The following is a 57,671-nucleotide window of genomic DNA, read 5'->3' on the forward strand; positions in this document are numbered from 1 at the left end:
ACCGCCGAACAATTATTAGCCTCAGTCCCCGGACATTTATGTCCGGGGACTGAGGCTTTTCTGCGTTCCGGTGGTACGAGTGGAAAGGGGCACCGGTTCCCCTTCGCGCGTGCGGCGTTTGCGGGCCGGTCGGCCTCTCGGTGCCGGTTAGGCATTCCCGCTCGTCCGGGGTATGCTTTATCTCGTTGCCGAGGGGAAATCCCCGAAGCGGCAAGTCGGCCCCTATAGCTCAGTCGGCAGAGCGTCTCCATGGTAAGGAGAAGGTCAACGGTTCGATTCCGTTTGGGGGCTCAGAGAAGGAAGAAGGCCCCCCGCCCAAGTGGCGGGGGGCCTTCTTCGTTTTCCCGTTCGGTCAGTCCGTGTGCGGTTCCGGGACGCGCATCGCGAGAATGGCCATGTCGTCGGACGGGGGCTCGGGGGCGAAGCGTTCGACCGCGCGCATCACGCGGGCGGTGACGGCGCCGGCCGTCAGGCCCGTACACGTGGTGAGAACGTCGATGAGTCCGTCGTCGCCGAGCATGCGGGAGCCCTCGCGGCGCTCGGTGACGCCGTCGGTGACGCAGAGGAGGACATCGCCCGGGTCGAGGGTGACGGTCTCCTCGTACAGCTCCAGGTCATCCATGACGCCGAGGAGGGGCTGGGGCTCGGCGGCCGGTTCGACCGTGCCGTCCTGGCGGAGACGGAGCGGGAGAGGATGGCCGGCACAGACCACCTTGAGGAGGGCGCTGCCGTCCTCCTGGGGCCACAGCTCGCCGTACAGGAGCGTGAGGAAGCGGCTGCGGGCCCCCTCGTCGAGGATCGCGGCGTTGAGGCGCTCCAGGACCGCCGGGCCGCCGAGACCCTCGCGGGCCAGCAGACGCAGGGCGTGGCGGGCGAGGCCGGTGACGGCCGCCGCCTCCGGGCCCGTACCGCAGACGTCGCCGATGGCGAAGCCGTACGCGTTGTCGTGGATGGGGAAGAGGTCGTAGAAGTCGCCGCCGACCTCGTTGCCCTCGCCGGCCGCGCGGTAGATGACGTCCACCTCGACGCCGGGGATCTGCGGGAGGCCCGGGGGCAGCAGGCTGCGCTGGAGGGACTGGCTGATGGCCATGCGCTCGGAGTAGAGGCGGGCGTTGTCCAGGGCCAGGGCCGCCCGGCGGGAGAGGTCCTCCGCGAGCTCCAGGATCTCCTGACGGAAGTGGTCGTCGGAGGGCTTGCCGAGGGTCAGCATGCCGATGACGCGGTTACGGGCGACCAGCGGCAGGACGACGGTCTCGCCGCCGACCGCGCCGGCCGTGGCCAGCGTCGTACCGATGCCGGAGGAGAGTGTGGTGGAGCCGAGGCCCAGCTCGCGCATGGAGGTGCGCAGAGCCGCCTCGTGGGCGGCGTCGGCGGGGGCCGTCCAGACGCGGGCGCCCGGGGAGGGGACCGGCTCGGGCGGGGGGATCCTGGAGAGGAGGGCCTTGAGGCCGTCGATGCGCTCCTCGTCCTCGTGCAGGACGTAGGAGAGGTAGGGCTCCGAGGTAGGGTCGGCGATCGTGTAGACGGCGCACCAGGTCGCGAGCGTGGGCACGGTCATCTGCGCCATCAGCGCCAGTGTCTGGTCGCGGTCGAGGGTGCCGGCGAGCAGGTCGGAGGCCTCGACGAGGAAGCTGAGGGAACCGCGGCGGAGGCGCTCCAGCTCGCCGAGGCGGGCGGATTCGACCGCGAGGGCGATACGGTCGGCGGCGAACTGGAGGCGGAGGGCCTCCTCGTTCGAGTACCGGGCCGCGGCTTCGGCGGCGACGCCCAGGGAGCCGGTGAGACGGCCCTCGACCTTGAGGGGGACGGTGACGACCGAGCGCATGCCGGTGCCGTTGAGGAGAGGGACGGAGCCGGGGACGGCCGACAGGTCCTCGTGGACGGCGGGCATGCGGGCGGAGGAGTAGCGCCCGGTGCCGGCGGCCTCGACGGGGACGCGGGCGAAGCGCTGGCGGGCTGAGGGCAGACCGGTGGTGGCGCGCACCTCCAGCTCCGTCTCGTCGTCGGTGGCGAGGAGGAGGAACGCGGCGTCGCCGTCCAGCATGTCGCGGGCGCGCTCGACGGTGCGCTGGAGGAGTCCGTCCAGGTCGTCGGGGGCGGGGGAGCCGATGAACACCTCGAACGGGTCGGTGCTGCGGCTCTCGTTGCTGGAGTCGACGGGGGTGCGGGGCGGGGACTGGAGGATGGCGCGTTCGTAGTCCCGTACCAGGAGACAGACGGTGGACGGTTCGCCGTGGGTGTCCCGTACGCGCAGGTGGGAGGCGTAGACCGGGATGACGCGGCCGTCGGCGCCGCGGATGCCGTAGCTGCCCTCCCAGCGGGAGAGACGGAGGGCCTCGGCGATGCCGGTGCCGATGCCCGGGGTGTGGGGCCAGGCGGCCAGGTCGCCGAGGGGCTTGCCGACGACCTGCTCGGCGGCGTACCCGAAGAGGTGCTCGGCGTCCTCGTTCCAGGCGGTGATCGTGCCGTTGCGGTCGATCTGGGTGACGGCGACCCGGACCCGGTCCTCCGCGACCGGGAGGAGCTCGGTGGCGACGACGGGGCCGGCGGAGCGGGTGCCGACGGGGCGTTCGGGGAGGTCGAGCTGGAACCAGACCTGCTTGCGGGTGGGGGAGTACTCCACACCCCAGCGGGAGGCGAGGGCGGCGCACAGGAGCAGCCCGCGGCCGTTCTCGCTGTCGGGGTTGGTCAGGGAGCGGCTGGTGCCCTGGAGCGGCACCTCGCGCTCGGGGTAGCGGTCGGCGACCTCGACGCGTACGCCGTTCTCGGTGCGCAGGCACAGGACGTCGGCGGCGGTGCCGGCGTGGATGACGGCGTTGGTGACGAGTTCGCTGGTCAGGACGACCGCGTCGTCGACGACGTCGGTGTACCCCCAGCCCTGGAGGGTGTCCCGGACGAAGGCCCGGGCGGTCGCCACGGACCGTCCCACGGGTTCGAAGGTGGCGGCCGCCCGAGCGGTGATCACAGAACTCCTCGTACACATCTCGACGCCCGGCTCTGCCATGATCGGCCCTGCCCCTCCCCGTGCCCGGTGCCCGTGCAGCGTCGCGCCGCCCCTGCCGGGCGGACCGGGGCGGTTGGACAGCCGGATGCCAGGTTACTTACCTTCGCTGTCCGGGCGGATGGTGGTCACCGCTGTTTCCGTCCCCCGAGGACGGGGACGTTATGCGAAGCTGCCGAACTGTTATGGCCTGGTTCTGTCGTGGTGAAACACTGGGAAGGCTTCCAGCGGCAGAGGGAGCGGAAATGCCCGAGCAGTACGGTCAACCCCTTCGGGAGGGACACGGTGGAGTCTGGCGTGACGGCGCGGGGCGGTAGCACGCGCGCGAAGGGCGGACGGCCCCGGAGTGGTGGGACCGTCGAGGTGGACGCCGCCGCACTGGACCGGTTGCTGGCGGCTCTGGTGTCGATGCGGGACGGTAATTTCCGCAAGCGGCTGACCGTCACCGGCGACGGTGTGATGGCGGAGATCTCGGCCGTCTTCAACGAGGTCGCGGACCGCCAGCTGCACCTGACCGGTGAGCTGTCGCGGGTCCGGCGGATGGTCGGGCGCGAGGGCAAGCTGTCCGAGCGGCTGGAGGTCGGGGCCAGCGAGGGCGCGTGGGCGCAGGCCATCGAGGCCGCCAACGCGCTGGTGGACGACATGACCCGGCCGGTCTCCGAGGTCGGGCGGGTGCTGTCCGCGGTCGCGGAGGGCGACCTGGACCAGCGGATGGAGTTGCGGTCGGAGGGTGCGGACGGGGCGGCGCGCCCACTGCGGGGCGAGTTCCTGAAGGTCGCCCGTACGGTGAACAACCTGGTCGACCAGCTGTCGGCGTTCACCGACGAGGTGACGCGCGTGGCGCTGGAGGTCGGTACCGAGGGCAAGCTGGGCGGCCAGGCGCAGGTCCGGGGCATGTCGGGGTCGTGGAAGGACCTGACGGACTCGGTCAACACCATGGCGTACCGGCTGACCGCTCAGGTACGTGACATCGCTCTCGTCACGACGGCGGTCGCCAAGGGTGACCTGTCACGCAAGGTCACCGTTCATGTGGCCGGCGAGATGCTGCAGCTGAAGAACACCGTCAACACGATGGTGGACCAGCTGTCGTCGTTCTCCTCCGAGGTCACGCGGGTGGCGCGTGAGGTGGGTACGGAGGGCGAGCTGGGCGGCCAGGCGGAGGTGCCGGGCGTCGCCGGGGTGTGGAAGGACCTGACCGACTCCGTCAACACCATGGCGGGGAACCTGACGTCTCAGGTGCGGGGTATCGCCGAGGTGACGACGGCCGTCGCGAACGGCGACCTGTCGCAGAAGGTGACGGTGAGCGCGCGGGGTGAGGTGGCGCAGCTCGCCGACACGATCAACCAGATGACCGAGACGCTGCGGACGTTCGCCGACGAGGTGACACGGGTGGCGAGCGAGGTCGGCGCCGAGGGGCTGCTGGGCGGTCAGGCGCAGGTGCCGGGCGCGGCCGGAACCTGGAAGGACCTCACCGATTCGGTCAACACGGTCTTCCGGAACCTGACGACGCAGGTGCGGGACATCGCGCAGGTGACGACGGCGGTGGCGAACGGCGACCTGTCGCAGAAGGTCACCGTCGATGTGGCCGGTGAAATGCTGGAGCTGAAGAACACCGTCAACACGATGGTGGACCAGCTGTCCGCCTTCGGCTCCGAAGTGACCCGTGTGGCGCGGGAGGTGGGCGTCGAGGGCCGGCTGGGCGGCCAGGCGGGGGTGCCCGGTGCGGCGGGGACCTGGAAGGACCTGACCGACTCGGTGAACACGGCGTTCCGTAACCTCACCGGTCAGGTGCGGGACATCGCGCAGGTGACGACGGCGGTGGCGAACGGCGACCTGTCGCAGAAGGTCACCGTCGACGTCGCGGGCGAGATGCTGGAGCTGAAGAACACCGTCAACACGATGGTGGCGCAGCTGTCGTCGTTCGCGGACCAGGTGACGCGGATGGCGCGGGACGTGGGCACGGAGGGCCGGCTCGGCGGGCAGGCGCGGGTGCCGGGTGTCTCCGGTACGTGGAAGGAGCTGACGGACTCCGTCAACTTCATGGCCGGCAACCTCACGTCGCAGGTGCGTCAGATCGCGCAGGTGACGACGGCGGTGGCGCGGGGCGACCTGTCGCAGAAGATCGACGTGGACGCGCGCGGGGAGATCCTGGAGCTGAAGAACACCATCAACACGATGGTGGACCAGTTGTCGGCGTTCGCGGAGCAGGTGACCCGGGTGGCCCGCGAGGTGGGCACGGACGGGCGGCTCGGCGGGCAGGCACAAGTACCGGGCGTCGCCGGTGTGTGGCGGGACCTGACGGACTCGGTGAACGGCATGGCCGGGAACCTCACCGCCCAGGTGCGGAACATCGCGCAGGTCGCCACGGCGGTGGCGCGGGGCGACCTGTCGCAGAAGATCGACGTGGACGCGCGCGGGGAGATCCTGGAGCTGAAGAACACCCTCAACACGATGGTGGACCAGCTGTCGAACTTCGCCGAGCAGGTGACCCGGGTGGCCCGCGAGGTGGGCACCGAGGGCATCCTGGGCGGCCAGGCGGAGGTGCAGGGCGTCTCCGGCACCTGGAAGGACCTCACCCAGTCCGTCAACTCGATGGCGAACAACCTCACCTCCCAGGTGCGGAACATCGCCGAGGTGACCACGGCGGTCGCCAAGGGTGACCTGTCGAAGAAGATCACCGTCGATGCGCGCGGGGAGATCCTCGACCTGGTGACCACCGTCAACACGATGGTGGACCAGCTGTCGAACTTCGCCGACGAGGTGACCCGCGTCGCCCGTGAGGTGGGTACGGAGGGCATCCTCGGCGGCCAGGCCAGGGTGCGGGGTGTCACCGGCATCTGGAAGGACCTGAGCGACAACGTCAATGTGATGGCCAACAACCTGACCTCCCAGGTGCGGAACATCTCGCGGGTGTCGTCGGCCGTCGCCAACGGTGACCTGACCAAGAAGGTGACGGTCGAGGCGAGGGGCGAGGTGGCCGAGCTCGCCGACACGGTCAACACCATGGTGACGACCCTGTCCTCGTTCGCCGACGAGGTGACGCGCGTGGCGCGTGAGGTGGGCACGGAGGGTGAGCTGGGCGGTCAGGCCAGGGTGCCGGGTGTCTCCGGTACGTGGAAGGACCTGACCGAGTCGGTGAACTCGATGGCGTCCAACCTGACCGGTCAGGTGCGCCAGATCGCCACGGTCACCACCGCCATCGCCAAGGGCGACCTCACCAAGAAGATCGACATCGACGCGCGCGGTGAGATCCAGGAGCTGAAGAACACCATCAACACGATGGTGGACCAGCTGTCGTCGTTCGCCGAGGAGGTCACCCGGGTCGCGCGTGAGGTGGGGACGGAGGGCATCCTCGGCGGCCAGGCGCGCGTGCGGGACGTGGACGGCACCTGGCGGGACCTGACGGAGTCGGTGAACGAGATGGCCGGGAACCTGACGCGGCAGGTGCGCGCCATCGCGGCCGTGGCCACGGCGGTGACCCGCGGCGACCTGAACCTCAAGATCGACGTGGACGCGGCGGGTGAGATCCAGGTACTCCAGGACAACATCAACACGATGATCGCCAACCTGCGCGACACCACCCTGGCCAACGAGGAGCAGGACTGGCTCAAGGGCAACCTCGCCCGGATCTCCGGCCTCATGCAGGGCCGGCGCGACCTCGACGACGTGGCCTCGCTGATCATGAGCGAGCTCACCCCGGTCGTCTCGGCGCAGCACGGCGCGTTCTTCCTCGCGATGCCGACCGGTGGGGGCAATGAGATCGGGGCGGACGAGGACGGCTCGTACGAGCTGGTCATGCGTGGCAGCTACGGCTACTCGTCCGGGGCGATGCCCACCTCGTTCCGGCCCGGCGAGACGCTGATCGGGACGGCGGCCGAGGAGAAGCGGACCATCCAGGTCAATGTGCCGCCGGGTTACCTGAGGATCTCCTCCGGGCTCGGTGAGGCGGCCCCGGCGCATGTGATCGTGCTGCCGGTGCTGTTCGAGGGGAAGGTCCTCGGGGTGATCGAGCTGGCGTCGTTCCAGCCCTTCACCCAGATCCAGCGCGACTTCCTCAACCAGATCGCCGAGATGATCGCCACGAGCGTCAACACCATCAGCGTCAACACCAAGACCGAGGTGCTGCTGAAGCAGTCGCAGGAGCTGACCGAGCAGCTCCGGGAGCGCTCGGCCGAACTGGAGAGCCGCCAGAAGGCACTTCAGGACTCCAACGCCGAACTGGAGGAGAAGGCCGAGCTGCTGGCGCAGCAGAACCGCGACATCGAGGTGAAGAACACCGAGATCGAGGAGGCGCGGCAGGTGCTGGAGGAGCGGGCCGAACAACTCGCGGTCTCCATGCGCTACAAGTCGGAGTTCCTGGCGAACATGTCGCACGAGCTGCGTACGCCGCTGAACTCGCTGCTCATCCTGGCGAAGCTGCTGGCGGACAACGCCGACGGGAACCTGTCCCCGAAGCAGGTCGAGTTCGCCGAGACCATCCACGGCGCGGGCTCGGACCTGCTCCAGCTGATCAACGACATCCTGGACCTGTCCAAGGTCGAGGCGGGCAAGATGGACGTCAGCCCGACCCGGATCGCGCTGGTGCAGCTCGTCGACTACGTGGAGGCCACCTTCCGGCCGCTGACCGCGGAGAAGGGGCTCGACTTCTCGGTGCGGGTCTCGCCGGAGCTGCCCGCGACACTCCACACCGACGAGCAGCGGCTGCTCCAGGTGCTGCGGAACCTGCTGTCGAACGCGGTGAAGTTCACCGACAGCGGGGCGGTCGAGCTGGTGATCCGCCCGGCCAAGGCGGATGTGCCGCAGTCGATCCGGGAGCAGCTGCTGGAGGCCGGTTCGCTGCGTGACCCGGAGGGTGACCTGATCGCCTTCTCGGTGACGGACACCGGGATCGGCATCGCGGCCAGCAAGATGCGGGTGATCTTCGAGGCGTTCAAGCAGGCGGACGGTACGACCAGTCGCAAGTACGGGGGTACGGGGCTGGGGCTGTCGATCAGCCGGGAGATCGCCCGGCTGCTGGGCGGCGAGATCCACGCGGCGAGCGAGCCGGGGCGCGGGTCCACCTTCACGCTGTACCTGCCGCTGCACGCGAGCGAGCTGCCCCCACAGGGTTACGGGCACGGCCATGGGGCGGATTTCCACCACGGTGCCGACGACGGGGCTCTGGACGTCCACGGGCTGCCCGCCGTCGGCCCGGGTCCCGAGCGTTCCGACCGTCGTTCCGGCGCGGGGGCCCTGTTCCGGCACCGGCGCAGGGCGGCGCTGGGTGCCGCGGAGCAGCGGCCCGCGCTGTCGGGCCAGCCCGGTCAGCCGGGCCAGCCCTCCGGTGCGGCGTCGGGATCCGCCGGGGCGCAGGGGGCTGCCGGGGCGTCAGCGGCCTCCGGAGCGGCCGGGGCCGCGGAGGCGTGGCCGGTGGCCGGTCAGGAGCAGCACGAGGCGAGGCGTACCTTCGAGTTCCACGGTGAGAAGGTGCTCATCGTCGACGACGACATCCGCAATGTCTTCGCCCTCACCAGCGTGCTGGAGCAGCACGGGCTGTCCGTGCTGTACGCGGAGAACGGGCGGGAGGGCATCGAAGTCCTGGAGCAGCACGACGATGTGACGGTCGTACTGATGGACATCATGATGCCCGAGATGGACGGCTATGCGACGACCACCGCGATCCGTCGGATGCCGCAGTTCGCCGGCCTGCCGATCATCGCGCTCACCGCGAAGGCCATGAAGGGCGACCGCGAGAAGGCGATCGAGTCGGGCGCTTCCGATTACGTTACGAAGCCGGTGGATCCGGATCATCTGCTCGCCGTGATGGAGCAGTGGATGAGCGGAGAGTGAGCGGAAGCGGGGGAAAACCTGGCGAGTTGCTGACTGACTGTGGTTGAAAGCGTGTGAGGGCCCCGTATTCGGGGAACTTTCTGGTCTCCCACCGCGTTTTTGCTACGTGCACAGTGACATCGCGGTGACAGGGTGTGGTGACAGGCGGGGTGCGGCTACGATGACCGGCACAAGGACGGACGGCGCACGGGAGTCGTCCCCTGGGGCGGCGCCCGGCCAACTGCCGGGGCGAGGAGGACGGGCCATGGTGCAGAAGGCCAAGATCCTCCTGGTCGATGACCGACCGGAGAATCTGCTGGCGCTGGAGGCCATCCTCTCTGCGCTCGATCAGACGCTGGTGCGGGCATCGTCAGGGGAGGAAGCGCTCAAAGCGCTGCTGACGGACGACTTCGCGGTCATTCTGCTGGACGTCCAGATGCCAGGAATGGACGGTTTCGAGACCGCCGCGCACATCAAGCGTCGGGAACGGACACGGGACATCCCGATCATCTTCCTGACGGCGATCAACCACGGCCCGCACCACACCTTCCGGGGATACGCGGCGGGGGCCGTCGACTACATCTCCAAGCCCTTCGACCCCTGGGTGCTGCGCGCCAAGGTGTCGGTCTTCGTCGAGCTCTACATGAAGAACTGTCAGCTGCGCGAGCAGGCCGCGCTGCTCCGGCTCCAGCTCGAGGGCGGCGGCCAGGGCGGAACCGTCAAGGAGTCCCCCGGTCTCCTGGCGGAACTGTCCGCACGGCTCGCGGCGGTCGAGGAGCAGGCGGAGGCGCTGTCCAAGCAGCTCGACGACGACTCGGCGGACGCCGCGGCCGTCGCCACCGCCGCGCACCTGGAACGCAAACTCACCGGACTCCGCAGGGCGCTGGACGCGCTCGAACCCGGAACCGGGAGCGGCGGTCCGCCGATGCCCCCGCAGAACTGACCGTTCGCCGGCGAAGGGTGGGCTGTTCGCCCCACCGGAGGAGGGAGGGCCCCGGCCCCGCCCTCCTGTTGAGTGCGTGTCAGCTCCACGTGCCCCGCCGGCCGACACGAACGGGTGAAGCGGTGGGCACACGTGTCCACCGCGCCACACACCGGTAACCTCACCACCATGGCCTCACGTACGTCCGGCAAGGGTTCCCAGGGCACGGCGGGCACCGCGCGTCCGCGCGCCGGCCGTACGACCGGCGCGGCGAAGAAGGCGGCGCCGGCGAAGCCCCCCGTGAAGAAGACCGCGCCCGCGAAGGCGGCCAGCCCCGCCGCCAGGGGCGCCAAGAAGGCACCCGCCAGGAGGGTGGCGGCGAAGAAGGCCGCGCCGCGAGCGGCACCGTCGCCCACGGCCGGCGTGTACCGGCTGGTGCGTGCCCTCTGGCTGGGCCTCGCCCACGCGGTCGGCGCCCTGTTCCGCGGGATAGGGCGCGGCGCCAAGGGGCTCGACCCCGCGCACCGCAAGGACGGCCTGGCCCTGCTACTGCTCGGCGTCGCCCTGATCGTCGCCGCGGGCACCTGGGCCAACCTCCAGGGCCCGGTCGGCGACCTGGTCGAGATGCTGGTGACCGGCGCCTTCGGCCGGCTCGACCTGCTCGTCCCGCTCCTCGTCGGCGCCATCGCCGTCCGATTGATCCTCCACCCCGAGCAGCCGGAGGCCAACGGGCGGATCGTGATCGGGCTGTCCGCGCTCGTCATCGGCGTACTCGGCCAGGTCCACATCGCCTGCGGCTCGCCCGGACGGGACCTGGGCAGCGAGGCGGTGCGCGACGCGGGCGGACTGATCGGCTGGGGTGCCTCCAAGCCGCTGATCTTCATGATGGGCGAGGTCCTCGCCGTACCGATGCTGGTGCTGCTCACCGTCTTCGGGCTGCTCGTCGTCACGGCGACACCCGTCAACGCCATTCCGCAGCGGCTGCGGGCGCTCGGCGTACGGCTGGGTGTCATCGAGCCCGCGCCCGGCGAGGTCGGCCCGGACGACGAGCGGTACGACGAGCAGTGGCGCGAGGCGCTGCCCGCCGGGCCCCGGCGGCGCGGCGCGCGGCCCGGGGCGTACGCCCCCGGCGAGGCCGAGGAGGAGGCGCTCACCCGGCGCAGGCGGCCCCGGAAGGCGGCCGCCGCGCCCGCGGAACCGGACTTCGACCGGCCCATGGACGCCGTGGACGTCGCGGCGGCCGCGGCCGCGGCGCTGGACGGGGCCGTGCTGAACGGCATGCCTCCCTCGCCGGTGGTCGCCGACCTGACGCGGGACGTGACCGGCGACCGGGGACCGGACGCGCTCGAGGCGCGGGACGCGGGGGGTGCGCGCGGTGCACGGGCCGCCGGTGACGCCGGCTCCGTACCGCCCGCCCGGGAGGCCAGGACGCCCGGTGGTGCCGTACCGGACCTCACCAAGCCGGCCCCTCTCCGTGACGAGCCGCAGGACCTGCCGCCGCGCGCCGAGCAGCTCCGGCTCGCCGGGGACATCACGTACGCCCTTCCGTCCCTCAACCTGCTGGAGCGCGGCGGCCCCGGCAAGACGCGCAGCGCCGCCAACGACGCGGTCGTCGCGTCGCTGACGACCGTCTTCTCGGAGTTCAAGGTCGACGCCGCCGTCACCGGCTTCACCCGCGGCCCGACGGTCACCCGCTACGAGGTGGAACTCGGCCCGGCCGTGAAGGTCGAGCGGATCACGGCGCTGACGAAGAACATCGCGTACGCCGTCGCCAGCCCCGACGTACGGATCATCTCGCCGATCCCCGGCAAGTCCGCCGTCGGCATCGAGATCCCCAACACCGACCGCGAGATGGTCAACCTCGGTGACGTACTGCGCCTCGCGGACGCCGCCGAGGACGACCACCCGATGCTGGTCGCGCTCGGCAAGGACGTCGAGGGCGGCTATGTGATGGCCAACCTCGCGAAGATGCCGCACATCCTGGTGGCCGGTGCCACCGGATCCGGCAAGTCGTCGTGCATCAACTGCCTCATCACCTCGGTGATGATAAGGGCGACCCCCGAGGACGTCCGGATGGTGCTCGTCGACCCCAAGCGGGTCGAGCTGACCGCGTACGAGGGCATTCCGCACCTGATCACGCCGATCATCACCAACCCCAAGCGGGCCGCCGAGGCCCTCCAGTGGGTCGTGCGGGAGATGGACCTGCGCTACGACGACCTCGCGGCGTACGGCTACCGGCACATCGACGACTTCAACGCCGCCGTGCGTGCCGGCAAGGTCAAGCCGCCGGAGGGCAGTGAGCGCGAGCTCCAGCCCTACCCGTACCTGCTCGTCATCGTCGACGAGCTGGCCGACCTCATGATGGTCGCCCCCAGGGACGTCGAGGACGCGATCGTCCGCATCACCCAGCTGGCGCGGGCCGCCGGCATCCATCTGGTCCTCGCCACGCAGCGCCCGTCGGTGGACGTCGTCACCGGTCTGATCAAGGCGAACGTGCCGTCCAGGCTCGCCTTCGCCACCTCGTCGCTCGCCGACTCCCGGGTCATCCTGGACCAGCCGGGCGCCGAGAAGCTGATCGGCAAGGGCGACGGCCTGTTCCTGCCGATGGGGGCCAACAAGCCGATCCGTATGCAGGGTGCCTTCGTGACCGAGGAAGAGGTCCAGGCGGTCGTACGGCACTGCAAGGACCAGATGGCGCCGGTCTTCCGGGACGACGTCACGGTCGGCACCAAGCAGAAGAAGGAGATCGACGAGGACATCGGCGACGACCTCGACCTGCTGTGCCAGGCCGCCGAACTGGTCGTGTCCACCCAGTTCGGCTCCACGTCCATGCTCCAGCGCAAACTGCGCGTCGGCTTCGCCAAGGCGGGCCGGCTGATGGACCTGATGGAGTCGCGCAACATCGTCGGACCGAGCGAGGGGTCCAAGGCGCGGGACGTCCTTGTCAAACCCGATGAGCTGGACGGAGTACTCGCCGTCATCCGTGGGGAGGCGGAGTCCTAGGACTCTCACTCGTGAGGGAACCGTGAGCAACCGTTTCCCTCTGCCGTACGTCACGTTGGACCGGGGGCGGGAGCAGTTGACCCGCCCCTCGGGCGCCCGGCCATTCCGATGGCGTACAAAGTGCGTCCGCCCGGTTGCTACACCCTTTCGTACCACCCATAGACTGAACCTCCAGCAGGTGGTTACACGCTCGAAAGGCGCCCTCGTGTCCATCCGCAACTCTCCCGAAGACGACCGTCCTTCCACTCCCGACATCCCGGACGACACGCGTGTCACGGGTGCCGAGGATGTCGCGGATGTCCCCGACGCTCCCGAGGACGACCGGCCCTCGATCGGCCGTGCGCTGCAGCAGGCACGTATCGACGCGGGTCTCACGGTCGAGGAGGTCAGTACGTCCACGCGCGTCCGCATCCCGATCGTGCACGCGATCGAGGAGGGCGACTTCTCGCGGTGCGGCGGCGACGTGTACGCCCGTGGCCACGTCCGAACGCTCGCACGCGCGGTCGGTCTCGACCCGGCGGCCCTGGTCGGGCAGTACGACGCCGAGCACGGTGGCCGTCCGTCGCCGACGCCCGCCGCGCCGCTGTTCGAAGCCGAACGCATCCGCCCGGAGCGGCGGCGGCCCAACTGGACCGCCGCCATGGTCGCCGCGATCGTCGCGGTGATCGGCTTCGTCGGCTTCACCCTGTTCAACGGGGAGGGCGGCGGCTCCCGGGTCAACCACGTCGCCGAGGGCCCGGCTCCGGCGCAGAAGGCCACCGGCAAGCCGAAGCCGCCGAAGGTGGTCGCCCCGCCGCCCGCGCCGTCCGAGAGCGCCATCGCGGCCGCGCCCAAGGACAAGGTGACGGTCAAGCTCACCGCCACCGACGACAAGAGCTGGATCTCGGCCAAGGCGCGCGACGGCAAGCTCCTCTTCGACGGGCTGCTCCTCAAGGGCGACTCCAAGACCTTCCAGGACGACGAGCAGCTGGACCTCATCCTGGGCAACGCCGGGGTGATCGAGATCTTCGTGAACGGCAAGAAGGTCGAGGACAAGTTCGAGGCCGGCCAGGTCGAGCGCCTCTCGTACACGAAGGGCGACCCCGAGGTCGGATGACGGCGCCCCGGCGCCCCGGCGCCCCGGCCCTCCCGGAGCCGAGTCCGGCCCGGGGCCGGGCCCGGGGGCGGGTGCGGCCAGTGACGTGGTTCTCCCCCGGGGCGGGTCTCCGCCCCGGGGGAGCGTCTTTGTCCGGGACGGCCGGGGCCGGGGCGGGGCCGGTGGCAGGCAGGTAGGCGGGCGCGGACGGGGCGGGGAAGATACGGCCCCGGCGGCGGACCACCGGGTCGGGTGGTTTCACGGGCGGTGCGGCGGAGGGTGACCCGGCGCTCGTGCGGCGGGGCGGGTGTGGGTATCCCGGCGTGACCCCTGAGCGACGGGGGTGTCGCTGGGACGAAGTAGTCTTGAGTCCATGCCCGAACGCCGTACCGTCGCCCTTGTCACTCTTGGCTGCGCCCGTAACGAGGTGGACTCGGAGGAGCTCGCAGGCCGCTTGGCAGCGGACGGCTGGCAGCTCGTCGAGGAAGCCGCCGAAGCGGACGTCGCGGTCGTCAACACCTGCGGCTTCGTCGAGGCCGCCAAGAAGGACTCCGTCGACGCCCTGCTCGAAGCCAATGATCTCAAGGACCACGGCCGCACCCAGGCCGTCGTCGCCGTCGGCTGTATGGCCGAGCGGTACGGCAAGGAGCTCGCCGAGGCGCTGCCCGAGGCCGACGGCGTGCTGGGCTTCGACGACTACGCCGACATCTCCACCCGCCTCCAGACCATCCTGAGCGGCGGCAGTGTGGAGGCCCACACACCGCGCGACCGGCGCAAGCTGTTGCCTCTCAGCCCGGTGCAGCGGCAGCAGGCCGCCGCCGAGGTCGCCCTGCCGGGCCACGCGCAGGAGCCCGCGCCCGCCCCGGCGGACCTGCCCGAGGGCGTCGCCCCGGCGTCCGGACCGCGCGCGCCACTGCGCCGCAGGCTCGACACCAGCCCGGTCGCCTCGGTGAAGCTCGCCTCCGGCTGCGACCGCCGCTGCTCGTTCTGCGCCATCCCCTCCTTCCGGGGGTCCTTCGTGTCCCGGCGCCCCAGCGACGTCCTAGGCGAGACGCGCTGGCTGGCCGAGCAGGGGGTGAAGGAGATCATGCTGGTCTCGGAGAACAACACCTCGTACGGCAAGGACCTCGGTGACATCCGCCTCCTGGAGACCCTGCTCCCCGAGCTCGCGGCGGTCGACGGGATCGAGCGCGTCCGGGTGAGCTACCTCCAGCCCGCCGAGATGCGGCCCGGCCTCATCGACGCGCTGACGTCGACCGAGAAGGTCGCCCCCTACTTCGACCTGTCCTTCCAGCACTCCGCTCCGGACGTGCTGCGCGCGATGCGGCGCTTCGGGGACACCGATCGGTTCCTGGAGCTGCTGGACACCATCCGGGGCAAGGCTCCGCAGGCCGGTGTGCGGTCGAACTTCATCGTCGGGTTCCCCGGCGAGAGCGACGAGGACTTCGCGGAGCTGGAACGCTTCATCACGCACGCCCGGCTCGATGCCATCGGTGTGTTCGGGTACTCGGACGAGGACGGCACCGAGGCCGCCACGTACGAGAACAAGCTCGACCAGGAAGTCGTCGACGAGCGGCTCGCCCACCTGTCGCGGCTCGCTGAGGAGCTGACCGCCCAGCGCGCGGAGGAACGGCTCGGCGAGACCCTGGAGGTACTGGTCGAGACGGTGGACGAGACGCCGGACGGGGACGGCGCCGTCGGGCGCGCCGCGCACCAGGCGCCCGAGACCGACGGCCAGGTGGTCTTCACGACGGCCGAGGGCCTGGCGCCCGGCCGCATGGTCACGGCCAAGGTCGTCGGTACGGAGGGCGTCGACCTGGTGGTGGAGCGCCTTGAGGAGGCGGGCAGATGACCGGAGCCCCGGCATCCGCTGCGGGCGGTACGGGTAGGCCGGCGCCCGGCGGCAAGCTGGGCGCCGCGGCGGTCAATCAGGCCAGCCTGTGGAACATCGCCAACATCCTCACCATGCTGCGGCTGGTGCTGGTGCCGGCGTTCGTGGTGCTTCTGCTCCAGGACGGCGGCTATGACCCGGCGTGGCGCGCCTGGGCGTGGGCGGCGTTCGCCGTCGCCATGATCACCGACATTTTCGACGGGCACCTCGCCCGCGCGTACAACCTGGTCACGGACTTCGGGAAGATCGCGGACCCGATCGCCGACAAGGCGATCATGGCGGCCGGGCTGATCTGTCTCTCGGCGCTGGGGGACCTGCCCTGGTGGGTGACCGGAGTGATCCTCTTCCGTGAGCTCGGCATCACGGTGCTGCGTTTCTGGGTGATCCGGCACGGAGTCATTCCGGCCAGTCGCGGCGGCAAGATGAAGACGCTGGCGCAGGGAACGGCGGTCGGGATGTACGTCCTGGCGCTGACCGGGCCGCTGGCGACACTACGCTTCTGGGTGATGGCGGTGGCCGTCGTGCTGACGGTCGTGACCGGGCTCGACTATGTGCGACAGGCGGTGATCCTGCGACGCCGGGGACTCGCCGGCGAGCGGGCGGAACGGGCGCGGCCGCGCTCCGGGACGGAGCCGGGACGATGACGACGGCAGCGCGTGCTCTGGCTCTTCTGGCGGAGAGTAACCAGACGGTCGCTGTCGCCGAGTCGCTCACCGGTGGTCTGGTGGCGGCGGAACTGACGTCCGTGCCCGGTGCCTCCACGTCCTTCCGGGGGTCGGTCACGGCGTACGCGACCGCGCTGAAGCATCACCTGCTCGGCGTCGACGCCGCCCTCCTTCAGCGGCGCGGGGCGGTGGACCCGGACGTCGCGCTGCAGATGGCGGTGGGTGTCCGGGACCGGCTGGCGGCCGGATGGGGCATTGCGACGACCGGAGTCGCGGGGCCCGAACCGCAGGACGGACAGCCTGTGGGGACGGTGTACGTGGCCGTCTGCGGGCCGGCCGGCGGAACCCTTGGCGCGGGGAAAGTCGCCGCGCTGCGATTGAACGGCGACCGTGCGGAAATTCGTAGAGAGAGTGTACGGAGCGTGCTGGAGCTGCTCGTGGGCGAACTCTCGGAGAATGCGCGGGCACAGGATACGGAACAGAACGGGGGGAACTGATGTTTGCAGCCCTGAGTGAACACGTCATCGCTCCCCGCACGGCCGCAGCGCGAGGCGGTACGGTGGGGCGTGAAGGATGCGGCTACACGGTCCGAGGAGGGAGCCACCGATGATTCTGCTCCGTCGCCTGTTGGGTGACGTGCTGCGTCGGCAGCGCCAGCGCCAGGGCCGTACTCTGCGCGAAGTCTCCTCGTCCGCCCGAGTTTCGCTCGGCTATCTCTCCGAGGTGGAGCGGGGGCAGAAGGAGGCTTCCTCCGAACTGCTCTCCGCGATCTGCGACGCGCTTGACGTACGGATGTCCGAGCTCATGCGAGAGGTGAGCGACGAGCTCTCGCTGGCTGAGCTGGCCGAATCGGCAGCGGCGAGTGAGCCGGTGCCGGCACCAGTACGCCCGATGCTCAATTCTGTGTCCGTGACGTCGGTGGCGGGTGTGCCGACCGAGCGGGTGACCATCAAGGCCCCAGCGGAGGCGGTGGACGTCGTCGCCGCCTGAGTGTCCCCGTGAGCGCTCGTGCGAGCGCTCCTGCGAGGGCGCGTGAAGGCTCTCTTGGAGAGTGCACGTTTTGGGCTCAGCCCCGGTCGGGTACCCGAATGGCCGACCGGGGCTTTCGTTTACTCCGAATGCCCGTTTTAGGTCGTATGTGCAATGGTGGTCTGGTGTGCGCATTCGCCGCACGCCGGGAACGGAGGATTCGGAATGTCTGTCGTCAAGAGCCCGCTGTCCGACGCCGATCTGAAGGTGGTCGGTGAAGCCCTGCAGGGCGCGCTGATCGACGCTGTCGACCTGTCGCTCGTGGCCAAGCAGGTGCACTGGAACGTGGTCGGTCCGCGCTTCCGCTCGATCCACCTGCAGCTCGACGAGGTCGTGGCCACCGCCCGCCAGCACTCCGACGTCATGGCGGAGCGCGCGTCGGCGCTGGGCGTCACCCCGGACGGGCGAGCTTCGACGGTCGCGTCCAGCACGGCGATCAAGAACGTGCCGACGGGCTGGATCAAGGACGATGAAGCGGTAAGGATCATGGTCGACGCGCTGGTCACCGTGGTCGGGCGCATGAGGGAGCGGATCGAGGCGACCGACAAGCCCGACCCGGTCTCGCAGGACCTCCTGATCGCCCTGACCGCCGACCTCGAGAAGCACGCGTGGATGTTCCAGGCGGAGAGCCGTCAGGCGGACAACCCGTAATCCCGTCGAGCGCTGAACGTTGAGCGTTGGGACGGGACGGATATGAGCGGGAGGGTGTACCGAGCGCCCGGCGTGCGCCGGAGGCGCGCACCGGTACGCCCTCCCCTCATGTGATCGTCCCGGTCTAGCGTCGACCGGAGGAGGCGGCCATGGTACGGCGACGGGTTCCGCTGCCGGTGTTCGCGCTGGCGCTGGTGCTGGGCGGGCTGTGGTGGTGGGCGGTGCTGAGACTGGCGTTGGCGCCGGGGCACGCCGGGCTCGTGGAAGGGACCGTCGCGGCGGGCGGTTGGGGACTGAGCCTGCTGCCCGTGCACGTGGCCTCGGCCCGTACGGCGTCCGAGGGGCGTACGCCGTCCCGGGCGGGACGTGTCGTCAGGGCATGGTTGTGCCGCCGTTCCGGCGCGGGATCCGGCGGGCCGTGAAGGAGACACGGGGCGCTCCTGGCGGCGAGGGAGCCGGGAGGGGACGGCCGGACGAAAGCGTGACCAATCGTCAGCGAGCAGGGGCCGCAGGCCCGGGACCGGTCTGGCAGCCCGGACACCAGTAGGAGATGCGGTCCCGTCCGGCCTCCTCCTGGCGGCGGATCGGGGTGCCGCAGCGGTAGCAGGGGTGGTTCTTGCGGCTGTAGACGTAGAGCTTCCGGTCCCGGCGGTCGGTGGTGAGGATCGTCCGGCGATCGAAGCGCTCCTTGTTCGCCTCCAGGAGGCGATGGGCGGTGGCGATCAGCTTCTCGGGGACACCCGGAGGGAGGTCGCCCACCGGGAGCCAGGGAGTGACCCGGGCCATGAACGCCAGCTCGCACTTGTAGACATTGCCGATGCCCGCGAGGTTCCGCTGGTCGAGGAGAGCCTCGCCGAGGGGGCGGGCGGGATCGGCGCACACCCGGCGTACCGCTTCCTCGGCGTCCCAGTCCGGACCCAGGAGATCGGGGCCGAGATGGCCCACGACGGACGGCTCGTCGGTGGTGCGGATCAGGTCGAGGACCGGGAGACGGTAGCCGACGGCGGTGTGGGTGGCGGTACCGAGGATGGCCCTGATCTGGTGGTCGGGGCCGCCGTTCCAGCGCTCGCCGGGGGTGTAGACGCGCCAGGAGCCGTCCATCCGGAGGTGGGAGTGGAGGGTGAGGCCGCCCTCGATCCTGGTGAGGAGGTGCTTGCCGCGCGGCGTGACGTCCAGCAGCGTCCGCCCGGTGACATCGACGGTGGCCAGGCGCGGGACACGGAGGTCGGAGCGGACCAGGGGCTTGCCCGCGAGGGCGGTGTGCAGGCGACGGGCGGTCAGCCAGACGGTGTCTCCTTCGGGCATGGGTCCATGATGCGGGACACGGCAGGGTGGTGGGCGGGCGCGGGTCAGGCGCGCAGGCGGAGGCCGCGGGGTGTCGCGTGGAAACCCGCTGACTCCAGGGACCGGGACAGCGGGGAGGTGAGGGCCGCGGCGCCGTTGATCCGTTCGACCGTGACGGTGCCGAGGGAGCCCGCCCGGGCGGCTGCCGCGAGGGCGTCGGCGGCGGCCTGCAGGGCGGGATCATCCGGCTCGGCCGGCCAGGACAGTACGGTCTTCCCGCCGCGCTCCATGTAGAGGGTGAGCTCGCCGTCGACGAGGACGACGAGGGCGCCCGCCTTGCGGCCGGGTTTGTGGCCGGCGCCGGTGGGGGGCTCGGGCCAGGGGAGGGCGGCGCCGTACGCGTTGGCCGGGTCGGCGGCGGCGAGGACGACCGCACGTGTGGCGGCACCCGGCTCCGCGCGTTCACGGACGGCGGCCGCCGCGCGGAGCCGGTCCACGGCGCCGTCCATGGCGAACTGGGCGGCTCCGAGCCCCTCGACGACATAACCGCGGCGGGCCTGGCCGCTGTCCTCGAAGGCCGACAGCACCCGGTACGTCGCCGAGAACCCGCCCTCCACGCCCTCGGCGGCCACCGCGCCGCGCGTGACCACGCCGTGCCGGTCCAGCAGGGTGCGCGCCAGGGCGTGGGCGCGGTGGGTGGGCTCCGGCTCCGGTGGGGGCAGGAGGGCCCAGCGGCCGCTGACGGTGGGCGGGCCGGATCGGGAGGCCGTGCGGGCGGCCGCGGTCAGCGTGCCGTACCGGCCGCGGGGGACGGTGCGCTTGGCGCGGTGGGCGGTGGAGCCCGCCGTACGACCCGAACCCAGCACGGAGCGCAGCGGAGCCAGGGTGTCGTTGGTGAGCCGGCCCGACCAGGCGAGGTCCCACAGGGCGTCGGCCAGCTGAGGGTCGGTGGCGTCGGGATGGGTGGTGGCGCGGACCTGGTCGGCGATCTGGCGGAAGAACAGGCCGTAGCCGCCGGAGAGCGTGGCCAGCACTGATTCGTGCAGGGCGGTGAGCTCCAGAGGGTGGGGCCGCGGGAGCAGCAGGGGAGCGGCGTCGGCCAGGTAGAGCGAGACCCAGCCGTCCTTGCCGGGCAGAGCTCCCGCTCCGGCCCATACGACCTCTCCCGTGGTGGTGAGCTCGTCGAGCATGGCGGGGCTGTAGCCGGCGACGCGGGAGGGCAGGACCAGCTTCTCCAGGGCGGAGGCGGGGACGGACGCGCCCTGCAGCTGTTCGATGGCACGGGCGAGACCGTCGATGCCGCGCAGATTGTTGCCGCTCAGGTGCTGCCACTGGGGCAGGAAGGTGGCGAGTGCCGCGGGCGGCACCGGTTCCAGCTCGTGCCGGAGGGCGGCGAGCGAGCGGCGGCGCAGCCGGCGCAGGATTGCCGCGTCGCACCACTCCTGGCCGATGCCGGACGGGTGGAACTCGCCCTGGACGACGCGGCCGGCGGCGGCCAGGCGGTGCAGAGCGCCGTCGGTGACGGCGGAGCCGAGACCGAACCGGGCGGCGGCCTGGGCGGAGGTGAACGGGCCGTGCGTACGCGCGTACCGGGCGAGGAGGTCGCCGAGCGGGTCCTTGACCGGTTCGGTGAACGCCTCCGGGACGCCGACCGGCAGGGCGGTGCCCAGCGCGTCCCGCAGCCGGCCCGCGTCCTCGACGGCCGCCCAGTGGTCGGCGCCGGCGATACGCACCTGGATGGCCCGGCGGGCCTTCGCCAGGTGCCGGGGCCACTCCGGGTCGGAGCCGCGCTCGACGAGATCGGCGTCGGTGAGGGGGCCCAGGACCCGCAGCACGTCGGCCACGCCCTCCACGTCCTTCACCCGGCGGTCCTCGGTGAGCCACTGCAGCTCGCTCTCCAGCTCGGCCAGCACGTCCGCGTCGAGCAGCTCGCGAAGCTCCGCCTGGCCCAGCAGCTCCGAGAGGAGCCGTGAGTCCAGGGACAGGGCGGCTGCCCGCCGCTCGGCGAGCGGGGAGTCACCCTCGTACAGGAACTGCGCCACGTAGCCGAAGAGGAGCGAGCGGGCGAAGGGGGACGGCTCGGGAGTGGTGACCTCGACCAGCCGGACACGGCGGGCCTCGATGTCGCCCATCAGCTCACGGAGGCCGGGGACGTCGAAGACGTCCTGGAGGCACTCCCGGACCGCTTCCAGGACGATGGGGAACGAACCGAACTCGCTGGCCACCTGGAGCAACTGGGCAGAGCGCTGCCTCTGCTGCCACAGGGGGGTGCGCTTACCCGGGGTGCGGCGCGGCAGCAGCAGGGCGCGGGCCGCGCACTCACGGAACCGGGAGGCGAACAGCGCCGAACCGCCGACCTGGTCGGTGACGATCTGGTCGACCTCCCCCTTGTCGAACAGGACGTCGGCCGCGCCCACCGGCGCCTTGTCGTCGTCGTACTCCGGGCCGGGGACGACCGGGGCCTGGTCGAGCAGGTCCAGGCCCATCAGGTCGGCGTCGGGCAGCCGCAGCACGATGCCGTCGTCGGCGTGCATCACCTGGGCGTCCATGCCGTACCGCTCGGTGAGCCGCGCGCCCAGGGCCAGCGCCCACGGGGCGTGCACCTGCGCGCCGAACGGTGAGTGCACCACCACCCGCCAGTCGCCCAGCTCGTCGCGGAACCGCTCCACCAGGATGGTCCGGTCGTCGGGCACATGGCCACAGGCCCGGCGCTGCTCGTCCAGGTACGCCAGGACGTTGTCCGCCGCCCACGCGTCCAGACCCGCCGCCAGCAACCGCAGCCGCGCGTCGTCCGGTGCCAGCGACCCCACCTCGCGGAGGAAGGCACCCACCGCGCGCCCCAGCTCCAGCGGGCGCCCCAGCTGGTCCCCCTTCCAGAACGGGAGCCGGCCCGGCACCCCGGGCGCCGGCGAGACCAGCACCCGGTCACGCGTGATGTCCTCGATCCGCCACGACGAGGTGCCGAGGGTGAACACGTCACCGACCCGCGACTCGTACACCATCTCCTCGTCGAGCTCACCGACCCGGCCGCCGCCCTTCTTGGGGTCGGAGCCCGCCAGGAACACCCCGAACAGGCCCCGGTCGGGGATCGTGCCGCCGGAGGTGACGGCGAGGCGCTGCGCCCCCGGCCTGCCGGTGACCGCGCCGGTGACGCGGTCCCACACCACGCGCGGGCGCAGCTCCGCGAACGCGTCGGACGGGTACCGCCCGGCGAGCATGTCCAGCACGGCGGTGAACGCCGACTCGGGCAGCGACGCGAACGGCGCGGCCCGCCGGACCAGGGCGAGCAGATCGTCGAACTGCCAGGTGTCCAGGGCCACCATGGCGACCAGCTGCTGGGCCAGGACGTCCAGCGGGTTGGCCGGGATCCGCATCGACTCGATGGCGCCGGAGCGCATCCGCTCGGTGACGACGGCCGCCTGCACCAGGTCGCCGCGGTACTTGGGGAACACCACGCCCGTGGACACGGCGCCCACCTGGTGGCCCGCGCGGCCGACCCGCTGGAGGCCGGAGGCCACCGACGGCGGTGACTCGACCTGGACGACCAGGTCCACCGCGCCCATGTCGATGCCCAGCTCCAGGCTGGAGGTGGCGACCACGGCCGGCAGTCGGCCCGCCTTGAGGTCCTCCTCGACCAGGGCGCGCTGCTCCTTGGACACCGAGCCGTGGTGCGCCCGGGCCAGCAGGGGCGGGGCGCCCCGCGCGGCGCCGGACTGCGCCATCAGCTCGGCGGGGGACTGGTCATCGGGGAGCGCCTCCCCGGTGGCCCGCTCGTAGGCGATCTCGTTGAGCCGGTTGCACAGCCGCTCGGCAAGCCGCCGGGAGTTGGCGAAGACGATCGTCGAACGGTGCGCCTGGACGAGGTCGGCGATCCGCTCCTCGACATGAGGCCAGATCGACGGCCGCTCGGCCTGGTCCACGTCCGTCGCCCCTCCCCCTGCCTTCGGCGGAGGTGCCCCCAGCTCGCCCAGATCCTCGACCGGGACGACCACGGACAGGTCGAACTCCTTGCCGGAGGCGGGCTGGACGATCTCCACTCTGCGCTGGGGGGACAGATAGCGGGCCACCTCGTCCACCGGCCGCACGGTCGCGGACAGACCGATGCGGCGGGCCGGGCGCGCCAGCAGCTCGTCGAGCCGCTCCAGGGACAGCGCCAGATGGGCACCGCGCTTCGTGGCGGCCACCGCGTGCACCTCGTCCAGGATCACCGTCTCGACGCCGGACAACGCGTCCCGCGCGGCGGAGGTGAGCATCAGGAACAGCGACTCGGGCGTGGTGATCAGGATGTCCGGCGGCCTGGTCGCGAGCGAGCGCCGCTCGGCGGCCGGCGTGTCGCCCGAGCGGATGCCGACCCGTACATCCGGCTCGGGCAGGCCGAGGCGGACCGACTCCTGCCGGATGCCGGTCAGCGGACTGCGCAGGTTGCGCTCCACGTCGACCGCGAGAGCCTTGAGAGGGGACACGTACAGCACGCGACAGCGCTTCTTCGCGTCGGCCGGAGGAGGCGTGGACGCCAGCCGGTCCAGCGAGGCGAGGAACGCGGCCAGCGTCTTGCCGGACCCGGTCGGAGCGACGACCAGGACGTCCGACCCCTCCCCGATCGCGCGCCAGGCACCCTCCTGAGCGGCGGTGGGCGCGCTGAAAGCCCCCGTGAACCAGCCACGGGTCGCGGGGGAGAAGGAATCGAGCGCAGTCCTGGCCATGTCCTCCATCGTGCACCCCACCACTGACAATCCGGCGCGGCAACGCTGCCCGGGCCGTCCACGCCATGGACACGTGAGCCGGGGAGCGTCCCGCCGGACGCAGAATGGAGGCATGGCGAGCGGGCGGGAGAACGGCCGGGACAGCGAGTGGGCCAGGCACTGGCAGTTCCCCGGTGTACCCGGGCTCGACCTGCTCCGCGCCCGGTACGTACGCCACTCCTTCACCCGGCACAGCCACGAGGGCTACGTCCTCGGCGCGGTGCGGCGCGGGGTGGAGGACGTGGTCATGCCCGAGGGAACGATCCGGGCCCGCCCCGGCACCGTCGTCATGATCAACCCGGAGGTGCCGCACTCCGCACACGCCGGAGTGCCGGAAGGCTGGTCCTACGCGACCCTCTACCCGTCGACGGCCCTCGTCGCCTCGATCGCACGGGAGGAGACGACCCTGCGCGGAACGGTCGGCTTCGCCGAGACCATCGTCGAGGACGAGGACACCGCCCAGCTCGTCCGGGCCGTCCACCGGGCGGCGGAGGAAGGCAACGCGCTCGCCGCCGACAGCCTCCTGCGGGTGGCCGTGGCCCGGCTGCTGCGCCGCCACGGCCAGCCGCTGCCACGGCGCGAACCGCTCACCGCGGGGACCCGTACGGCCGCCCTGGCCAGAGAACTCCTCCAGCAGCGCATGGCCGAGCCACCGTCGCTGGAGCAACTCGCGGGAGAGCTCGGCACCAGCCCGTTCGCCCTGCTCCGTGCCTTCAAGGCCGCCTACGGCATGCCCCCGCACACCTGGCTGACCAACGCGCGCGTGCGGACCGCCCGCCGCCTGCTGGAGTCCGGCACGACGCCGGCCGCCGCCGCCGTCACCGTCGGCTTCACCGACCAGCCCCACCTCAACCGGCACTTCACCCGGATCGTGGGGGTGCCGCCGGGCGCGTACCGGCGGGAACGTGCAAGAACGTACAAGACCGGGGAACCGCCGGGTCCGTAACGTCGCCCGCGTGGCAGAACCAACAGCACCCGCACCACCTTCCCCCCGCACCGGTCCCCGGGCCGCCGCCGCGCCTCCCGACCGTGCCGTCGTCCGCGACGCGCTCGGCGTCGGGGTGGCCGTCGGGCTCTCCGGCTTCGCCTTCGGCGTGACCTCGGCCGGCGCGGGGCTCGACCTGCTCCAGACGTGCGCCCTCAGTTTGCTGGTCTTCACCGGCGCCTCGCAGTTCGCCCTCGTCGGGGCGCTCGCGGCCGGCGGCAATCCCTTCACCGCCGCTGCGGGCGCCTTCTTCCTCGGCACCCGCAACGCCTTCTACGGGCTGAGGCTCTCGCAGCTCCTCGCCCTGCCGCGTGCCGTACGGCCCCTCGCCGCTCACTGGGTCATCGACGAGACGGCGGCCGTGTCACTCGCCCAGCCGGACCGGCGGACCGCCCGCATCGGTTTCACCGTCACCGGACTCACCCTCTATGTGCTGTGGAACCTGACCACGCTCCTCGGCGCGCTCGGCGCCGAGGCCATCGGTGACACGAACGCGTGGGGACTGGACGCCGCCGGGCCGGCCGTCTTCCTCGCCCTGCTGGCCCCCATGCTGCGGACGGCCACGGAGCGGGTGGTCGCCGCGGTCGCCGTCGTCCTGGGCCTGGGGTGCCTGCCGGTGCTGCCCGCCGGGGTGCCGGTGTTGGTCGCGGCGCTCGCCGCGCCCGTCGTGCTGTGGCTCGGCGGCCGCGGGACCGGCCGTGTGCGGAAGGAGACGGACCGTTGACCATCTGGCTCGCCATAGGCCTGACTGCCGCCGGCTGCTACCTCCTCAAGCTGATCGGGCTTCTGGTGCCGGCGGGGGCGCTGGAGCGGCCACTCGTGCGGCGGCTCTCGGCGCTGCTGCCCGTCGCCCTCCTGGCCGCGCTGACCGCGCAGCAGACCTTCAGCAGCAACAGCGCACTGGTCGTGGACGCCCGGGGGGCGGGGGTCGCCGCCGCGGCGCTCGCCCTGGTGCTGCGCGCCCCCTTCCTGGTGGTGGTCGCCGCCGCCGTCGCGGTGACGGCCGGGGTACGAGCCCTGGGCGGCTGACGGCGGCTGACGGCGGCTGACGGCGGATGCGCGGGTCCCGGGCGGCCGGGGTGCGGGCCCCGGGCGGGCTGACGGCGGGGGAGCGGCAGCCGCGCCGAGGGGGCCGTCGGCGGGCGGCGGTCCTTCAGCCGCCGATCCGGCGGCCGTACGCCCGCAGGGTGCGCAGCGCCTCGATCGTCACGATCGGCCGCCATTCCAGGGCCGTGCCCGGAGCCCACTGCCGCCACCTGACCGGCCAGCCGCCGTCCTCGTCCTGCTCGGCCGCGAGGAAATCCAGGGAACGGGACATCTCCTCGTCCGTGAACCAGCGACGGGCGAGAGAGCCCGGCACGCGCGCGTAGTCGTGCGGGAAGTGGTACTCGCCGGGGGCGTAGCCCGGGGCGACCGGATACTCGTCCACGCGCCGCGGATCCAGCACCGCCAGCCGCTGGTCCCGCACCAGACGGCCGAGCCGGTCCGCGGCGGCCTCCGCGCGGGCCCGGTCGGGAACCCCGTCCAGGAACGCCACGGCGGCCTGCACCTCGTACGGGTGGGACTTCTCCAGCGCGTCGACGGCGGCCCAGCAGAAGTCCGTGGCGCGGAACAGCCACGCGTGCCACACCTGGTTGCGGTGGAGCAGTCCGACCACCGGGCCGGTGGCCAGCAGCTCGCCCGGTGGATCGTCCATGACCGGAATGAACGGGGCGGTCGGATAGCCACGGATGGAGGGGTGGAGCGCCGGAAGGGCCCCCTCGTGCGTGGACACCTCCGTCAGATAGCGGCAGACGCGCTCCGCCCGCAGTCCGCCGCAGCGGCCGATGGAGTCCAGCACCCGCAGCGCGTGCGCGGTGTGCAGCGGCAGGCTGACGGGGCCGCGCAGGTCGGGCTCCAGCGCGTGACCGTAGCCCCCGTCCTCGTTGAGGTACGCGGTCAGGGCGGCCTCCACGGGGTCGGCGCCACCGCCCAGGAAGTGGTGAGCGAACCGCCGTTGTTCGAGCACGCGGGCCGTCAGCCAGATGAAGTGCTCGGCGCGTGTGAGGGGAGTTCCAGCCATGATCCGACCGTAGGGCGGAAAGGGCTTTCGGGAAGGGGCGAGGGCGTGGCTGCACTCTCAGGAGCGGGATACTCGAGGCATGCGGTTGACGATTTTCTGGGAGCGGATGACCGACCACTTCGGTGAGGTGTACGCCGAGTCCTTCGCTCGGGACCATGTCATGTCCGAGCTGGGCGGCCGGACGGTGTACCAGGCGCTGGACGCGGGCTGGGAGGCGAAGGACGTGTGGCGCGCGGTCTGTGCGGCCGTGGACGTCCCCGCGGACAAACGCTGACGCGCCGGGTGGCCGCGTTCGCCGCCGGTGGCTGTGATCCTCGCGGGCGGCCGTGCTCGCCGCGGGTGGCTGTGATCCTCGGGGCGGCCGCGTCGTCGACAGCAGAGGCCGGGCGCGCCGCGGGCGGCCGAGCCGCGGCCCTGAGGTGGTGCCGCCGGCGAGCGGCGGGTGCGCGAGCGGTACGCCCGTCGTGTGGAGAGGGCGTGCGGCCGGTCGGCCGGGCGGCACCGACGCGCCGCTGCCCTCGGGGTGGGGTGGACGGCCGGGTGAGTCCGGCGAGGGGTGAGGCCGCTGTGGGGTGGTGGCCGCCGGGCTGGGCGGCCGCCTGTCGTAGCCGTACGCGAGACTTGCCCCGTGGCCCCGACTGACGAGACCGAGACCGAGATCGAAACGACGAGCACCGAGCCGGTGACGCGCGCCGCGTCACCGGCCACGAGCGCGGCCGCCGCCGTGCCGCCGAGCAGGACCGCGGCGCCGGGGACGGCCGCTCCGGCCGGGAGTGGGGCTCCCGCCGCCCGCATGCCCCGCTGGCTGCCGAGGGCGATGGTGCTGGCCCTCGCCCTGTATGCCTGCTTCCAGCTGGGCAGTTGGGCGTTCCACCAGCTCATCGGCCTGCTGCTGAACATTCTGATCGCGTTCTTCCTGGCCTTGGCGATCGAGCCGGCGGTAGGGCGGATGGCCGCCCGCGGCATGCGCCGTGGTCTCGCCACCTTCCTGGTGTTCTTCGGCGTCCTGGCGGCAGGCGTCGGGTTCGTCGTGCTGCTCGGCTCGATGCTGGCCGGCCAGATCGTCGAAATGGTCGAGGACTTCCCCCGGTACATCGACTCGCTCATCAACTGGACCAACCACACGTTCCACACCGAGCTCTCCCGGGTCGAGGTCCAGGACAGCCTGCTGCGCTCCGACTGGCTGCGGAAGTACGTGGAGAACAGCGCGAGCGGAGTGCTGGACGTCTCAGCGACGGTGCTCGGCGGCCTGTTCAAGCTGCTCACGATCTTCCTGTTCTCGTTCTACTTCGCGGCCGACGGACCGCGCCTGCGCAGGGCCCTGTGCTCCGTCCTTCCCCCCGCGAAGCAGGCCGAGGTACTGCGCGCCTGGGAGATCGCCGTCGACAAGACCGGCGGTTACCTGTACTCGCGCGGGCTGATGGCGCTGGTCTCCGGCGTCGCCCACTACGTCCTGCTGCAGTTCCTGGCAGTGCCGTACGCACCCGCGCTCGCCGTCTGGGTCGGTCTGGTCTCCCAGTTCCTCCCCACCATCGGTACCTACCTGGCCGGCGCGCTCCCCATGCTGATCGCCTTCACCGAGAACCCCTGGTACGCGCTGTGGGTGCTGGTGTTCGTGGTGGTGTACCAGCAATTCGAGAACTACGTGTTGCAGCCGAAGCTCACCGCGAAGACCGTCGACATCCACCCGGCGGTCGCCTTCGGGTCGGTCGTCGCGGGCACCGCGCTGCTGGGCGCGGTCGGGGCGCTCATCGCGATCCCGGCGGTGGCCACGCTGCAGGCGTTCCTCGGCGCGTACGTCAAGCGGTACGACGTGACGGAGGACCCGCGCGTGCACGGCCACCGGCGGCACGGCGAGGCCGTCCTCGCCCGGGTGCAGCGGGCGCTGCGCGCCAAGAAGGAACTGGACGAGCGGACCCCGCCGCCCGACGCGGCCTGAGACCGGCCGGCGGGGCGCACCCGGGCGCGTTCCCACCGGTGGCCACCCGGGAGGGCTGCTCCGGGAGCGCTCCAGGACCGGCTTCGGCGGGAGGCGGTCCGGCGGGTCCGGAACCCACCAGGCGCTGCGCCCCAGGATTCGCTTGAGCGCCGGGACGATCGGAACACGACCAGCAGGAGCGGCCGGCAGGCCGACGACGATTGCCACGAACCGCGGCATCCGGTCCGCGACGGTGGCCGCGAAGTCCGCGGTGGCCGCCTTCGGCCTGCCTTCAAGCCGCCGTCGGGCCGCCGACGAGCGGCTCGGCGCCCGTCTTCCGCTCCAGCGGCGGCAGGACGCCGGTGCGCAGCCGGTCGGCGCCGGGGGCGGTGAGGGGACGCCGTGTGTCGGTGTGGCTCGCTTGACAGCAAAATCGAACATCCATTCTTATGGGGTTCCGGCCCGGAGTCACGGGGCGGCACGGCGTGGGCCGCCGAGTTATCCACAGGTCGGAGGGACGTCGGGGCCCATTGTCAGTGGCAGGGGTTAGCGTCTTTGACGTGAAGCGATCGACTCAAGCAAATCGGGTGGAACCCATGGCAGGAACCGACCGCGAGAAGGCGCTCGACGCCGCGCTCGCACAGATTGAACGGCAATTCGGCAAGGGCGCAGTGATGCGCATGGGCGAGCGGTCGAGGGAGCCCATCGAGGTCATCCCGACCGGCTCGACCGCGCTCGACGTCGCGCTCGGCGTCGGCGGCCTGCCGCGCGGCCGTGTGGTGGAGATCTACGGCCCGGAGTCCTCCGGTAAGACGACCCTGACCCTGCACGCCGTGGCCAACGCGCAGAAGGCCGGCGGCCAGGTCGCGTTCGTCGACGCGGAGCACGCCCTCGACCCCGAGTACGCCCAGAAGCTCGGTGTCGACATCGACAACCTGATCCTGTCCCAGCCCGACAACGGCGAGCAGGCCCTGGAGATCGTGGACATGCTGGTCCGCTCCGGCGCCCTCGACCTGATCGTCATCGACTCCGTGGCCGCGCTCGTGCCGCGCGCGGAGATCGAGGGCGAGATGGGCGACTCGCACGTGGGTCTCCAGGCCCGTCTGATGAGCCAGGCGCTCCGGAAGATCACCAGCGCGCTCAACCAGTCCAAGACAACGGCGATCTTCATCAACCAGCTCCGCGAGAAGATCGGCGTGATGTTCGGCTCGCCGGAGACCACGACCGGTGGCCGGGCGCTGAAGTTCTACGCCTCGGTGCGCATCGACATCCGCCGCATCGAGACACTCAAGGACGGCACGGACGCGGTCGGTAACCGGACCCGCTGCAAGGTCGTCAAGAACAAGGTCGCGCCGCCGTTCAAGCAGGCCGAGTTCGACATCCTCTACGGCCACGGCATCAGCCGCGAGGGCGGTCTGATCGACATGGGCGTCGAACACGGCTTCGTACGCAAGGCGGGCGCCTGGTACACGTACGAGGGCGACCAGCTGGGCCAGGGCAAGGAGAACGCCCGCAACTTCCTCAAGGACAACCCGGACCTCGCCGACGAGATCGAGAAGAAGATCAAGGAGAAGCTGGGCGTCGGCGTCCGGCCCGAGACCCCGGCGGCCGACGCCGGTACGGAGGCGGCGGGCACGGGCGGCCCGGCGGTCGCGGACGAGCCGGCGAAGTCGGTCCCGGCCCCGGCGGCCAAGGCGACCAAGGCGACCAAGACCGCGGCCGCCAAGGCCTGACCCCGTGGCCAGGCGCACCGAATGGCCGGGCGACAGCGCCGACTCGTCGAGGGCCGAGAAGGAGCTGTCGCCCCAGGAACCGGCGGAGCGGGCGCGGGCGATCTGCCTGCGCCTGCTCACCGGGACGCCACGCACCCGCAAGCAGCTCGCGGACGCGTTGCGCAAACGTGAGATCCCGGACGAGGTCGCCGAGGAAGTCCTCTCCCGCTTCGAGGACGTCGGCCTGATCGACGACGCGGCCTTCGCGGGCGCGTGGGTGGAGTCCCGGCACCACGGCCGGGGCCTGGCCCGCCGTGCCCTCGCGAGGGAGCTGCGCACCAAGGGGGTGGACGCCGAGCTGATCGACGAAGCGGTGGGCCAGCTCGACTCCGAGCAGGAGGAGGAGACGGCGCGCGAGCTGGTCGCCCGCAAGCTCCGGGCGACCCGCGGCCTGGACCGCGACCGGCGGCTCCGCCGTCTCGCGGGGATGCTCGCCCGCAAGGGCTACCCGGAAGGCATGGCCCTGCGGGTGGTGCGGCAGGCGCTCGAGGCGGAGGGGGAGGACACGGACGACCTTCCGCACGAGGGCTTCTGAGCCAGGGGGACGTCGCGACCGCTTCAACCGGGCCGGCCGGCTGCCCCAGGCCGGGTCGCCGAGCCCAGCCGGCCGTCCAGCGGTCGGGCGCATGAGCTCGCCCGCCTCGACAGGCCGTCCAGCCGCCGCGGCTCGGGCGGCCGGTGGCCCAGCCATGGCTCGATGGCCGGCTATGGCCCGACCCGGTCGTCGGCCGTTCGGTCGGCCCGCCAGGACTGCCCAGTACCCGGCACCGGTGCCCAGGAGTGAGTCAGCAGGACGGACGACAACCGCAGCCCGCATGGCGGACCTGGTCGGAACGCCCCCCGCTCCCGCGCACATCGGTGCCGTTCATCAGCGGGGGTACAGCAGGTGCTCACGCTCCCCGTCGAGCGGCGACAGGGGACGGCAAGCGGCACCGACTGACGTCGAGCGACATCAGGTGACGTCGAGCCGCGCCGGACGACGTCATCCGACGTCATCCGACGTCGGCCGTCCGGTCGGTGCGTTCGCGCGAGGGCGCACCGCCCCGCACCGCGTCGGCCGCCGCGTGCAGCTCCTCGGGGCGTACCCCGCCGAAGACCGCCGCCAGGTGCCCGTCGGGCCGAACCAGCAGCACGGTGTGCGCGGCCGCCCCCGGGTACGTCTCCGTGACCAGGACCTCGCCCTCGACCGGCAGCGTGGACACCGCCTCCACCAGCCGGGGCATCACGCCCGCGGACATCCAGTGCCGCCGGTCCCACACTCCCGTGCCCGGGGCGACCAGCACGGCCAGGAGCCTGCCGCGGCCCAGCCGGTCCCGCAGCCGCGCGGTCGTGCCGTCCTCCGGTGCCGTGACCCGCACGTCCTCGACCGGCGCCCCCAGCGGCGTACCGACGCTCGTGTACGCCTCGGCGTGCGGCGGCGCGAGGGGAGAGTGCGGGTAGGCGGGCGGCGCGCCCAGCGGGCCGCGCCCCACATGCCCGTCCGTCAGGAGCGAGTCGTGCCCGCCGCCCCGCAGGTACGTCCGCAACCCGCCCGCGCCGCGCAGCACCGGCAACGACTGGTCGGCCGCCCGCAACCGGGCCGCGACCGCCGTGCGCCGCTCGGCCTGGTAGCTGTCCAGGAGGACGTCCGAGGCGCCGTGGTGCCAGGCCAGCGCGAGCTTCCAGGCCAGGTTCTCGACATCCCGCAGCCCCTCGTCCAGACCCTGCGTACCGAGCGCGCCCAGCAGGTGGGCGGCGTCCCCGGCGAGGAAGGCCCGTCGCACCCGCCACTGCTTCGCCAGCCGGTGGTGGAGCGTGTAGACGCCCGTGTCGACCAGGTCGTACGACGGCGTGGTGCCGCACCAGCCGGTCAGCGTCTCGCGGATCCGCGTCACCAGCGCGTCGGGCGTCACGAGGTCGCCCCGCGGCGGCAGCAGCCAGTCCAGCCGCCAGCTCCCGTCGGGCAGCGGCCGGGCGGTGACCTCCTCGCCCACGCCGCGCCACGGTGGCTGGCGGTGCAGCAGCGCCTCGTCCGGCCAGGGCAGTTCGACGTGCAGGGCGGCGACGGCGTGCCGTTCGACGGCCGTACGCCCCGGGAAGCGGACACCCAGCAGCTTGCGCACGGTCGAACGGGCGCCGTCGCATCCGACCAGGTGGCTGCCCCGCCACGAGGTCGCCCCCGGTCCGCGGGTGTGCGCGGTGACGCCGTACGCGTCCTGCTCGATGCCGTCCAGGCGACTGTGTGTGATCACCCGGATCAGTTCGGGGTCCGGCAGCACGGCGATGGCCTCCCGCAGCCCGCGCGTCAGGGCGTGCTGCGGGATGTGCAGCGGGGACGGGACCTCCGGGCCGAGCTCGATGTGCCGCATCTGCTGCCTGCGGCGCATCGACCGCCAGCCGGTCCAGCGCGCCCCCTCGTCCCGTACGGTCGCGCAGCCGAGACGCTCCACGAACGCGGCCGTGTCCGGGCGGAGTACGGCGGTGCGCGCGGCGCGCGGCTCCTCCTTGCCGGGGCCCTCGTCCAGCACGACCGAGGGCACGCCCTGAGCGGCGAGGGCGAGGGAGAGCGCCAGCCCGGCCGGGCCGGCGCCGACCACGATCACCGGGTCCACGGTACGACTCCTGTGGCGCGTACGGCCATGCGGTGAGCAGGGGAAACACGGGAAAGTGCGGCTGGAGCCCGACGCGACGCGATCACAGAACGTATGCAACCTACTGCGGGTGCTTGCGTCAAGTGACGGGGGCAGCGGCGCGACCGCCACTGCCCCCTACACCACGTAAGACACCCGGATGATGTCACATACCGTCAGTTGCCGGGGCCGTGGGCCCCGCCGTCGCCCCCACCGGTCCCACCGTCGCCTCCGCCGAGCAGGATCGTGTTGGCGTTGGCGTTCCCGGCGTCGCCGCCGAGGACGGCCGCGTTGCCGGCGGGCGCGGCCGGGCCGATGCCCGTCTTGGCGCGGCGGCCGCGCTTCTCGATCCAGGTGGCGAGCCCGGACAGCGCCAGACACATCGCCACGTAGATGGCGCCGACCACGACGATCGTCGACACGTACGGGTACATGCCGTTGACCTGGGTGTTGGAGGCGATCAGGCGGGCGGTCTGGAGCAGCTCGGGGTACAGGATGATGAAGCCGAGCGAGGTGTCCTTGAGGGTCACCACCAGCTGGCTGATGATCGTCGGCAGCATCGCGCGCACGGCTTGCGGCAGCAGCACGGTCGTCATGACCTGCGTCTTGCTCATGCCGAGCGCGTACGCGGCCTCCCGCTGGCCCCTCGGTACGGAGTTGACGCCGGCGCGCAGCACTTCGGCCTGGACGCAGCCGTTGTAGATCGACAGGCCGACCGCCAGCGCCCACATCGAGTAGTCGGTCAGGAAACCGACCCACACGGCGTAGATGGTGATCAGCAGCGGGATGGAGCGGAACAGCTCGATGAAGCCGGTCGCCAGCCATCGGACCGGCTTGTGGTCGGAGAGCCGCGCGACGGCGAGGAGCACGCCGAGCACCAGCGAGCCGACGGCCGCGATGCCGAAGACCTTCAGGGTGGCGAGGATGGCGTCGGCGATGTTCTGCCGGATGCCCGCGTAGTTGAAGATGTCCCACATCTCGGGGGCGAGGTGCCCCTTGTTGCTCAGCCGGACGATCGTGAGGGCGAGCAGCCCCAGGATGGCGAGGGTGCCGAGGACGGCGTAGAGGCGGTTGCGGACGACGGCCTTGGGGCCGGGGGCGTCGAAGAGAACGCTGGCGCTCATCGGGCGACCTCCAGGCGGCGCTCAAGGGTGCGGAAGACACCGCTGACGAAGAAGGTGACCACCAGGTAGGCGAGGGAGACCCAGAGGAAGATGGGGACGATGTCGTACCCCTCTTCGCTCATCAGCTTCTGCCAGCCGAAGAGTTCGGTGACGCTGAAGGCGCCCGCGATGGCCGAGTTCTTGGTGAGCGCGATGAGGATCGAGCTCAGCGGCGGCAGCACGGTACGGGTGGCCTGCGGCAGCACGATCAGCCGCAGCGTCTGCGAGAACGTCATGCCGAGGGAGCGGGCCGCCTCGGCCTGGCCCAGCGGCACCGTGTTGATGCCGGAGCGGACCGCCTCGCAGACGAAGGACGAGGTGTAGAAGCCGAGCGCGATCGAACCGAGGACGAAGGCGCTCATGCCCGGGAACAGGATCTCGGGCACCACGAAGGTCGTCACCAGGAACAGCAGGGTCAGCGGCGTGTTGCGCAGCAGGGTGACCCAGGCGGTGCCGAACCAGCGCAGCGGCGGGACCGGGGACACCCGGAAACCGGCGATGACGATGCCGAGGACCAGCGCGATGGCGGTGCTGACGGCGGTGATCGACACGGTTCCTATGAAGCCGTCGCGGAACTCTGAGAAGTGGTCGAGCAGTACGTTCATGGGGTCTCCGCGTCGGCGGTCAGCGGCTGGCGGTCAAGGTGCGTGCGGGGCGGACGGTGTGCGTGCGGGGAAAGCGGTGTGCGCGTGGGATGTGCGGTGCGCGTGGCGTGCGTAGGGCGTGCGTGGTGCATGACGTGCGGTGCGGGTGCTGTGGTGCCACGGGTGCGGTGCGGGGCTGGGCGGTGCGGGCGCGTCTCGTGCCGGGTGCGTACGTGCGTGTGGACGCGTCCGGCGGCGCGCGGTGCCCGGGCGGGCGGCGCGCCGGGCAAGGGGCGGAGCGCCCCGTACGCGTCAGGTACGGGGCGCTCCGTCCTCAAGCGGGGCGGTCAGTAGCGCTCGAGGGCCGGCGGCGCGGTGTACTCGGAGCCGGACAGACCGAGGGTGGCCTCGTAGATCTTCTTGTACGTGCCCTCCTTGACGCCCTTCTCCAGCGCGTCGTTGATCGCGTCGCGCAGCACCTTGTCCTCCTTGTTCATGCCGATGCCGTAGGGCTCCTGCGTGAACGGCTTGCCGACGACCTTCAGCTTGCCGGGGTTCTGGGCGGCGTAACCCTTGAGGATCGCGTCGTCCGTCGTCACCGCGTCGACCTGCTTGGTGAGCAGCTGCTGGACGCAGTCCGAGTACTTGCCGAGCTCGGTGGTGCTCGCGCCGTACTTCGGCTGCTTGATCTCCTGGAGCGGCGTGGAGCCCTTGATGGAGCAGACCTTCTTGCCCTTGACGGTCTCCGGGCCGGTGATCGCGGTCTCGTCCTTGCGGACCAGGAGGTCGGCGCCGGCCTTGTAGTACGGGCCCGCGAAGCCGACCTGGGCCTTGCGCTTGTCGTTGATCGTGTAGGTGCCGACGTAGTAGTCGACCTGGCCCTTGGAGATGGCGGTCTCGCGGGTGCTGGAGTCGACCGTCTTCCACTCGATCTGGGACTCGGTGAAGCCCAGCTCGGCCGCGACCATCTTGGCGATCTCGACGTCGAAGCCGGAGCGCTTCTTGGTGGCCTGGTCCTCGAAGCCGAGGTACGGCTGGTCCGCCTTGGAGCCGATGATCAGCTTGCCGCGCTCCTTGGCGGCCTTGAACGTCGCGGAGCCCTTCAGGTCGACGTTCGAGGCGACGACGTACATCGGCAGCGCCGGCGCGTTGGTGGCGCCGGGCTGGACGCCGGAGGGCTTGTCGCCCGCGGAGCCCTCCTTGCCACCACAGGCGGTCGCGGACAGCGCGAGCACGGCAACGGCCAGCGCGGCCGTCTTGCGGAGCTTCATGGTGAACATCCCTTATGTCGTGGTTCGTTGGTCGTCGTCACCGCTGGGGACCAGCGGGATCCGTCAGTGGTGAAGGATCTTCGACAGGAAGTCCTTGGCCCGGTCGCTGCGCGGATTGCTGAAGAACTGCTCGGGCGTCGCCTCTTCGACGATCCGGCCGTCGGCCATGAAGACGACCCGGTTGGCGGCGGACCGCGCGAAGCCCATCTCGTGGGTGACGACGATCATCGTCATCCCGTCCCGCGCCAGCTGCTGCATGACCTCGAGGACCTCGTTGATCATCTCGGGGTCGAGCGCCGACGTGGGCTCGTCGAAGAGCATCACCTTGGGGTCCATCGCCAGCGCGCGGGCGATCGCGACGCGCTGCTGCTGGCCGCCGGACAGCTGGGCCGGGTACTTGTCGGCCTGCGAGCCGACGCCCACCCGGTCGAGCAGCGTCCTGGCCTTCTGCTCCGCGGCCCTCTTGTCCGCCCTGCGGACCTTGACCTGGCCCAGCATGACGTTCTCCAGCACGGTCTTGTGCGCGAAGAGGTTGAACGACTGGAAGACCATGCCGACGTCGGCGCGCAGCCGGGCGAGCTCCTTGCCCTCCTGGGGCAGCGGCTTGCCGTCGATGGTGATGCTGCCCGAGTCGATCGTCTCCAGGCGGTTGATGGTGCGGCACAGCGTGGACTTGCCGGACCCGGACGGTCCGATGACGACCACGACCTCGCCACGGGCGATGGTCAGATCGATGTCCTGGAGCACATGCAGCGCGCCGAAGTGCTTGTTGACGTTGCTCAGCACGACCAGGTCGCTCGCCGTCGGTACGGCGTCCTCCGCGCCCTTGGTCACTGACACTCCGCTCATCGGCTTCTTGCTCCGTCCTCCTCGGTTGGGAGGACACTAAGCACGTGGTGCGACCAGCGTCATCACATCTGAGCGGAAATTGAGCATAACGATCCGGCTGCAACCGGACACTATGCGTGAACGGGGCGGCCCCGGGGCGGCGGTGTGGAGAACGGGTGCATAACGGAACCTCCCCGCGGCCGAAACCCTCTTGACTGGCGGGCAGCACATCAGCGTTCATGCCGAGGTGGCCGTATGGTCACCCAAGCGATCGCACCTTTCGGAGGGGGGCCATGAGACTGCTGCTCGTCGAGGACGACGACCACGTCGCCGCGGCCCTGTCCGCGATCCTCAAGAAGCACGGCTTCGACGTCACCCACGCCCGCAACGGTGAGGAGGCGCTCCAGGCCGTCCTGCCCGCCGCGAACGCCGGGCGGGTGCCCTTCGGCGTCGTCCTCCTCGACCTCGGCCTGCCCGACCAGGACGGCTACCAGGTGTGCGGCAGGATCCGGAAGCTCACCACCACCCCGGTGATCATGGTGACCGCGCGGGCCGACGTCCGCTCCCGGATCCACGGCCTCAACCTGGGCGCCGACGACTACGTCGTCAAGCCGTACGACACCGGCGAGCTGCTCGCCCGCATCCACGCCGTCAGCCGGCGCTCGGCCGCCGCGGACACGGACGACAGTGCCGGCCCCGGCGGTACGGACGAGGCCGCGCCGCTGCGCCTGGGCTCCGTGACCATCGAGCTGTCCACCCGAAGGGTGAGCGTGGCGGGTGCGGAGGTCCAGCTCACCCGGAAGGAATTCGACCTGCTCGCGCTGCTCGCGCAGCGGCCCGGCGTCGTCTTCCGCCGGGAACAGATCATCAGCGAGGTCTGGCGCACCAGCTGGGAGGGCACCGGCCGTACCCTGGAGGTGCACGTGGCGTCCCTGCGCGCCAAGCTGCGGATGCCCGCCCTCATCGAGACCGTCCGCGGGGTCGGCTACCGCCTGGTCGCACCGGCCGCGTAACACCCTGAAGCCCCTGTGCGCACCCGACTGCTCCCCCTCCTCCTCGTCCTCATGGCGGGCGTGCTGCTCGCGCTCGGCTTCCCGCTCGCGGCCAGCCTCGCCGCGACCCAGCAGCAGACCGTCGTCGTCGACCGGATCGACGACACCGCCCGGTTCGCGGCGCTCGCCCAGTTCGTCACCGAGCGCGGGCCCGGCATCGACGAGCGGCAGTCCACCCTCCACGGCGAACTCGTCCGCTACCACGGCGTGTACGGGATCGAGGCCGGTGTCTTCTACCGCGACACCACCGCCATGGCCCGCGCCCCCAAGGACTGGGACGTACCGCGGAGCGGCGAGCCCCGCCGCGCCTTCCGCGAGGCCCTGCTGGGCCGCCGCAGCCACGACCCGCCGCAGGTCTGGCCCTGGCAGCGGAACGCCCGCCTCGCGGTCGCCTCGCCGGTCGTACGGGACGGTGACGTCGTCGCCGTCGTGCTCACCGACTCGCCCACCGGGCAGCTGCGCTCCCGCATCCTGCACGGCTGGCTGCTGATCGCCGCCGGCGAGGTCGCGGCGATGCTGGTGGCGGTCGGCGCGGCGTTCCGGCTCACGGGGTGGGTGCTCAAGCCCGTCAAGGTCCTGGACGCCGCCACGCACGACATCGCGACCGGCCGGATGAACTCCCGGGTCGCGGCGGCGGGCGGCCCGCCGGAGCTGCGGCGCCTGGCCCGCTCGTTCAACGAGATGGCCGACAACGTCGAGGAGGTGCTGGAGCAGCAGCGGGCGTTCGTCGCCGACGCCTCGCACCAGTTGCGCAACCCGCTCGCCGCGCTCCTGCTGCGCATCGAGCTGCTCGCCCTGGAACTCCCGCCCGGCAACGACGAGATCGCCTCCGTGCGCACCGAGGGCAAGCGTCTCGCCCAGGTCCTCGACGACCTGCTGGACCTCGCCCTGGCCGAACACGCGTCCGCCGATCTGCGACTCACCGACATCGGGGAGCTGGCCGGCGAGCGCGTGGCCGCCTGGCGGCCGCTCGCCGACGAGAAGGGCGTCCGCCTGACCGGCCGCGGCTCGGCCGTCACCGCCTGGGCCGACCCCGTCGCGCTGTCCAGCGCCCTCGACGCGGTGATCGACAACGCGCTGAAGTTCACGCCCGCCGGCGAGGAGGTGACCGTGACCGTCGCGGCGGACGGGGACACCTCCACGATCGTGGTCACGGACGGCGGCCCCGGCCTGACCGACGAGGAACTGGTCCGCATCGGCGACCGCTTCTGGCGGAGCAACCGCCACCAGAACGTCAAGGGCTCGGGCCTCGGCCTGTCCATCTCGCGCGCCCTGCTCACGGCGGGCGGCGGCTCGATCACGTACTCCCACCACGAGCCCCACGGCCTTCGCGTCACGGTCACCGTCCCGCGCAGCGCGCCCGACGGCGGCTGAGCGCGCGGCCGGCCGGAGCGGCGGGCGGTGGTGCCCGGCCGCGGTCCGGCCGTTCCGGCCGCCGTCCCGCCGCGCAACCGGCTCACCCGTCCACAACCTCCCGGGGCGACACGGCTAGGGCTTCGCCGAGCGGTAGTAGCGGCGCGCGCCCTCGTGCAGCGGCAGGGGGTCCGTGTAGATCGCCGTCCGCAGGTCGACCAGCTGCGCGGGGTGCACCTCGCGGCCGATCCGGTCACGGCTCTGGATCACGGTGCGCGTGAAGGCCTCCGTCAGCGCCGGGTCCGTACGATCGGTGGTCACGAGCAGGTTGGCCACGGCCACCGTCTCGACCGGCCGGCCCTCCTGGGCGAGGGCGTAGGCGTCCGCGGGCACCACGGCCGAACGGTAGTAGCGGCCGCTGCCACCACCCTCGTGCACCCCGTTGATCAGGTCGCCGTCCAGCGGGACGAGCCGGATCGGGAAGCGCTCCGAGAGCTTCTGCACGGCACTGGTGGGCAGGCCGCCCGACCAGAAGAACGCGTCGAGCCGGCCGCGCTCCAGCAGGGACGGCATGGTGTCGATCCCGGCCGGCACGGGCTCGATGCCCGTCTCCGGATCGATCTCGGCGGCCTGGAGCAGCCGGTTCGCGACAAGCCTTACGCCCGATCCGTCCTGTCCCACGCCTACCCGCATCCCCCGCAGATCGCGAACGGAGCGCACCTTCGAGCCGCTCGGCACGACGAGCTGCACGTAGTCGTCGTACAGCCGGGCGCAGCCGCGCAGGTCGTACGCGCCGGGCCTGCTGTCCCGGATGTACGTCGCCACCGCGTCGGCCGTGGCGATGGTGAAATGGGCCTCCCCGGACGCGAGCCGCTCCAGGTTCTGCCGGGAGCCCTCGCTGTCCTGGAGCGTTATGGCGACGTCGGGCACATTGCGCCCGAGCGCCTCCTCAAGCAGCTCGCCGTACCGCTGGTACACACCGGTCGGCACGCCCGTACTGAACGTGACCTTGCCGCTCGGGGACGACTGGCCGGTGGGTACCAGCCACCACAGGAGCAGGCCCAGCACCACGAGACCCACCGCCGACCCCTGGAGGGCGCGGCGGCGGCTGATGCGGGACAGGGGCGGGAGCATGGCGCGATCCTGCCAGCTCACTCCCGGTGCTGGCCAGGCCCGCCCGGCGACGGCCCGTCCGGCAACGGCTCGGCCGCACACCGACCTGCCTGTCAGTGACACGTCAGCGCCGACCGGCAGCATGACGGTGGCACGGAGTGGCTCGACCGGGAGGACGAACCGATGAGCAGCGCACCGCCGATCCCGAGTGTCGCGGAGAACGCCGTCGAGGGCGTCGGGCGCGGGGAGGACCCGCGACCGGTGGCCCCTGCGCCGGCCGGAAGCCTGGTGCGCCGGCTGCTCGACCGGGCCACCGGCCCCGGCGCGGACCGGCACCTGTTCACCGCTCTGGGAGCGGAGGGTGAGCGGATCGCCCGCCTCACCCCGGCCGAGCTCGACGCGCGCGCCCGCGCGGTGGCGGCCGCGCTGCGCGGGACGGGACGGCCCGGCGACCGCGTGATCATCCCGCCGATGCCGGGACTCGACTTCCACGTCGCCTTCTTCGGTTGCCTGTACGCCGGGATGGTCGCCGTGCCGGTGGCGGACGCCACCGGACCGGCCGCCGCCGCCATCGCCCGGGACTGCCGCCCGAGCGCGGTGCTGGTGGCGGGCTCCGCCCCGCCGGGACCGTCGCTCGGTGTCGCCCGAGTCGCCGTACGGGAGCAGTCGCCGGCCTCCCACGACCGGTGGGACGGCCCCGTGCCGCCGGCCCCCGGGGCGCCGGCGCTGCTCCAGTACGCCCAGCGGCCCGCCGAACGGCCCCGGGGCCTCCCCGTCGGCCACGGCACACTGGCGGCGGGCCAGGCGGCGGTGCGCGACCGGTGCGACATCGACACCGGGACCACCGTCGTCAGCTGGCTGCCCCTCTGGCACGGCACCGGCCTGGGTACGGCGCTGGTCCTCCCGCTCATGTCGGGGGCGGCCTCGGTGACCCTGGAGCCCGCCGCGTTCGTGCGGGACCCGCGCGTGTGGCTGCGCGCCATCGAGGCGGAGGAGGACGTCTTCGCCGCGGCGCCGGACATCGCGTACGAGCTGTGCGTCCGGCGCGTCCCCGCGGCCGAACGGATGCGCATCGACCTGTCGACGTGGCGGGTGGCCGCCGTCGGGGGCAACGGCGGGCAGCCGGTCAGGGCGCGGACGCTACGCCGGTTCGCCGACGCGTTCCGGCCCGGCTTCTTCCGTGAGGAGATGTTCGCCGCGGGCTACGGCCCCGGCGAGGGCGCCCTCGGCGTCACGCTGGCGCGCCCGCTGTACCCGACCGTCTCCGGGCGCTACGACCGCGGGGCCCTCGCCCGGGGGAAGGCGGTGCCCGTCCCCGCGTCGGACCGCGGCGGGGTCGAACTGGTGGGCCGGGGAACACCCTTGCCGGGCACGGAGGTACGGGTCGTCGACCCGGTGTCGTACCGGCCGCTCCCCGAGCGGGCCGTCGGCGAGATCCGGGTGGCCGTGGCCGGCGGCGGCTGCGACCGGGCCGGCACGCGTACCGGGGACCTGGGCTTCCTCGACGGTGGCGAGCTGTTCGTGACCGGGCGCACCGCGTGGTCGCCGGTGTGGTCCCCGGCGTGATCCCCGCTGTGGACCCGGCGTGATCGAGCGGATCCTGCCGCCGTACGTCACCGCCGTCGAGGCCTTCACGGACCCGCCCGGCGCCCGGCTCTTCCCGGAGGAGCGGGCCGTGGTGGCGGGCGCCGCGCAGGGACGGCGGCGCGAGTTCACGACCGTACGCCACTGTGCCCGCCTCGCCCTCGGCACACTGGGCCGGCCGCCCGTACCGCTCCTGCCCGACGCCGACGGCGCCCCCCGGTGGCCCGAGGGTGTCGTCGGCAGCATGACGCACTGCCGCGGTGGCTACCGGGCCGCCGCGGTCGCCCTGCGCAGCGCCGCTCGGGCCGTCGGGGTGGACGCCGAGCCGCACCGGCCGCTGCGGGACGGGGTCCTGGCGACCGTCGCGCGCCCCGCCGAACGCGCCCGGCAGGCGGGGCTGCGCCGCGCCGACGCGGCGGTGTGCTGGGACCGGCTGCTGTTCTGCGCCAAGGAGGCCGTGTACAAGGCGTGGTTCCCGCTCACCGGCGTGTGGCTGGGCTTCCACGACGTGGAGGTCGACTTCGAGCCCCGCGGCGATGTGTTCCGGGCACGGGTGGTGGCAGGGCACGGGGCGGACGAGCCGGCGTTCTCCGACGGCCGGCTGTGCGGCCGGTGGGTCGTCGGCCACGGTCTGGCGGCCGCCGCCGTGGTCCTACCGTCACCCCTCCCGGGGCCCGGGATCGTTTGACATCCGCGCAGGTCGTGGGAAAGTCTCGTCTCAAAGTTTCCCGGGATGTCAGAGGTGGGCCATGACCAGCGAGGAGCTTCTGGCTGTTCTCGCTGCCGTGGGTCACGCACAGCGCCTCCGGGTCATCGCCGAGCTCGCCGAGGGCCGGATGTACGTCAGCGAGCTGGCCCGCCGCCTCGGTATGTCCCGCCCCCTGCTGTACATGCACCTGGAACGGCTGGAGAAGGCCGGCCTGGTCGTCGGAAACCTGGAGTTGTCGGACGACGGCAAGGCGTTGAAGTACTTCGAACTGGGCGCGTTCGACCTGCACGTGAATGTCGATACGATCCTCGCGGCCGTACGGGCCGACGAGGCTCGGGCGGTGGACGCCGGTGCCGCGCCGGAGCGGGCGGACTCGGCGGGCCCGAAGGACCCGAAGGGCCTGAAAGACGTGAAGGGGAAACGCACATGACCGGGGCCATCATCGCCATCGCCGTCGTCCTGATCATCGTCGGCGGCATCACAGCGAGCGTGGTCGCGTACTTCAGACTGCAGCGCCACCGCGCCGATGCCGTGGCCATGGCCTCGTACCGCAAGCTCGCCGAGGAGGCGGTCGCCCAGCAGGAGTCGCTCCGCGGCCAGCTGGCCGAACTGGGGGACCGGGTCAAGGCCGTCGAAGCGCTGCTGCGCAGCGTCGACTGACGGCGGCGTCGACGGCAGGCGTCGGCGTCGGCTCCCCGGCCGGCCGGCCGGCCGCCCGTCCGGTACGGGGCCGAGCTCCGGCCCTCCGGCCCGGCACACAACACCGGCGCGCTGCCCGGCGCCTCCTGGCCGCACCCGGTCCGGGTCCGAGCCGAGCCGCCGCACCCGAGCCAGGCACCCGGTCCCGAGCCGAGCCGCCCGGACCAGGCCCCGGGTACCAGCCGGGCACCCGAGCCGGGTACCGGGTCCGGAGCAGGACCGGCACGAGCCGCGCACCCGGGCCGCGTACGTAGCGGACGCCCGATCCGGGCACCCGAGCGGCCAGGCCCCGAGGGCACCCGAGCGGCCCGCCCCCGAGCCAAGGCACCCGGGCCCGGACTTGAGCCGGGTCCGAGCCCGGCCCCGAGCCGCCGGGTACGAGCTCGGGCACCCGAGCGGCTTGCACCCGAGCCGCCTGGACCGGGTCCGTGTATCAGTCGGGTGCCCGGGCGGCTCGGGCCCGGGGCGCCCGGGCCTGGGTTGGGGGCCGGGCTGACCTGCGATTTTCGCCGGGAACTTAAGAGCATGGCCGGCCTCCGCGGGCGTTCCTAGACTCGTGCCTGTTCCTGCTGAGCACGGCGCCAAGCCTGTTGACGCACGACCAGAAGCCGAACACGTCCCATGGTGCCGCCGGGCTCCCGGCGGCATCACTCCGTCGGGCAGACCGAAGCGGCCTCGGACGAGGCGCGGCCGGTGTCTGCGACCACGAGAGGAAGGGATGGTCGGGAATGTTCGGTCCTGGCGTCTCATTCAATGACGAGATCTATCCTCCGCTGCTCCGGTGCGAGACACCGGACCTCGACGCGATGGAGTGGGCGGCGGAGCACCGCCCGGCCATCGACGGACTGCTCCTCACCCACGGGGCGGTCGTTCTCCGCGGCTTCGGCGTCGCGGACGCCGACGCGTTCGAGGCGGTGGCCGCCGCCCTGGTGAACAGGCTGTACGGCGACTACGGCGACCTTCCGCACGAGAAGGACGCCGACCGCGTCTACAAGTCGACGCCGTACCCCGCCCAGCAGTCGATCCTGTTCCACCACGAGAGCTCCCACATGCCGCAGTGGCCCAGCCGCCAGTTCTTCTGCTGCATCCAGCCGTCGAGGAAGGGCGGTGCGACGCCGATCGTCGACGGCCGCAAGGTGTGGGCGGCCCTCCCGGAGGAGCTGCGCGGCCGATTCGAGACGCTCGGCATCCGCTACGTACGCAACTTCATCCCCGGGCTCGACGTCGGCTGGGAGCAGATGTTCGGCACCAGTGACCGGGGCGAGGTGGAGGAGCGCTGCCGCGCCCAGGGCGTGGAGTGCCAATGGCTGCCCGACGGCGTCCTGCGGACGGTGCAGAACGCGCCGGCCGTCGTCCAGCACCCCGGGACCGGTGAACAGGTCTTCTTCAACCAGCTCTTCCTGCACCACACGGCCTGCCTGGAGCCATCCGTCCGGGAGGTGATGAGCTCGCTGTTCGGCGACGACGAGACCGCGTACCCGCGCAGCGCGTCCTTCGGCGACGGTTCCCGGATCGACGACGCCACGGTCGGGCTGCTGCGCTCGCTCTACGACTCACTGGCCCAGCGGTTCCCCTGGGAGCGGGGCGATGTGGCGGTCATCGACAACATGCTCGTCTCGCACGGCCGTGACCCCTTCGAGGGCGAGCGGAAGATCATCGTGGCCATGGGAGACATGGTCAGCCGTGTCGCCCTGACCTGACGGCCTCTCGACCCGACGGTTCATCACCTCACCGGGCCCGGGCGCCGGTGCGCCCGCGCCCGGCCCGACAGCCGACATCAGGAGCAGCGATGGTCTCGTCAGCGGCGCACCCCGGAATGCTCTCCGGTGAGGTGCGCGACATAGAAGCGGACTCGATCGTACGGATCGTCCGGGCGCACGCGCGGCTGCGGCCGGACGCCGTGGCCGTCCGGTCCGGTGGCACGTCCTGGACCTACCGGCGGCTGTGGCACCGGAGCCTCGTCGTGGCCGCCGTACTGGAGGAGGCGGGGGTGGGACCCGGCGACCGGGTGGCCGTGTGGGCCGACCGGTCCGCCGGGGTGATCGCCGCCGCGCTCGCCGTCATGTCGCTGCGCGCCGCCTACGTGCCCATCGACCCGACCCACCCGGCCGAACGCGTCGGCACGGTGCTCGCGGGCGCCCGGCCGGCCGCCCTGGTGCACGACGGGCCGATGGCCACGGGCCCGCGCCCCGCCCTCGACGTGCCCGTCATCGACGTGGCGGAGGCGGAGATCGCGGACGTCCGCACGCCGCCGGAGCGCGAGCTGCCGCGCGGCGAGGACATCGCGTACGTGGTGTTCACCTCGGGCTCGACCGGCACCCCCAAGGGCGTCATGGTCCCGCACGCGGCGCTCGTCAACTACGTGTCCTGGTGCGGGTCCCTCGTCGGGTCGGACGGGAACGGCAGCCCGCTGTTCGCCAGCCTCGGCTACGACCTGGCGATGACCTCCCTGTGGGTCCCCCTGGCCCAGGGCTCGCGAGTCGTCACCGTGCCGGGGCTGTGGGACCAGGCCACGTTGTTCGGCGCCGGGGTGGACCGGCCGGACCCGTACACCTTCGTCAAGCTCACCCCGTCCCACGCCCGGTTCTTCGAGGCACTCGCCGAGCCGCCCCGCTACGACCGGGCGACCCGGCTGCTGATGTTCGGGGGCGAGGCGCTCGACCCGGCGCTCATCACCTCCCTGGGCCGGAGGCTCGACGGGGTACGGCTCGTCAACCACTACGGTCCCACCGAGACCACGATCGGCTGCTGCGCCCACCGGTTCGACAACACCGCCCTGCCCGGTACGCCGACCGTGCCCATCGGCGTACCCGCCTGGAACACCCGCGCCTACGTGGTGGACGAGGACCTGCGACCGCTGCCGCCCGGCCGGCCGGGGGAACTGGTGATCGCCGGGCGCGCCGTCGCCGCCGGTTACCTGGGCGGCGCGGGCGCGGGCGACCGGTTCGTCGACGAGCGGGAGCTCGGTGGCGCGCCGGGGCCGGCGTACCGTACCGGCGACATGGCCGAGCTGCTGCCCGAGCGGCTCCTGCTGCACCTGGGGCGCCGCGACGACCAGTGGAAGGTCAACGGCTACCGTGTGGAGCTGGGCGAGCTGCGTCACCATGTGCTGTCCGTGCCGGGTGTCGCCGACGCGGCCTTCGACGTCGTGCGCGGGCCCGTCGACAGCCTGGAGCTGTTCGTCCGCGCCACGGACCCCGCGCACACCGACGCCGGTGCGCTGGCCGGGACGCTGCGCGAGGCGCTCGCCGGGGCGCTGCCCTCGGGCCTCGTACCCAACGAGGTGCACGTCGTCCCCGAGATCGTGTTCAACTCCAACGGCAAGTGCGATGTCGCCGCCACCCGGCGCCGGCTGGAGCGCCTGACGCGGTGACCGCACGCCGTATCAGAGGTCGGTCAGTGTCGTGTCAGTGGCATTCGACAGCATGAGGATGCGTCGTGCATACGACGCGTGCGACATACGACTCGGATACGGGAGTGAGTGGGCGACGTGTCGAACCCCTTTGACGACCAGGACGGAACGTTCCTCGTACTCGTGAACGGCGAGGGCCAGCACTCCTTGTGGCCGGCCTTCGCGCAGCGGCCGGACGGCTGGACCATCGCCCTCGACGAGAGCCCGCGCGACGCGGCGCTCGCGTACGTCGAGGAGAACTGGACGGACATGCGCCCTCTCAGCCTGCGCGGGACCAGTGCCCCCGAAGCTTCTTGACAGACCGTCGGTTCGTCAGGAGGCCGGAGGAGCGACACGTGGACATGGCGATTCAGGCGGAGGGCCTGCGTAAGGAGTACCGGGGGACCCAGGCGCTGCGCGGGGTCGACCTCGCCGTGCCGGCCGGTACGGTGCTCGGTCTGCTCGGGCCGAACGGCGCCGGCAAGACGACCACGGTGCGTACGCTGGCGACGCTGCTCGTGCCCGACGGCGGCCGGGCCGAGGTCGCGGGCTACGACGTGGTGCGCCGGCCGCACGAGGTGCGCCGGCGGATCGGCCTGGCGGGCCAGTACGCGGCCGTGGACGAACTCCTCACCGGGCGCGAGAACCTGGTGCTGATCGGCACGCTGCTGCACCTGGGCAGGCGTGCCGCGCGGGAGCGGGCGGCGCGGCTGCTCGACCGGTTCGACCTGACGGGCGCGGGCGACCGGCCGGTCCGCACCTACTCGGGCGGTATGCGGAGGCGGCTGGACCTGGCGGCGTGCCTGGTCGCGCGGCCCTCGGTGCTCTTCCTCGACGAGCCCACCACCGGTCTGGACCCGGTGAGCCGGATGGCCCTGTGGTCGGCGGTGCGGGAGCTCGTCACCGACGGCGTCACCGTGCTGCTGACCACGCAGTACCTGGAGGAGGCCGACTACCTCGCCGACCGGATCGTGGTCGTCGACGCGGGCCGGGTGATCGCCGACGGCACGCCGAACGAGCTCAAGCGAAAGGTCGGCGACGAGCGGTTGGAAATCGTTGTCGCGCGCCCCGACGGTGTGCCGGCGGCGGTGTCGGCGCTGCGGCGGGTGACCGCGGTGGAGCCGGTGGTGGACCGTGACAAGGGAGTCGTCTCCATCGCCGTCGGCGAGGGGATGGACAACATGGACAGCATCGCCACGGCGGCCGCCGCGCTGCGCCGGGAGAACGTGGAGGTCGCCGACTTCGCACTGCGGCGGCCGACGCTCGACGATGTCTTCGTCTCTCTCACCGGCCGTTCTGCCTGAACGTTTCTCCGCGTCTTCTTCTCTTCACTTCTCCCGCGCCCGCGCGGGACTACGGGGGCCACCATGCAGAGAATCCACTTCGAAGCCGCCGACCTCGCCAGAACCCGGCTGCGGCCCACCGTGGGGCCGCTCGTGGAGACCGCCTTCGCGGTCGGCCTCCTCGGCCGCAGTGTCGGCGCGCCCTACGCGCGGTGGCGCAGCCAGGTCGGCAAACGGCTGCCCCGATGGTCGTCGCCGCCCTCGCACGGCGGCGCCGCCCTCGTCCCCGAAGCGCTCATCGCGCACGCGGAGCAGTACGCCGAGAGGTACGGCGAGGAGTACGGCGAGCCGTACGCCGTCCAGCAGGCGTCCACCGAACTGTCGGAGGTCTGGCGGGCGGCGGTGGCCCCGTACTGGGACCAGTTGCGCGCGTACCTGGAGGCCGAGTGCGAAGCACGCGGCAGGATCGTGATGGCCGGGGGAGTGGAACAGCTGCTGGCCACTCTGCACCCCCGGACGTCCTGGCGTGCGCCGGTCCTGGAGATCCCCGGCGGGCCCGACGAGGACATCCACCTCGACGGGCGGGGCCTGGTGCTCACGCCGTCGGTGTTCCTCAACCACCGGCCCGGCCGGCTGATGGCGGCCACGGCGGAGAACGGACAGGTGGTCCTGGCGTTCGCCGCACCGCCCGACGCCGCGCGCGCCGCCGCGCTGTGGGAGGAGCCCGACGGCCGGGCGCAGTCGCTCGGCGCCCTGGTGGGCCAGACGCGGGCAGCCGCGCTGCGCGTGCTGCGCGCCACCTGCACCACCAGTCAACTCGCCGACCAGCTCGGCATCTCCGCGGCGGGCGCGAGCCAGCACACCGCGGTACTGCGCGAAACAGGTCTCATCACCACCCGCCGCATCCGCAACACCGTGCTGCACACGGTGACCCCGCTGGGTGTCGCACTCCTCGACGGCCGGGCCGTCCGTTCCCTGCCGCCCCAGAGCGTCGTCCGCCCGCGGGGGCGGTCGGCCCTGGAGACCATCCCCCAGCAGCGGCGCGCCTCGTAACCTTCCACGCCCCACAGGCGAAGCCCCGGTACGGGCAGCGTACCGGGGCTTCTGCGCGCGCCCGTTCCCTACTCGCGTACGCCCGCCATCTCGCCGGGCTTGCCGCGCAGGACCAGCCTGGCCGACAGCAGGGTGGTGGCGAGGGTCAGGCCGAGCGCGGCGGCGACCACCGCGGCGAAGATCCACGGGGAGCCGTCCGGCACCGGCGAGCCCAACACACTGATGCTCAGCGGCACCAGGGTCAGCGCGGCGACCAGCACGCCCAGCACGATGCCGGCGGCGGCCACCAGGAACGCCTCGACCGTCATCATCTGCATCACCTGGCGGCGCGTGGAGCCGATGAGCCGCTGGAGCATGAACTCCCTCCGCCGCTCGGTCGTGGAGATCACCTGGGTGTTCACCAGGGCGATCGTCGCGTACCCCACCACCATGCCGAGCAGCAGGTAGGACATCCACGTCTGTGTCTCGTCCGCCTCCGCCTGGACGACGGCGAGCGCCTCGCGGTCGGCGACTCGCAGCCCGGGGTGATCGGCGGCCAGCGCGGACAGCGTCCCGGCCAACTCGGCGTGGTCCGTCCCCGGTTCGGCCTTCACCATGATCTGGGGCAGGAGGCCGGAGTCGGTGTGCGGCACCAGGAGGGCGGCGGGCAGCAACGCCGTCTCGTAGCCGCGCCGCCCGTCGAGTGTGGCGACCAGGGTGAGGCCGACGGCGGTGCCGTCGCCCAGCCGCATCGGTACCTTGTCACCCAGCGCGTAGCCGGACGCCTTGGCGAGCGTCGTCGGCAGGGCGACGGTGTCGCCGGTGAGCTCGGTGAGGCTGCCGCTGGAGGCGCGGTACGCGGTCGTCCGCTCCAGGCCGGCCGGGGTGACGCCCTGCATGGGCACCTCGGTGGGCTCCGGCTCGTCGGGCTCGTCGTCCGCGTCCTCGCTGCCGGGCGCCGGCTTCCGCGGGGCGGGAGGGTCGATGTAGCCGAGCGTGGAGACCTGGGCGGAGGCCGCCTCGACACCGGGCTGCCGGCCGACGGTCTCGACCAGGTCCAGCGGCAGGCCGCCACTGGCGGAGGTGACGACCAGGTCGGCCCGGAGGTTCTCCTCGAACGCCCGCTCGGCGCCGCTGGACTGGGTGGTCTGGAGGTAGATCAGCGACATGGCCAGGCCGCTGGCGAGCATGACGGGCATCACCGCGCCCGCGAACCGGCTCGTGCGCGCCTTGGCGTTGAGCGAGGCGAGTGAGCCGGCGAGGCCCGTGAAGGCGCGCAGCGGTCCGCGCAGCACCGCCGTGATCGCCTTGGCCAGGCCGGGGCCGAGCAGGCCGAAACCGGCCGTCCACAGCATCGCCGCCGGGGTCGCCGTGGAGCCCGCCGACGGGCCGTCCATGTTCGCGGTCACCAGGGCCAGCGCGGTGCCGCCACCGAGGAAGAGCAGCGCGAAGAAGAGCCGGGACTTGCTGAACCACCGGCGCTGGAGGGAGGCCTCGGCCAGCGCCTCGGTCGGGCGGGTGCGGGTCGCGGCCCGTGCGCCCAGGAACGCCGCGCCGAGCGCCGTGAGCAGCGCCGTCGCCACGCCGACGGCCATCGGCACGAAGCCCGCGCGGAAGGCGATCGTCTCGGGGACGACTCCGGCGGCGGCGAACGCGTCCAGCAGCCACCGGCCGATCATCGGCCCCGGGAAGCAGGCGAGCGCGGTCGCGAACACCGCGATGAACAGCGTCTCGCCCAGCACCATCCGCCGCAGCTGGGCGGGGGTGGCGCCGATCGCCCGCAGCAGCGCGGTCTCCCGCTGGCGCTGGTTGAGCGAGAGGCCCACCGTGCTGGAGACGACGAAGACGGTGACGGCGGCGGACAGACCGCCGAAGACGGAGGCGAGGGTGACGAGTTTGCTGCCCTCGCCGATGACGTCGGGGTTCTCGGCCCAGCCGCGCTCGTCGCCGGACAGCACCTGCGCCGGCGCGGTGCCGTCCGTCTCCCCGGTGCCCGCCACGGCCTTCTCGATGGCCTGCTCGACCGGGCCCAGGGCGGTCCCCGGCGCTGTGAACACGCCGATGGAGTCGGCCTGGCCGGGCCGGCCGGTGGCCGCCGCGGCCTCGGCGTCGGTCAGGAAGACCGTCGCCGGGTCGCCGGGGCCGGAGACCAGCGCGGTGACGCGGTAGCTCTCGGCCGTGCCGCGCAGCGCCAGTCGCAGCTCCTGGCCGACGCGTACGCCGCTTCGGCCGGCGAACCGCGCGTCCAGGGCGACCTCATGGGCGGCCGACGGCGCCCTGCCCTGGTCGACGCGGTACGGGGCCAGCTTGGCGGACGACCAGCCGTGACCGGTCAGCTGCGCCCCGGCCCGCTCGCCGGCCAGCACGGCGGCCGGGAACGAGACGTCCGTGACCGCGTCGGTGACGCCCGGTACCGCCTTGATCCGGTCCACCAGCGCGGTGTCGACGCGGATGCGCTCGGGGAACATGTCTCGCTTGGTGCCGGGGTAGCGCTGGTCGCCGGTGACGACGACCTGGGCGGCGGCGAGGCGCTCGGGCGGGGCGGCCTTGTGCAGCCCCGTCTCGAAGAGGCCGCCGCACCCCACGACGATCGCGGCGCCGAAGAACAGCGCGATGAACGTCGCGATGAAACCGCCCTTGTGGAACCGCAGGGTCTTGAGCGCGAGCCCCATCATCGCCGGTCACCCCGCCCGTGCGAGGCGCTCGGGGCGGCGGCGGGCGCGTTGCCCCAGGCGCCGAGGTGCGTCATCCGCTCCGCGACCTGGTCGGCGGTGGGCCGGTCCAGGGCGCTGACGATCCGGCCGTCGGCCAGGAAGAGGACACGGTCCGCGTGCGCGGCGGCCATCGGGTCGTGGGTGACCATCACGATGGTCTGCCCGGCCCACTGGACGGCCTCGCGCAGCAGCGTGAGCACCTCGCGCGCGGTGTACGTGTCCAGGGCGCCGGTCGGCTCGTCACCGAAGATGACGGCCGGCTTGGTGACGAGCGCCCGGGCGATCGCGACGCGCTGCTGCTGGCCGCCGGAGAGCTCACCGGGGCGGTTGCCCCGCCGGTCCGACAGGCCGACCCGCTCGATGACCTCGTCGACCTCGGCCCGCTTGGGCCGGCGGCCGGCGAGGCGGAGCGGCAGGGTGACGTTGTCGACGACGCTCAGGGCGGGGAGCAGGTTGAACGCCTGGAAGATGAAGCCGATGCGCTCCCGGCGGAGCTTCGTCAGCTCCTTCTCGCCCAGCGGCGCGAGGTCCACGCCGTCGAGCAGCACGGTGCCCGACGTGGGCCGGTCGAGCCCGGCCGCGCAGTGCAGGAAGGTGCTCTTGCCGGAGCCGGAGGGGCCCATGACGGCCGTGAAGCTGCCGCGGGGTAAGCCGATGGTCACACCGTCGAGCGCGGCCACCCGGTTCTTCGAGCCGCCGTACACCTTGCGTACGGAGTCGAGCCTGACGACGTCGTAACCCTCGTGACCGTGCGGGCTCGGTGTCCCGTTCATGTGCGGTGTCCTCCGTGTGCGGTGGGCCCGGTGACCGGGCGTGGTGGGGTGGGCGAGAGCGGGCCGGGCGCGGCGAGCACGTGCTTGGCCTCGGCGAGCGGGTCCGGCGGCGGGCGGAGCAGGGTGTGGGCGACGGTCAGATGGAGCCGGGCGGCCGCCACCACGGCGTACGAGGCGTACATGGCCAGGACCAGGAAGGCGGCCGAGGCGATGAGTGCGGCCGGCCAGGTGTCGATCCAGATCCCCGGCCCCGTGCCGTCCGACCGGCCGAGCCGCACGCCGTCCGCGAAGCTCCCGTCCGCCTGCCGGCAGTCGACGGCCCAGAACCACAGGGGCAGCGACACACCGGCCAGCAGCGGCAGCCAGATGGCCAGCGTGAGGGCGTCCAGGAGCAGCAGGAAGGGGTGGAGCAGGATCAGGTAGCAGCAGTCGCGGTAGAAGACGGGATCCGTGCAGCGGGCCTTGAGATGCCCGACGAAGCCCGCTTCGGTGACCTCCTGATAGGCGTACGGGATCGGCACGTCGATCAGGAGGGCCCGGCCGCGCTCGACCTGGGCGCAGCACCGGACCACCCACACGGAGCCGACGGTGAGCGCCAGGGTCACGGTGAGCTGGCTGAAGACGATGCCCACGAGGACGGCGGCGGTCGCCACCGCGAAGAAGGCGCTGCCGGCCACGACGTACCCGGCGAGATACCCGGTCGCGCGCCAGGGGGCGGGGGACAGCAGCATGCGCAGCGGGTTGCCGTGCCGCGGCAGCCGGCGGGCGGGCAGGAGCGAGGCGGCGAGGGAGGCGACGAGGGAGGGTATGGGCACGGCGCTGGGCGATGGCCCGTCCGGGGCGCCGCGCGGGGTCATCCCACGCTCCGCAGCAGGGTCTCGATCGCCTTGAGCCGGTCCTCGATCGCGCCCAACTCCTGCCGCAGGGCCTCCTGTCCGGCGCTCGCCTCCTCGGCGAGTTTCCGGTAGGAGGCCATGGCGACGGCGTCGGCGCGGTGCCGCTGGAGCCGGAAGTAGGCGATCACACTCAGCGTGCTGCCACCGGCGATGATCAGGATGATGGCGATCGTGATGACGGCGCCGGTCATGTGGGGGTTCCCTTCACGTCACTGACTGTGCCTTCCGCGTCCGCCGCCACGGCCGCGGCTATCGTCTCGGCGTTCACACGCAGGTCGAACGGCGCCAGTTCGAAGTACTTCAGCGCCTTGCCGCTCGTCGACAGCTCCAGGCTGCCGACGACCAGACCGGCCTTCTCCAGCCGATCCAGGTGCATGTACAGCAGGGGCCGCGACATCCCGAGGCTTCGGGCCAGCTCGCTGACGTACATCCGCCCCCCGGCGATCTCCGCGATGACCCGGAGGCGTTGGGCGTGGCCCACGGCGGCGAGCACAGCCAGCAGCTCCTCGCTCGTCATGGTCCACGCCCTCTCACCGCCGGAAGCATGTAAGTCGAGACTTACATATGCCTTGGAAGGCTGTCAAACGTCAGGCAGGACATTCTCATGTCGGGGTACGGCGAAGGCCCGGCCCCCGGACGGGGGCCGGGCCGCCTGGCGGACGACGGGCCGTCACATGGCGGACCAGGAGCGGAACTGCCGCAGCCCGTAGAGCAGTGGAGGATGGGCGTGCCGCTCCACGATCCGGCGCGCGGCGCCGTACACGGTGACGTGGCTGCCGATCTTCTGGGTCAGGACGACATCGCAGTCGGCGACGGTGTGCGCGTCCCGGGACAGGTGGGGGCCCGCCATGTCCGGCGTCTGCTCCCACGGCAGGAGGTCGAAGCGACGCGGGTTGCCCGAGGCGAAGAGCTCGGCGGCCTCCTGGGCGCCCTCGTGGAGCAGGTTGACCGCGAAGACGCCGTTCTTCATGATCGCCTCCAGCGTCGGACTGCCGTCCCGCAGGCAGACCAGCAGCGTGGGGGGATCGAGGGACACGCTGCACACCGAGGAGCACGTCATCCCGCGCGGCGCGCCCTCGTGGTCGGTGGTGGTCACCACGCAGACACCGGTGGGGAAACCGCTCATCATGGCGCGGAAGCCGTCGGGGGTGGCCGGTCCGGGCACCGTCGGGGCGGTGGGGGTCGAGGTCCGTATGGCGGGGTCGGTCATCGCGTACCGCTTTCTGTCTCTACGGGAAGCTTCTCGCGGTCGGAACGGTGCTGGGGGAGGCGTCCCGCAGGGGGTCCCGGGGTGCGCCCGGTGAGGCGCCCGGTGAGGCGCTCGTCGCGGCGGTCGAGCCCGTTCAGCAGCGGGCCCGTCATGGCGGTCGTCACCAGGGCCATCACCACCAGTGCAAGGACCAGGGGCGCCGACAGGATGCCGGCGCTCGAACCGGCCTGGAGCACGATCAGTTCGGTCAGGCCCCGGGTGTTGACCAGTACGCCGACCCGGCACGCGGCGCCGCGCGGCAGGCCGCCGAGGCGGGCACCGGCGTAACCGCCGAGCACCTTGCCGGCGCAGCCGAGCAGCACGGCCACCGCGATCAGCGGCCAGGACACGGCGGAGAACGCGCCGGTCAGCACCGTGATGCCGGTGACCACGAAGAACGCGGGCGTCAGGGCGCGGCCGGCCCGGGACACCGTGGACACCGCGCGGGCCCAGGGCGCCCGCTCGTCACCGGGGACCGCCAGACCGACCAGGGCCGCGCCGAGGACGGCCGTCATGCCCAGGTGCTCCATGGCCAGCGCCACACCCAGCGCGGCGGCGCCGAGCGCGGCCGCCATGGTCCTCGGCAGCCGCTCGAAGGCCCCGCGCGCCGCGCGGGAGCGCAGCCCGTACCGGACCGCAAGCGCGCACACCGCCCCGAACAGCAGCGCCCGCGCGGAGTCCAGCGTCCCCGCCAGGTCGCCCGCGCCGAGACTGATCGCGACCGTGAGCAGCAGCCACCCGACCACGTCGATGGCGATGGCCGACGCCAGCGCGAGCCGGCCCGCCGCCGACTCGCCCATGCCCCGGTCCGCCAGGATCCGCGACATCACCGGCACGGCGGTGATCGACATCGCCACCGCCACCATCAGGAGGAAGGCGGGCAGCGGGGCGTTGCCGCGGACCTCCGCGCCACCGGTGAGCGTCACCCACCAGGTCAGCAGCACTCCGGTGAGCAGCGGCAGCGCCAGGGAACCGGCGGCCACCCAGCCCATGGCGCGGCGCGGCGGGCGGTCCGGTCCGATCCGCAGCTTGTGCGTGAGACCGACCAGGAACAGCACCAGGCCGGCCTGGCCGAAGAGGGTGAGGATGTCGAACACGGGGCCCGGCAGCACCGCGTCGAGGAAGGTCTTGCCGAACAGGGCGATGACGGCGGGCCCGACCAGCAGGCCCACCGTGATCTCCCCGATGACCTCCGGCTGACGCAGCCGCCGGGCGGCCGACCTGCCCGCGGCGGCGAGCAGCAGGACGACGGCGAGCGCCGTCACCGCGTGCGTGATCCGCAGCAGTAGGTCCAGGACGTCCATGGCGTGGGGGTCCTTCCCGATCGGCTCGGTAGGCCGGTCAGCGCATCCGGGTGAAGTACTCGTACGCCTTGGGCAGCACTTCGGTCAGCCGCTGCGTCTTCTCCCGGATCTGCTCGAACTCCCGCTCGGCGGCGCTTCCGTCGGCCAGGGCCAGCGCGGGCGACGGCGTGAGCTCGATGCCGCCCATCCCGAGCAGGATGCACATGTACGAGTACGGCGGCAGGCCGTGGTAGTACGGGTAGACCGTCTCCGAGTCGGGGAGCTGGACCTTCCACTTCTCGATGCGCTCGGCCAGGGAATCGGGGATCTGCCGGGTCTTGGTGTCCCGCCAGTACTGCGTGTCGTTCCGCTTGGCCGCCACGTAGTGCAGCACCAGGAACTCCCGCACCCCGTCCATGACATGGGAAATGGCGCTGTTGTAGAGGTCGCGGCGCGTGGCATTCCAGTCGGCACCGGGGAAGTTCTTGACGAGCTGCTCGATGGCGTGGTGGATGAAGAAGATCCCGGTCGATTCCAGCGGCTCGACGAATCCGCTGGAAAGACCGATGGCCACGCAGTTCTTCACCCAGGAATTCCGGCTGCGGCCGATCCGCATACGGATGTGATTTGCCTCGACATCGGCGGCTGCGGGGCCGACGAATTCCCGGAGCGTACGCTCGGCGTCTTCCGGGGACAGGTAATCCTTGGCGTACACGTAGCCGGTGCCGACTCGGCCCGTCAGCGGAATCGTCCAGATCCAGCCGGCGTCCTGCGCGGTCGCCGTCGTGCACGGCAGAATGCCTCGGCGCTCCATGTCCATCGGGACCTGGAGGGCGACCGCGCTGTCATTGGGCAGGGTGTCCTGGTAGGAGATGAACGGCTCTTCCAGGGCCTGGTTCACCAGCAGTCCGCGGAATCCGGTGCAGTCGATGAACAGGTCGCCGGTGAGATCGCCGTGCTCGCTGGTGCGGACCCCCGTGATCCAGCCCCGGTCGTCCAGGGAGACAGCGCGGACGTCGTCGACGATGTGCCTGACACCGCGCTCCACCGAGTAGGTCGTCAGGTACTTGGCGAGCAGCGCCGCCTCGAACTGGTAGGCGTACGGGAACTGCGTCTTGCCCTGGTGCTCGGACATCGTCAGGCCCTGCATCTCGTCCGCGCCCTCGTCGAAGGGCTGGTCGATGAGGGTGCCGTCCGCGTGGCGGGGGCTGAGGCCCGCGTCGATGACGGAGGCCATGACGAAGCAGTCCTTGTCGAACCGGTCGGTCGGGCCCTGC

Annotated in this window: 46 protein-coding genes, 1 tRNA gene and 1 pseudogene (1 of these 48 running past the window's edge); 29 read left to right on the forward strand and 19 right to left on the reverse strand. The window is 72.1% G+C overall.

The window, feature by feature from the left end; all coding sequences use genetic code 11:
- Positions 1-218 precede the first annotated feature (218 nt).
- Positions 219-291, forward strand: a tRNA-Thr gene (locus ABD347_RS08880).
- Positions 292-352: 61 nt separating this feature from the next.
- Here ABD347_RS08880 and ABD347_RS08885 read toward each other — a convergent pair.
- Positions 353-3,004 (reverse strand): SpoIIE family protein phosphatase, encoded by a 2,652-nt coding sequence (locus ABD347_RS08885; RefSeq protein WP_344358674.1) that lies wholly within the window; start codon positions 3,002-3,004, stop codon positions 353-355.
- A gap of 282 nt (positions 3,005-3,286) precedes the next feature.
- Between ABD347_RS08885 and ABD347_RS08890 the strand changes: the two genes are divergently transcribed.
- From ABD347_RS08890 to ABD347_RS08935, 10 genes are all read left to right on the forward strand, one after another.
- Positions 3,287-8,830: a hybrid sensor histidine kinase/response regulator gene (locus ABD347_RS08890; protein ID WP_344358677.1), complete on the forward strand. Its 5,544-nt coding sequence runs from the start codon at positions 3,287-3,289 to the stop codon at positions 8,828-8,830.
- 244 nt (positions 8,831-9,074) lie between these two features.
- Positions 9,075-9,752 (forward strand): response regulator, encoded by a 678-nt coding sequence (locus ABD347_RS08895; protein ID WP_344358680.1) that lies wholly within the window; start codon positions 9,075-9,077, stop codon positions 9,750-9,752.
- 168 nt (positions 9,753-9,920) lie between these two features.
- Positions 9,921-12,734, forward strand: coding sequence for a DNA translocase FtsK (locus ABD347_RS08900; RefSeq protein ID WP_344358682.1), 2,814 nt, complete (start codon positions 9,921-9,923; stop codon positions 12,732-12,734).
- 253 nt (positions 12,735-12,987) lie between these two features.
- Positions 12,988-13,830, forward strand: coding sequence for a helix-turn-helix domain-containing protein (locus ABD347_RS08905; RefSeq protein ID WP_344358929.1), 843 nt, complete (start codon positions 12,988-12,990; stop codon positions 13,828-13,830).
- Between the two features lie 352 nt (positions 13,831-14,182).
- Positions 14,183-15,661: a 30S ribosomal protein S12 methylthiotransferase RimO gene (gene rimO, locus ABD347_RS08910; protein ID WP_344358685.1), complete on the forward strand. Its 1,479-nt coding sequence runs from the start codon at positions 14,183-14,185 to the stop codon at positions 15,659-15,661.
- Positions 15,658-16,344, forward strand: coding sequence for a CDP-diacylglycerol--glycerol-3-phosphate 3-phosphatidyltransferase (gene pgsA / locus ABD347_RS08915; RefSeq protein ID WP_344358687.1), 687 nt, complete (start codon positions 15,658-15,660; stop codon positions 16,342-16,344). Before rimO ends, pgsA begins: the two co-directional genes overlap by 4 nt.
- Positions 16,341-16,862: a CinA family protein gene (locus ABD347_RS08920; RefSeq protein WP_344358690.1), complete on the forward strand. Its 522-nt coding sequence runs from the start codon at positions 16,341-16,343 to the stop codon at positions 16,860-16,862. The genes pgsA and ABD347_RS08920 overlap by 4 nt, the downstream gene beginning before the upstream one ends.
- 109 nt (positions 16,863-16,971) lie before the next feature.
- Entirely contained in the window at positions 16,972-17,355 is a 384-nt protein-coding gene (locus tag ABD347_RS08925; protein ID WP_019889909.1) for a helix-turn-helix domain-containing protein, read from the forward strand.
- 204 nt (positions 17,356-17,559) lie between these two features.
- Positions 17,560-18,045 carry a Dps family protein gene (locus ABD347_RS08930; RefSeq protein ID WP_344358701.1) on the forward strand — a complete coding sequence of 162 codons (486 nt, stop codon included), beginning with the start codon at positions 17,560-17,562 and terminating at the stop codon, positions 18,043-18,045.
- Between the two features lie 149 nt (positions 18,046-18,194).
- Entirely contained in the window at positions 18,195-18,467 is a 273-nt protein-coding gene (locus tag ABD347_RS08935; RefSeq protein WP_344358703.1) for a hypothetical protein, read from the forward strand.
- A gap of 70 nt (positions 18,468-18,537) precedes the next feature.
- Here the strand turns inward: ABD347_RS08935 and ABD347_RS08940 are convergent, their stop codons facing one another.
- Together ABD347_RS08940 and ABD347_RS08945 are read right to left on the reverse strand one after the other, a co-directional pair.
- Positions 18,538-19,350 carry an Fpg/Nei family DNA glycosylase gene (locus tag ABD347_RS08940; RefSeq protein ID WP_344358705.1) on the reverse strand — a complete coding sequence of 271 codons (813 nt, stop codon included), beginning with the start codon at positions 19,348-19,350 and terminating at the stop codon, positions 18,538-18,540.
- A 44-nt stretch (positions 19,351-19,394) separates the two neighbouring features.
- Positions 19,395-24,032: an ATP-dependent helicase gene (locus tag ABD347_RS08945; protein ID WP_344358707.1), complete on the reverse strand. Its 4,638-nt coding sequence runs from the start codon at positions 24,030-24,032 to the stop codon at positions 19,395-19,397.
- Positions 24,033-24,144: 112 nt separating this feature from the next.
- Here ABD347_RS08945 and ABD347_RS08950 point away from each other — a divergent pair, with 112 nt between their 5' ends.
- From ABD347_RS08950 to ABD347_RS08960, 3 genes are read left to right on the forward strand one after another with little or no spacing between them, the layout of a single operon-like run.
- Positions 24,145-25,017: an AraC family transcriptional regulator gene (locus tag ABD347_RS08950; protein WP_344358709.1), complete on the forward strand. Its 873-nt coding sequence runs from the start codon at positions 24,145-24,147 to the stop codon at positions 25,015-25,017.
- 10 nt (positions 25,018-25,027) lie between these two features.
- Positions 25,028-25,780 carry an AzlC family ABC transporter permease gene (locus ABD347_RS08955; RefSeq protein ID WP_344358710.1) on the forward strand — a complete coding sequence of 251 codons (753 nt, stop codon included), beginning with the start codon at positions 25,028-25,030 and terminating at the stop codon, positions 25,778-25,780.
- Positions 25,777-26,085, forward strand: coding sequence for an AzlD domain-containing protein (locus ABD347_RS08960; protein WP_344358711.1), 309 nt, complete (start codon positions 25,777-25,779; stop codon positions 26,083-26,085). The genes ABD347_RS08955 and ABD347_RS08960 overlap by 4 nt, the downstream gene beginning before the upstream one ends.
- A gap of 124 nt (positions 26,086-26,209) precedes the next feature.
- On the opposite strand, the gene ABD347_RS08965 is transcribed toward ABD347_RS08960, so the two are convergent.
- Complete coding sequence (locus ABD347_RS08965; RefSeq protein WP_344358714.1) at positions 26,210-27,118, reverse strand: hypothetical protein; 909 nt, start codon at positions 27,116-27,118, stop codon at positions 26,210-26,212.
- Between the two features lie 79 nt (positions 27,119-27,197).
- Between ABD347_RS08965 and ABD347_RS08970 the strand changes: the two genes are divergently transcribed.
- The gene (locus ABD347_RS08970; protein ID WP_344358716.1) at positions 27,198-27,392 is read left to right on the forward strand and encodes a DUF3046 domain-containing protein; all 195 of its coding nucleotides are present in this window, start codon (positions 27,198-27,200) and stop codon (positions 27,390-27,392) included.
- A gap of 519 nt (positions 27,393-27,911) precedes the next feature.
- Complete coding sequence (locus tag ABD347_RS08975; protein WP_425575610.1) at positions 27,912-29,057, forward strand: AI-2E family transporter; 1,146 nt, start codon at positions 27,912-27,914, stop codon at positions 29,055-29,057.
- A gap of 271 nt (positions 29,058-29,328) precedes the next feature.
- Here the strand turns inward: ABD347_RS08975 and ABD347_RS08980 are convergent, their stop codons facing one another.
- Complete coding sequence (locus ABD347_RS08980) at positions 29,329-29,481, reverse strand: hypothetical protein (protein ID WP_344358720.1); 153 nt, start codon at positions 29,479-29,481, stop codon at positions 29,329-29,331.
- Positions 29,482-29,632: 151 nt separating this feature from the next.
- Here ABD347_RS08980 and recA point away from each other — a divergent pair, with 151 nt between their 5' ends.
- Both recA and recX read left to right on the forward strand, forming a co-directional pair.
- Positions 29,633-30,769: a recombinase RecA gene (gene recA / locus ABD347_RS08985; protein WP_344358722.1), complete on the forward strand. Its 1,137-nt coding sequence runs from the start codon at positions 29,633-29,635 to the stop codon at positions 30,767-30,769.
- Positions 30,729-31,343: pseudogene (gene recX, locus ABD347_RS08990) on the forward strand (recombination regulator RecX); the annotation flags it as partial. The gene recA and the pseudogene recX, both read left to right, overlap by 41 nt.
- Before the next feature lie 457 nt (positions 31,344-31,800).
- Here the strand turns inward: recX and ABD347_RS08995 are convergent.
- The 5 genes from ABD347_RS08995 to ABD347_RS09015 form a co-directional block, all read right to left on the reverse strand.
- Positions 31,801-33,399 carry an FAD-dependent monooxygenase gene (locus ABD347_RS08995; protein WP_344358724.1) on the reverse strand — a complete coding sequence of 533 codons (1,599 nt, stop codon included), beginning with the start codon at positions 33,397-33,399 and terminating at the stop codon, positions 31,801-31,803.
- A gap of 194 nt (positions 33,400-33,593) precedes the next feature.
- Positions 33,594-34,541, reverse strand: coding sequence for an amino acid ABC transporter permease (locus tag ABD347_RS09000; RefSeq protein ID WP_344358726.1), 948 nt, complete (start codon positions 34,539-34,541; stop codon positions 33,594-33,596).
- Complete coding sequence (locus ABD347_RS09005; protein ID WP_344358728.1) at positions 34,538-35,185, reverse strand: amino acid ABC transporter permease; 648 nt, start codon at positions 35,183-35,185, stop codon at positions 34,538-34,540. Before ABD347_RS09005 ends, ABD347_RS09000 begins: the two co-directional genes overlap by 4 nt.
- 326 nt (positions 35,186-35,511) lie before the next feature.
- Positions 35,512-36,435 carry a glutamate ABC transporter substrate-binding protein gene (locus tag ABD347_RS09010; RefSeq protein WP_344358730.1) on the reverse strand — a complete coding sequence of 308 codons (924 nt, stop codon included), beginning with the start codon at positions 36,433-36,435 and terminating at the stop codon, positions 35,512-35,514.
- A gap of 63 nt (positions 36,436-36,498) precedes the next feature.
- Positions 36,499-37,284 (reverse strand): amino acid ABC transporter ATP-binding protein, encoded by a 786-nt coding sequence (locus tag ABD347_RS09015; RefSeq protein WP_344358732.1) that lies wholly within the window; start codon positions 37,282-37,284, stop codon positions 36,499-36,501.
- Positions 37,285-37,556: 272 nt separating this feature from the next.
- Between ABD347_RS09015 and ABD347_RS09020 the strand changes: the two genes are divergently transcribed.
- Positions 37,557-38,276, forward strand: coding sequence for a response regulator transcription factor (locus tag ABD347_RS09020; RefSeq protein ID WP_344358734.1), 720 nt, complete (start codon positions 37,557-37,559; stop codon positions 38,274-38,276).
- Positions 38,277-38,291: 15 nt separating this feature from the next.
- Positions 38,292-39,689, forward strand: a complete 1,398-nt coding sequence (locus ABD347_RS09025) for a sensor histidine kinase (protein WP_344358736.1) — start codon at positions 38,292-38,294, stop codon at positions 39,687-39,689.
- A 114-nt stretch (positions 39,690-39,803) separates the two neighbouring features.
- Here the strand turns inward: ABD347_RS09025 and ABD347_RS09030 are convergent, their stop codons facing one another.
- Positions 39,804-40,802, reverse strand: a complete 999-nt coding sequence (locus tag ABD347_RS09030; RefSeq protein WP_344358738.1) for a TAXI family TRAP transporter solute-binding subunit — start codon at positions 40,800-40,802, stop codon at positions 39,804-39,806.
- Positions 40,803-40,964: 162 nt separating this feature from the next.
- On the opposite strand from ABD347_RS09030, the gene ABD347_RS09035 reads away from it, so the two are divergent.
- The 9 genes from ABD347_RS09035 (at position 40,965) to ABD347_RS09075 (ending at position 49,500) form a co-directional block, all read left to right on the forward strand.
- Entirely contained in the window at positions 40,965-42,347 is a 1,383-nt protein-coding gene (locus ABD347_RS09035) for an AMP-binding protein (RefSeq protein WP_344358740.1), read from the forward strand.
- 19 nt (positions 42,348-42,366) lie between these two features.
- Positions 42,367-43,053 (forward strand): 4'-phosphopantetheinyl transferase family protein, encoded by a 687-nt coding sequence (locus ABD347_RS09040; RefSeq protein WP_344358743.1) that lies wholly within the window; start codon positions 42,367-42,369, stop codon positions 43,051-43,053.
- 61 nt (positions 43,054-43,114) lie between these two features.
- The gene (locus ABD347_RS09045) at positions 43,115-43,504 is read left to right on the forward strand and encodes an ArsR/SmtB family transcription factor (protein WP_344358744.1); all 390 of its coding nucleotides are present in this window, start codon (positions 43,115-43,117) and stop codon (positions 43,502-43,504) included.
- A complete protein-coding gene (locus tag ABD347_RS09050; protein ID WP_344358745.1) occupies positions 43,501-43,734 on the forward strand; it encodes a hypothetical protein in 234 nt (77 codons plus the stop codon). The genes ABD347_RS09045 and ABD347_RS09050 overlap by 4 nt, the downstream gene beginning before the upstream one ends.
- A gap of 767 nt (positions 43,735-44,501) precedes the next feature.
- Complete coding sequence (locus ABD347_RS09055) at positions 44,502-45,473, forward strand: TauD/TfdA family dioxygenase (protein ID WP_344358746.1); 972 nt, start codon at positions 44,502-44,504, stop codon at positions 45,471-45,473.
- 89 nt (positions 45,474-45,562) lie between these two features.
- Complete coding sequence (locus tag ABD347_RS09060; protein WP_344358749.1) at positions 45,563-47,146, forward strand: amino acid adenylation domain-containing protein; 1,584 nt, start codon at positions 45,563-45,565, stop codon at positions 47,144-47,146.
- Between the two features lie 117 nt (positions 47,147-47,263).
- Positions 47,264-47,482, forward strand: a complete 219-nt coding sequence (locus tag ABD347_RS09065) for an MbtH family protein (RefSeq protein ID WP_344358751.1) — start codon at positions 47,264-47,266, stop codon at positions 47,480-47,482.
- Between the two features lie 38 nt (positions 47,483-47,520).
- Entirely contained in the window at positions 47,521-48,468 is a 948-nt protein-coding gene (locus tag ABD347_RS09070) for an ATP-binding cassette domain-containing protein (RefSeq protein ID WP_425575608.1), read from the forward strand.
- Positions 48,469-48,531: 63 nt separating this feature from the next.
- Positions 48,532-49,500, forward strand: coding sequence for an ArsR/SmtB family transcription factor (locus ABD347_RS09075; protein WP_344358754.1), 969 nt, complete (start codon positions 48,532-48,534; stop codon positions 49,498-49,500).
- A gap of 68 nt (positions 49,501-49,568) precedes the next feature.
- Here ABD347_RS09075 and ABD347_RS09080 read toward each other — a convergent pair whose 3' ends face one another.
- The 8 genes from ABD347_RS09080 to ABD347_RS09115 all read right to left on the reverse strand — a co-directional run.
- Positions 49,569-52,154: an FtsX-like permease family protein gene (locus ABD347_RS09080; RefSeq protein WP_344358756.1), complete on the reverse strand. Its 2,586-nt coding sequence runs from the start codon at positions 52,152-52,154 to the stop codon at positions 49,569-49,571.
- A complete protein-coding gene (locus ABD347_RS09085) occupies positions 52,151-52,966 on the reverse strand; it encodes an ABC transporter ATP-binding protein (protein WP_344358759.1) in 816 nt (271 codons plus the stop codon). The genes ABD347_RS09080 and ABD347_RS09085 overlap by 4 nt, the downstream gene beginning before the upstream one ends.
- The gene (locus tag ABD347_RS09090) at positions 52,963-53,781 is read right to left on the reverse strand and encodes a sensor domain-containing protein (RefSeq protein WP_344358762.1); all 819 of its coding nucleotides are present in this window, start codon (positions 53,779-53,781) and stop codon (positions 52,963-52,965) included. The genes ABD347_RS09085 and ABD347_RS09090 overlap by 4 nt, the downstream gene beginning before the upstream one ends.
- A gap of 38 nt (positions 53,782-53,819) precedes the next feature.
- The gene (locus tag ABD347_RS09095; RefSeq protein ID WP_344358765.1) at positions 53,820-54,053 is read right to left on the reverse strand and encodes a hypothetical protein; all 234 of its coding nucleotides are present in this window, start codon (positions 54,051-54,053) and stop codon (positions 53,820-53,822) included.
- Positions 54,050-54,379: an ArsR/SmtB family transcription factor gene (locus ABD347_RS09100; RefSeq protein WP_344358768.1), complete on the reverse strand. Its 330-nt coding sequence runs from the start codon at positions 54,377-54,379 to the stop codon at positions 54,050-54,052. The genes ABD347_RS09095 and ABD347_RS09100 overlap by 4 nt, the downstream gene beginning before the upstream one ends.
- Before the next feature lie 153 nt (positions 54,380-54,532).
- Complete coding sequence (locus ABD347_RS09105; RefSeq protein ID WP_344358769.1) at positions 54,533-55,072, reverse strand: flavin reductase family protein; 540 nt, start codon at positions 55,070-55,072, stop codon at positions 54,533-54,535.
- On the reverse strand, positions 55,069-56,415 hold the full coding sequence (locus tag ABD347_RS09110) for a cation:proton antiporter (RefSeq protein ID WP_344358772.1): 1,347 nt from the start codon (positions 56,413-56,415) through the stop codon (positions 55,069-55,071). The genes ABD347_RS09105 and ABD347_RS09110 overlap by 4 nt, the downstream gene beginning before the upstream one ends.
- A 37-nt stretch (positions 56,416-56,452) precedes the next feature.
- A protein-coding gene (locus ABD347_RS09115) for a tryptophan halogenase family protein (protein WP_344358775.1) crosses the window boundary here: on the reverse strand, positions 56,453-57,671 show its 3' portion. 332 nt of this gene lie beyond the right edge of the window; 1,219 of the gene's 1,551 nt are visible here — the last part of the coding sequence; its start codon lies off the right edge, out of view — the gene reads right to left on this strand; the stop codon is at positions 56,453-56,455.

Origin of the sequence: Streptomyces gobitricini (genome assembly GCF_039532985.1) — a bacterium.
Classification (GTDB): domain Bacteria; phylum Actinomycetota; class Actinomycetes; order Streptomycetales; family Streptomycetaceae; genus Streptomyces; species Streptomyces gobitricini.

What these genes read in the sequence shown, in the direction of transcription:
- ABD347_RS08885 (WP_344358674.1), bottom strand. Translation starts at nt 3,004, where the DNA reads ATGGCAGAGCCGGGCGTCGAGATGTGTACGAGGAGTTCTGTGATCACC.
- ABD347_RS08895 (WP_344358680.1), top strand. Translation starts at nt 9,075, where the DNA reads ATGGTGCAGAAGGCCAAGATCCTCCTGGTCGATGACCGACCGGAGAAT.
- ABD347_RS08900 (WP_344358682.1), top strand. Translation starts at nt 9,921, where the DNA reads ATGGCCTCACGTACGTCCGGCAAGGGTTCCCAGGGCACGGCGGGCACC.
- rimO (WP_344358685.1), top strand. Translation starts at nt 14,183, where the DNA reads ATGCCCGAACGCCGTACCGTCGCCCTTGTCACTCTTGGCTGCGCCCGT.
- pgsA (WP_344358687.1), top strand. Translation starts at nt 15,658, where the DNA reads ATGACCGGAGCCCCGGCATCCGCTGCGGGCGGTACGGGTAGGCCGGCG.
- ABD347_RS08920 (WP_344358690.1), top strand. Translation starts at nt 16,341, where the DNA reads ATGACGACGGCAGCGCGTGCTCTGGCTCTTCTGGCGGAGAGTAACCAG.
- ABD347_RS08925 (WP_019889909.1), top strand. Translation starts at nt 16,972, where the DNA reads ATGATTCTGCTCCGTCGCCTGTTGGGTGACGTGCTGCGTCGGCAGCGC.
- ABD347_RS08930 (WP_344358701.1), top strand. Translation starts at nt 17,560, where the DNA reads ATGTCTGTCGTCAAGAGCCCGCTGTCCGACGCCGATCTGAAGGTGGTC.
- ABD347_RS08935 (WP_344358703.1), top strand. Translation starts at nt 18,195, where the DNA reads ATGGTACGGCGACGGGTTCCGCTGCCGGTGTTCGCGCTGGCGCTGGTG.
- ABD347_RS08940 (WP_344358705.1), bottom strand. Translation starts at nt 19,350, where the DNA reads ATGCCCGAAGGAGACACCGTCTGGCTGACCGCCCGTCGCCTGCACACC.
- ABD347_RS08945 (WP_344358707.1), bottom strand. Translation starts at nt 24,032, where the DNA reads ATGGCCAGGACTGCGCTCGATTCCTTCTCCCCCGCGACCCGTGGCTGG.
- ABD347_RS08950 (WP_344358709.1), top strand. Translation starts at nt 24,145, where the DNA reads ATGGCGAGCGGGCGGGAGAACGGCCGGGACAGCGAGTGGGCCAGGCAC.
- ABD347_RS08965 (WP_344358714.1), bottom strand. Translation starts at nt 27,118, where the DNA reads ATGGCTGGAACTCCCCTCACACGCGCCGAGCACTTCATCTGGCTGACG.
- ABD347_RS08970 (WP_344358716.1), top strand. Translation starts at nt 27,198, where the DNA reads ATGCGGTTGACGATTTTCTGGGAGCGGATGACCGACCACTTCGGTGAG.
- ABD347_RS08975 (WP_425575610.1), top strand. Translation starts at nt 27,912, where the DNA reads ATGCCCCGCTGGCTGCCGAGGGCGATGGTGCTGGCCCTCGCCCTGTAT.
- ABD347_RS08980 (WP_344358720.1), bottom strand. Translation starts at nt 29,481, where the DNA reads ATGGATGTTCGATTTTGCTGTCAAGCGAGCCACACCGACACACGGCGT.
- recA (WP_344358722.1), top strand. Translation starts at nt 29,633, where the DNA reads ATGGCAGGAACCGACCGCGAGAAGGCGCTCGACGCCGCGCTCGCACAG.
- ABD347_RS09000 (WP_344358726.1), bottom strand. Translation starts at nt 34,541, where the DNA reads ATGAGCGCCAGCGTTCTCTTCGACGCCCCCGGCCCCAAGGCCGTCGTC.
- ABD347_RS09005 (WP_344358728.1), bottom strand. Translation starts at nt 35,185, where the DNA reads ATGAACGTACTGCTCGACCACTTCTCAGAGTTCCGCGACGGCTTCATA.
- ABD347_RS09010 (WP_344358730.1), bottom strand. Translation starts at nt 36,435, where the DNA reads ATGAAGCTCCGCAAGACGGCCGCGCTGGCCGTTGCCGTGCTCGCGCTG.
- ABD347_RS09015 (WP_344358732.1), bottom strand. Translation starts at nt 37,284, where the DNA reads ATGAGCGGAGTGTCAGTGACCAAGGGCGCGGAGGACGCCGTACCGACG.
- ABD347_RS09020 (WP_344358734.1), top strand. Translation starts at nt 37,557, where the DNA reads ATGAGACTGCTGCTCGTCGAGGACGACGACCACGTCGCCGCGGCCCTG.
- ABD347_RS09030 (WP_344358738.1), bottom strand. Translation starts at nt 40,802, where the DNA reads ATGCTCCCGCCCCTGTCCCGCATCAGCCGCCGCCGCGCCCTCCAGGGG.
- ABD347_RS09035 (WP_344358740.1), top strand. Translation starts at nt 40,965, where the DNA reads ATGAGCAGCGCACCGCCGATCCCGAGTGTCGCGGAGAACGCCGTCGAG.
- ABD347_RS09045 (WP_344358744.1), top strand. Translation starts at nt 43,115, where the DNA reads ATGACCAGCGAGGAGCTTCTGGCTGTTCTCGCTGCCGTGGGTCACGCA.
- ABD347_RS09050 (WP_344358745.1), top strand. Translation starts at nt 43,501, where the DNA reads ATGACCGGGGCCATCATCGCCATCGCCGTCGTCCTGATCATCGTCGGC.
- ABD347_RS09055 (WP_344358746.1), top strand. Translation starts at nt 44,502, where the DNA reads ATGTTCGGTCCTGGCGTCTCATTCAATGACGAGATCTATCCTCCGCTG.
- ABD347_RS09060 (WP_344358749.1), top strand. Translation starts at nt 45,563, where the DNA reads ATGGTCTCGTCAGCGGCGCACCCCGGAATGCTCTCCGGTGAGGTGCGC.
- ABD347_RS09075 (WP_344358754.1), top strand. Translation starts at nt 48,532, where the DNA reads ATGCAGAGAATCCACTTCGAAGCCGCCGACCTCGCCAGAACCCGGCTG.
- ABD347_RS09080 (WP_344358756.1), bottom strand. Translation starts at nt 52,154, where the DNA reads ATGATGGGGCTCGCGCTCAAGACCCTGCGGTTCCACAAGGGCGGTTTC.
- ABD347_RS09085 (WP_344358759.1), bottom strand. Translation starts at nt 52,966, where the DNA reads ATGAACGGGACACCGAGCCCGCACGGTCACGAGGGTTACGACGTCGTC.
- ABD347_RS09095 (WP_344358765.1), bottom strand. Translation starts at nt 54,053, where the DNA reads ATGACCGGCGCCGTCATCACGATCGCCATCATCCTGATCATCGCCGGT.
- ABD347_RS09100 (WP_344358768.1), bottom strand. Translation starts at nt 54,379, where the DNA reads ATGACGAGCGAGGAGCTGCTGGCTGTGCTCGCCGCCGTGGGCCACGCC.
- ABD347_RS09105 (WP_344358769.1), bottom strand. Translation starts at nt 55,072, where the DNA reads ATGACCGACCCCGCCATACGGACCTCGACCCCCACCGCCCCGACGGTG.
- ABD347_RS09110 (WP_344358772.1), bottom strand. Translation starts at nt 56,415, where the DNA reads ATGGACGTCCTGGACCTACTGCTGCGGATCACGCACGCGGTGACGGCG.